This is a genomic window from Streptococcus sanguinis SK49 (genome assembly GCF_000212815.1).
Taxonomy (GTDB): Bacteria; Bacillota; Bacilli; order Lactobacillales; family Streptococcaceae; genus Streptococcus; species Streptococcus sanguinis_C.
On the sequence record NZ_GL890985.1, the window covers coordinates 506,306 to 561,018 of the forward strand.

The 54,713-nt window shown below is 42.2% G+C and carries 65 protein-coding genes and 1 pseudogene (2 of these 66 running past the window's edge); 60 read left to right on the top strand and 6 right to left on the bottom strand.

Annotation, left to right across the window (positions count from 1 at the left end; all coding sequences use genetic code 11):
* The 11 genes from HMPREF9380_RS08395 to HMPREF9380_RS08360 all read left to right on the top strand — a co-directional run.
* Positions 1–59, top strand: partial view of a Cof-type HAD-IIB family hydrolase gene (locus tag HMPREF9380_RS08395; protein WP_032907192.1) — the 3' portion only. It extends 1,339 nt beyond the left edge of the window; the window shows 59 of its 1,398 coding nt (coding positions 1,340–1,398); its start codon lies off the left edge, out of view; it ends in the stop codon at positions 57–59.
* Between the two features lie 89 nt (positions 60–148).
* Complete coding sequence (locus tag HMPREF9380_RS08390; RefSeq protein ID WP_002932347.1) at positions 149–499, top strand: TIGR04197 family type VII secretion effector; 351 nt, start codon at positions 149–151, stop codon at positions 497–499.
* A 3-nt stretch (positions 500–502) separates the two neighbouring features.
* Entirely contained in the window at positions 503–850 is a 348-nt protein-coding gene (locus HMPREF9380_RS08385; protein ID WP_002932348.1) for a DUF3958 family protein, read from the top strand.
* Between the two features lie 2 nt (positions 851–852).
* Complete coding sequence (locus HMPREF9380_RS0110955) at positions 853–2,754, top strand: hypothetical protein (RefSeq protein WP_002932349.1); 1,902 nt, start codon at positions 853–855, stop codon at positions 2,752–2,754.
* 13 nt (positions 2,755–2,767) lie between these two features.
* On the top strand, positions 2,768–3,061 hold the full coding sequence (locus HMPREF9380_RS08380) for a hypothetical protein (RefSeq protein ID WP_002932350.1): 294 nt from the start codon (positions 2,768–2,770) through the stop codon (positions 3,059–3,061).
* 12 nt (positions 3,062–3,073) lie between these two features.
* Complete coding sequence (locus HMPREF9380_RS08375; protein WP_002932351.1) at positions 3,074–3,424, top strand: hypothetical protein; 351 nt, start codon at positions 3,074–3,076, stop codon at positions 3,422–3,424.
* Between the two features lie 159 nt (positions 3,425–3,583).
* Positions 3,584–3,748 carry a hypothetical protein gene (locus HMPREF9380_RS11890; protein WP_002898136.1) on the top strand — a complete coding sequence of 55 codons (165 nt, stop codon included), beginning with the start codon at positions 3,584–3,586 and terminating at the stop codon, positions 3,746–3,748.
* A complete protein-coding gene (locus HMPREF9380_RS11695) occupies positions 3,749–3,898 on the top strand; it encodes a hypothetical protein (RefSeq protein WP_002898135.1) in 150 nt (49 codons plus the stop codon).
* 3 nt (positions 3,899–3,901) lie between these two features.
* Positions 3,902–4,414, top strand: a complete 513-nt coding sequence (locus tag HMPREF9380_RS08370; protein ID WP_002932352.1) for an immunity 70 family protein — start codon at positions 3,902–3,904, stop codon at positions 4,412–4,414.
* 204 nt (positions 4,415–4,618) lie between these two features.
* On the top strand, positions 4,619–5,023 hold the full coding sequence (locus tag HMPREF9380_RS08365) for a barstar family protein (protein WP_002932354.1): 405 nt from the start codon (positions 4,619–4,621) through the stop codon (positions 5,021–5,023).
* A gap of 239 nt (positions 5,024–5,262) precedes the next feature.
* Complete coding sequence (locus tag HMPREF9380_RS08360; protein ID WP_002898130.1) at positions 5,263–5,625, top strand: hypothetical protein; 363 nt, start codon at positions 5,263–5,265, stop codon at positions 5,623–5,625.
* A gap of 204 nt (positions 5,626–5,829) precedes the next feature.
* On the opposite strand, the gene HMPREF9380_RS08355 is transcribed toward HMPREF9380_RS08360, so the two are convergent.
* On the bottom strand, positions 5,830–6,282 hold the full coding sequence (locus tag HMPREF9380_RS08355) for a universal stress protein (protein ID WP_002915801.1): 453 nt from the start codon (positions 6,280–6,282) through the stop codon (positions 5,830–5,832).
* Positions 6,283–6,626: 344 nt separating this feature from the next.
* Between HMPREF9380_RS08355 and HMPREF9380_RS08350 the strand changes: the two genes are divergently transcribed.
* The 14 genes from HMPREF9380_RS08350 to HMPREF9380_RS08295 all read left to right on the top strand — a co-directional run bounded on the left by HMPREF9380_RS08350 (position 6,627) and on the right by HMPREF9380_RS08295 (position 22,014).
* A complete protein-coding gene (locus tag HMPREF9380_RS08350; protein WP_009659361.1) occupies positions 6,627–7,841 on the top strand; it encodes a pyridoxal phosphate-dependent aminotransferase in 1,215 nt (404 codons plus the stop codon).
* A 296-nt stretch (positions 7,842–8,137) separates the two neighbouring features.
* Complete coding sequence (locus HMPREF9380_RS08345; RefSeq protein WP_050540538.1) at positions 8,138–10,753, top strand: SEC10/PgrA surface exclusion domain-containing protein; 2,616 nt, start codon at positions 8,138–8,140, stop codon at positions 10,751–10,753.
* 180 nt (positions 10,754–10,933) lie between these two features.
* Entirely contained in the window at positions 10,934–11,722 is a 789-nt protein-coding gene (gene codY / locus HMPREF9380_RS08340; RefSeq protein ID WP_002896308.1) for a GTP-sensing pleiotropic transcriptional regulator CodY, read from the top strand.
* Positions 11,722–12,279: a cysteine hydrolase family protein gene (locus HMPREF9380_RS08335; RefSeq protein ID WP_002932357.1), complete on the top strand. Its 558-nt coding sequence runs from the start codon at positions 11,722–11,724 to the stop codon at positions 12,277–12,279. Before codY ends, HMPREF9380_RS08335 begins: the two co-directional genes overlap by 1 nt.
* A gap of 311 nt (positions 12,280–12,590) precedes the next feature.
* Positions 12,591–14,327 carry an aspartate--tRNA ligase gene (aspS, locus tag HMPREF9380_RS08330; protein WP_002932358.1) on the top strand — a complete coding sequence of 579 codons (1,737 nt, stop codon included), beginning with the start codon at positions 12,591–12,593 and terminating at the stop codon, positions 14,325–14,327.
* 203 nt (positions 14,328–14,530) lie between these two features.
* On the top strand, positions 14,531–14,833 hold the full coding sequence (gene gatC / locus HMPREF9380_RS08325; RefSeq protein WP_002932359.1) for an Asp-tRNA(Asn)/Glu-tRNA(Gln) amidotransferase subunit GatC: 303 nt from the start codon (positions 14,531–14,533) through the stop codon (positions 14,831–14,833).
* On the top strand, positions 14,833–16,299 hold the full coding sequence (gene gatA, locus HMPREF9380_RS08320) for an Asp-tRNA(Asn)/Glu-tRNA(Gln) amidotransferase subunit GatA (RefSeq protein ID WP_002932360.1): 1,467 nt from the start codon (positions 14,833–14,835) through the stop codon (positions 16,297–16,299). Before gatC ends, gatA begins: the two co-directional genes overlap by 1 nt.
* A complete protein-coding gene (gene gatB / locus HMPREF9380_RS08315; protein ID WP_002932367.1) occupies positions 16,299–17,732 on the top strand; it encodes an Asp-tRNA(Asn)/Glu-tRNA(Gln) amidotransferase subunit GatB in 1,434 nt (477 codons plus the stop codon). The genes gatA and gatB overlap by 1 nt, the downstream gene beginning before the upstream one ends.
* 559 nt (positions 17,733–18,291) lie before the next feature.
* Positions 18,292–19,566 carry an alpha/beta hydrolase family protein gene (locus HMPREF9380_RS08310; RefSeq protein ID WP_002932376.1) on the top strand — a complete coding sequence of 425 codons (1,275 nt, stop codon included), beginning with the start codon at positions 18,292–18,294 and terminating at the stop codon, positions 19,564–19,566.
* Positions 19,559–19,975, top strand: a complete 417-nt coding sequence (locus HMPREF9380_RS08305) for a hypothetical protein (RefSeq protein ID WP_002932379.1) — start codon at positions 19,559–19,561, stop codon at positions 19,973–19,975. The genes HMPREF9380_RS08310 and HMPREF9380_RS08305 overlap by 8 nt, the downstream gene beginning before the upstream one ends.
* Positions 19,975–20,145 (top strand): hypothetical protein, encoded by a 171-nt coding sequence (locus tag HMPREF9380_RS11980; RefSeq protein ID WP_002932384.1) that lies wholly within the window; start codon positions 19,975–19,977, stop codon positions 20,143–20,145. Before HMPREF9380_RS08305 ends, HMPREF9380_RS11980 begins: the two co-directional genes overlap by 1 nt.
* A gap of 39 nt (positions 20,146–20,184) precedes the next feature.
* A complete protein-coding gene (locus tag HMPREF9380_RS11985; protein WP_002932385.1) occupies positions 20,185–20,409 on the top strand; it encodes a hypothetical protein in 225 nt (74 codons plus the stop codon).
* A gap of 80 nt (positions 20,410–20,489) precedes the next feature.
* The gene (locus HMPREF9380_RS08300) at positions 20,490–20,846 is read left to right on the top strand and encodes a hypothetical protein (protein WP_002932386.1); all 357 of its coding nucleotides are present in this window, start codon (positions 20,490–20,492) and stop codon (positions 20,844–20,846) included.
* Between the two features lie 121 nt (positions 20,847–20,967).
* Positions 20,968–22,014 carry a 2,3-butanediol dehydrogenase gene (locus HMPREF9380_RS08295; protein ID WP_032907198.1) on the top strand — a complete coding sequence of 349 codons (1,047 nt, stop codon included), beginning with the start codon at positions 20,968–20,970 and terminating at the stop codon, positions 22,012–22,014.
* A gap of 104 nt (positions 22,015–22,118) precedes the next feature.
* Here HMPREF9380_RS08295 and HMPREF9380_RS11990 read toward each other — a convergent pair.
* Together HMPREF9380_RS11990 and HMPREF9380_RS08290 are read right to left on the bottom strand one after the other, a co-directional pair.
* Positions 22,119–22,223: pseudogene (locus tag HMPREF9380_RS11990) on the bottom strand (transposase); the annotation flags it as partial.
* 68 nt (positions 22,224–22,291) lie between these two features.
* The gene (locus tag HMPREF9380_RS08290; protein ID WP_002932395.1) at positions 22,292–22,918 is read right to left on the bottom strand and encodes a TVP38/TMEM64 family protein; all 627 of its coding nucleotides are present in this window, start codon (positions 22,916–22,918) and stop codon (positions 22,292–22,294) included.
* Between the two features lie 134 nt (positions 22,919–23,052).
* Between HMPREF9380_RS08290 and HMPREF9380_RS08285 the strand changes: the two genes are divergently transcribed.
* From HMPREF9380_RS08285 to HMPREF9380_RS08120, 35 genes are all read left to right on the top strand, one after another.
* Complete coding sequence (locus HMPREF9380_RS08285) at positions 23,053–23,580, top strand: YqeG family HAD IIIA-type phosphatase (RefSeq protein WP_032907201.1); 528 nt, start codon at positions 23,053–23,055, stop codon at positions 23,578–23,580.
* Between the two features lie 2 nt (positions 23,581–23,582).
* Positions 23,583–24,689 (top strand): ribosome biogenesis GTPase YqeH, encoded by a 1,107-nt coding sequence (gene yqeH, locus HMPREF9380_RS08280; protein WP_002932403.1) that lies wholly within the window; start codon positions 23,583–23,585, stop codon positions 24,687–24,689.
* Positions 24,690–24,796: 107 nt separating this feature from the next.
* Entirely contained in the window at positions 24,797–25,108 is a 312-nt protein-coding gene (yhbY, locus tag HMPREF9380_RS08275; RefSeq protein ID WP_002896287.1) for a ribosome assembly RNA-binding protein YhbY, read from the top strand.
* Between the two features lie 28 nt (positions 25,109–25,136).
* Positions 25,137–25,769 (top strand): nicotinate-nucleotide adenylyltransferase, encoded by a 633-nt coding sequence (locus HMPREF9380_RS08270; protein WP_002932405.1) that lies wholly within the window; start codon positions 25,137–25,139, stop codon positions 25,767–25,769.
* A complete protein-coding gene (gene yqeK, locus HMPREF9380_RS08265) occupies positions 25,766–26,365 on the top strand; it encodes a bis(5'-nucleosyl)-tetraphosphatase (symmetrical) YqeK (RefSeq protein WP_002932407.1) in 600 nt (199 codons plus the stop codon). Before HMPREF9380_RS08270 ends, yqeK begins: the two co-directional genes overlap by 4 nt.
* A complete protein-coding gene (locus HMPREF9380_RS08260) occupies positions 26,362–26,865 on the top strand; it encodes a cysteine hydrolase family protein (protein ID WP_002932408.1) in 504 nt (167 codons plus the stop codon). Before yqeK ends, HMPREF9380_RS08260 begins: the two co-directional genes overlap by 4 nt.
* Positions 26,866–26,874: 9 nt before the next feature.
* Positions 26,875–27,240 (top strand): ribosome silencing factor, encoded by a 366-nt coding sequence (gene rsfS / locus HMPREF9380_RS08255; RefSeq protein WP_002901020.1) that lies wholly within the window; start codon positions 26,875–26,877, stop codon positions 27,238–27,240.
* 74 nt (positions 27,241–27,314) lie between these two features.
* Positions 27,315–28,049 carry a class I SAM-dependent DNA methyltransferase gene (locus HMPREF9380_RS08250; RefSeq protein WP_002932409.1) on the top strand — a complete coding sequence of 245 codons (735 nt, stop codon included), beginning with the start codon at positions 27,315–27,317 and terminating at the stop codon, positions 28,047–28,049.
* A gap of 1 nt (position 28,050) precedes the next feature.
* Positions 28,051–29,145 (top strand): nucleotidyltransferase, encoded by a 1,095-nt coding sequence (locus HMPREF9380_RS08245; protein WP_002932410.1) that lies wholly within the window; start codon positions 28,051–28,053, stop codon positions 29,143–29,145.
* Positions 29,146–29,351: 206 nt separating this feature from the next.
* Positions 29,352–30,155, top strand: a complete 804-nt coding sequence (locus HMPREF9380_RS08240; protein ID WP_002932411.1) for a DUF6612 family protein — start codon at positions 29,352–29,354, stop codon at positions 30,153–30,155.
* Between the two features lie 230 nt (positions 30,156–30,385).
* Positions 30,386–30,748, top strand: a complete 363-nt coding sequence (locus HMPREF9380_RS0110965; protein WP_032907486.1) for a hypothetical protein — start codon at positions 30,386–30,388, stop codon at positions 30,746–30,748.
* A gap of 132 nt (positions 30,749–30,880) precedes the next feature.
* Positions 30,881–31,639, top strand: a complete 759-nt coding sequence (locus tag HMPREF9380_RS08235; RefSeq protein ID WP_032907204.1) for a DUF975 family protein — start codon at positions 30,881–30,883, stop codon at positions 31,637–31,639.
* Between the two features lie 216 nt (positions 31,640–31,855).
* Entirely contained in the window at positions 31,856–32,572 is a 717-nt protein-coding gene (locus HMPREF9380_RS08230; protein WP_002932415.1) for a YebC/PmpR family DNA-binding transcriptional regulator, read from the top strand.
* A 310-nt stretch (positions 32,573–32,882) separates the two neighbouring features.
* Positions 32,883–34,046 (top strand): DUF4352 domain-containing protein, encoded by a 1,164-nt coding sequence (locus HMPREF9380_RS08225; RefSeq protein ID WP_002932418.1) that lies wholly within the window; start codon positions 32,883–32,885, stop codon positions 34,044–34,046.
* A 187-nt stretch (positions 34,047–34,233) separates the two neighbouring features.
* A complete protein-coding gene (locus tag HMPREF9380_RS08220) occupies positions 34,234–35,376 on the top strand; it encodes a M20 peptidase aminoacylase family protein (RefSeq protein WP_002932421.1) in 1,143 nt (380 codons plus the stop codon).
* 118 nt (positions 35,377–35,494) lie between these two features.
* Positions 35,495–36,322, top strand: a complete 828-nt coding sequence (locus HMPREF9380_RS08215; protein ID WP_011836610.1) for an amino acid ABC transporter substrate-binding protein — start codon at positions 35,495–35,497, stop codon at positions 36,320–36,322.
* Positions 36,323–36,438: 116 nt separating this feature from the next.
* Positions 36,439–37,821 (top strand): M20/M25/M40 family metallo-hydrolase, encoded by a 1,383-nt coding sequence (locus tag HMPREF9380_RS08210; protein ID WP_002932428.1) that lies wholly within the window; start codon positions 36,439–36,441, stop codon positions 37,819–37,821.
* Positions 37,822–37,837: 16 nt separating this feature from the next.
* Positions 37,838–38,431: an MptD family putative ECF transporter S component gene (locus tag HMPREF9380_RS08205; RefSeq protein ID WP_002932430.1), complete on the top strand. Its 594-nt coding sequence runs from the start codon at positions 37,838–37,840 to the stop codon at positions 38,429–38,431.
* 31 nt (positions 38,432–38,462) lie between these two features.
* Positions 38,463–39,308: an SAM hydrolase/SAM-dependent halogenase family protein gene (locus HMPREF9380_RS08200; RefSeq protein WP_002932433.1), complete on the top strand. Its 846-nt coding sequence runs from the start codon at positions 38,463–38,465 to the stop codon at positions 39,306–39,308.
* A gap of 11 nt (positions 39,309–39,319) precedes the next feature.
* A complete protein-coding gene (locus HMPREF9380_RS08195; protein WP_002900998.1) occupies positions 39,320–39,862 on the top strand; it encodes an ECF-type riboflavin transporter substrate-binding protein in 543 nt (180 codons plus the stop codon).
* 705 nt (positions 39,863–40,567) lie between these two features.
* Positions 40,568–41,212, top strand: coding sequence for a fructose-6-phosphate aldolase (gene fsa, locus HMPREF9380_RS08190; RefSeq protein WP_002932437.1), 645 nt, complete (start codon positions 40,568–40,570; stop codon positions 41,210–41,212).
* Between the two features lie 276 nt (positions 41,213–41,488).
* Complete coding sequence (locus tag HMPREF9380_RS08185; protein ID WP_002896269.1) at positions 41,489–41,686, top strand: hypothetical protein; 198 nt, start codon at positions 41,489–41,491, stop codon at positions 41,684–41,686.
* Positions 41,670–41,867, top strand: a complete 198-nt coding sequence (locus HMPREF9380_RS08180) for a helix-turn-helix transcriptional regulator (protein ID WP_002896268.1) — start codon at positions 41,670–41,672, stop codon at positions 41,865–41,867. The genes HMPREF9380_RS08185 and HMPREF9380_RS08180 overlap by 17 nt, the downstream gene beginning before the upstream one ends.
* A gap of 14 nt (positions 41,868–41,881) precedes the next feature.
* Positions 41,882–42,370, top strand: a complete 489-nt coding sequence (locus HMPREF9380_RS08175; RefSeq protein ID WP_002896267.1) for a DUF6773 family protein — start codon at positions 41,882–41,884, stop codon at positions 42,368–42,370.
* A gap of 141 nt (positions 42,371–42,511) precedes the next feature.
* Positions 42,512–43,498 carry an oxygen-dependent tRNA uridine(34) hydroxylase TrhO gene (gene trhO / locus HMPREF9380_RS08170; protein ID WP_002932442.1) on the top strand — a complete coding sequence of 329 codons (987 nt, stop codon included), beginning with the start codon at positions 42,512–42,514 and terminating at the stop codon, positions 43,496–43,498.
* A 15-nt stretch (positions 43,499–43,513) separates the two neighbouring features.
* Positions 43,514–43,822 (top strand): putative quinol monooxygenase, encoded by a 309-nt coding sequence (locus HMPREF9380_RS08165; RefSeq protein ID WP_002932445.1) that lies wholly within the window; start codon positions 43,514–43,516, stop codon positions 43,820–43,822.
* 239 nt (positions 43,823–44,061) lie between these two features.
* A complete protein-coding gene (locus HMPREF9380_RS08160) occupies positions 44,062–44,865 on the top strand; it encodes a helix-turn-helix transcriptional regulator (RefSeq protein WP_032907209.1) in 804 nt (267 codons plus the stop codon).
* Positions 44,866–44,921: 56 nt separating this feature from the next.
* Positions 44,922–45,335: a VOC family protein gene (locus HMPREF9380_RS08155; RefSeq protein WP_002932455.1), complete on the top strand. Its 414-nt coding sequence runs from the start codon at positions 44,922–44,924 to the stop codon at positions 45,333–45,335.
* A gap of 9 nt (positions 45,336–45,344) precedes the next feature.
* Complete coding sequence (locus tag HMPREF9380_RS08150; protein ID WP_002932458.1) at positions 45,345–45,704, top strand: TfoX/Sxy family protein; 360 nt, start codon at positions 45,345–45,347, stop codon at positions 45,702–45,704.
* Between the two features lie 293 nt (positions 45,705–45,997).
* Positions 45,998–46,915 (top strand): DUF4299 family protein, encoded by a 918-nt coding sequence (locus tag HMPREF9380_RS08145; RefSeq protein ID WP_002932461.1) that lies wholly within the window; start codon positions 45,998–46,000, stop codon positions 46,913–46,915.
* Between the two features lie 180 nt (positions 46,916–47,095).
* A complete protein-coding gene (locus HMPREF9380_RS08140) occupies positions 47,096–47,356 on the top strand; it encodes a SemiSWEET family transporter (RefSeq protein WP_002898091.1) in 261 nt (86 codons plus the stop codon).
* 220 nt (positions 47,357–47,576) lie between these two features.
* Positions 47,577–48,338, top strand: coding sequence for a nucleoside phosphorylase (locus tag HMPREF9380_RS08135; protein ID WP_002932463.1), 762 nt, complete (start codon positions 47,577–47,579; stop codon positions 48,336–48,338).
* 9 nt (positions 48,339–48,347) lie between these two features.
* Positions 48,348–50,033: an ABC transporter ATP-binding protein gene (locus HMPREF9380_RS08130; RefSeq protein WP_002932464.1), complete on the top strand. Its 1,686-nt coding sequence runs from the start codon at positions 48,348–48,350 to the stop codon at positions 50,031–50,033.
* Positions 50,026–50,862, top strand: coding sequence for an energy-coupling factor transporter transmembrane component T family protein (locus HMPREF9380_RS08125; RefSeq protein WP_002932466.1), 837 nt, complete (start codon positions 50,026–50,028; stop codon positions 50,860–50,862). The genes HMPREF9380_RS08130 and HMPREF9380_RS08125 overlap by 8 nt, the downstream gene beginning before the upstream one ends.
* A gap of 18 nt (positions 50,863–50,880) precedes the next feature.
* The gene (locus tag HMPREF9380_RS08120) at positions 50,881–51,342 is read left to right on the top strand and encodes a putative immunity protein (protein WP_002932469.1); all 462 of its coding nucleotides are present in this window, start codon (positions 50,881–50,883) and stop codon (positions 51,340–51,342) included.
* Positions 51,343–51,373: 31 nt separating this feature from the next.
* On the opposite strand, the gene rsmG is transcribed toward HMPREF9380_RS08120, so the two are convergent.
* The 3 genes from rsmG to HMPREF9380_RS08105 form a co-directional block, all read right to left on the bottom strand.
* Entirely contained in the window at positions 51,374–52,087 is a 714-nt protein-coding gene (gene rsmG / locus HMPREF9380_RS08115) for a 16S rRNA (guanine(527)-N(7))-methyltransferase RsmG (protein ID WP_002932471.1), read from the bottom strand.
* 81 nt (positions 52,088–52,168) lie between these two features.
* The gene (locus HMPREF9380_RS08110; RefSeq protein ID WP_002932475.1) at positions 52,169–52,912 is read right to left on the bottom strand and encodes an ABC transporter ATP-binding protein; all 744 of its coding nucleotides are present in this window, start codon (positions 52,910–52,912) and stop codon (positions 52,169–52,171) included.
* A 51-nt stretch (positions 52,913–52,963) separates the two neighbouring features.
* Positions 52,964–54,713, bottom strand: partial view of an ABC transporter permease gene (locus tag HMPREF9380_RS08105; RefSeq protein WP_002932477.1) — the 3' portion only. 593 nt of this gene lie beyond the right edge of the window; 1,750 of the gene's 2,343 nt are visible here — the last part of the coding sequence; its start codon lies beyond the right edge, outside the window — the gene reads right to left on this strand; it ends in the stop codon at positions 52,964–52,966.

Below are 54,713 nucleotides of genomic sequence, written 5' to 3' on the forward strand. Positions count from 1 at the left end.
AACGACAAATTCAGGCCTACCAGCGTACCATAGAGCAGAAAGAAGAAAACAAAGAATAAATACTTTAAGAGCAGATTATTTATTGGAAATTTTTTGCTCTTTTTTTATTTTATGGTACAATAAGAAAAAAATGTAGAGGAGAGGACGGATGGATCAATACCAAGTTAAGAGCGACCTATCAACAGCAGCCCGACATGCGACGGCAATCGGAGATGCAAATTTCCTGCAGATGATGGCTATTACTCGAGATTCGCAGACAACTGTTGCTGGAAATTCTAATGCAAATGCAGGGATTTCAAATGTTGAGAGCTTACAAGGGCAGCTCGGGGCACACATTACAAGTATTATTCAGAATGTTCATAGTGTAGCAGCAGAGTTTGAGGACAAGGATGCTATGATTCGTCAAAGTCTGACTACTAACTATTTACCGCCTAAAAAGGAACCGACAGTCACTAAAAAAGATTTAGGTCTGAATACCTTGACTGCTTTGGAGGAATAATCAATGCAGGAAGATAAGCGGTGGACTGCCTTGTTGGCAAAAGAGCGGAGGCTTGCTGATTATGAATGGGAACTCTATCAAAAGTTGAGAAAGGCAAAAACTCAAGAAGAAGATGTATTATGTCAGTTGGATTCTATGGGGACGTGGTTTCATGATTTGTCTTATGATTTCGAAGGAAGTCGATATTATAGTAAGATAGCAGATTATCAGCTAGATTTTTCTCATCGAAGCAGACGGCTAAAGCTTGATATAGAGGATCAGATACAAAAACTGCGGAAAGTTCATCAAAACGCAGAAAATCAACTAGAAGAAGTCTACAAAGAGAAGCGTGCCTTAGCTGGCGAGGAGTAAGGATGAGTATTGATATGTATTTAGAAGCTGCTCGAACGCAGGCAGAAAGCCTTGGAAGAGCGGTTGAACAATGTTTGGGGCAGAATCTTAAATTAATAAGCGTTTTATCAGCTTTTCATAATGAGGATGAACTAAAAGGTAAAGCGTATGATTCTGCCAAAAATCATGTTGTCGGAACGGTCATCCCGATTGTTCAGGGAGTCATTCTCTATCAGGAAGCGATAGCCTTAGCTTGTCAAAATTTTGTTAGTAACTACACGGCAGAAGTAGACGGTAAGAGCTGGCGCCAATCAGAACTGGAAGAGAAAATTCGTTTTGCAGAACAGCAACTGGCAGAGTTGGAACGCAAATCGCAACTCTATGCAAATAATAAAGGTATGTCTATTGTGGATTTCAGTGCTTCCATCGCTGTTGCAGAAAGTGCTAGGCAAGTCTTTCAAGAAATTTTGGATAATTTGCTTGCTTTTAATGAGAGTTCGCCAACTATTTTCGCGGAAGCAGAGACTTATTTAGTAGCCGCATCTACTGGCCTGTCTCAGGCAGCACAGAGCTGGGATGCATCTACTCAGACTTATCTTCCTCCTCGCCGAGATGCTGATCTCAGCTGGAAAGGTACCATCAATACTGGATGGACTAAGCGGCAGGAGATGATTGAAGAAGTAAAGAGACAAAATTCCAAGAAGACAGAGTTTGATAGAATCGCAGAGATGGATTATGATGATTTGCTTCATAATTATTCTGAAATTATTTCAGCAAAAGAGAGTGGCGATTTAAACAGTCCATACTATAAGCCAAACAAGACTGAATATAGGATTAAACTTGAAAAAGCCGTTGTTAAGAGGTACGAAGAAGTAAAAGACTTGCCTCGGGAAACCAATGTTAGTAAGTATACTTTGCAGAAAGTGGATCCCTTTTTCAAAGCAAAGATTGACCGAATGAACCAGAAGGAGCTGGAAGAATATTATCCTGGATTAAAATTTAGTCCTATAGCTCCGATTCTAGATCATAACTATTATTCATCCGAAACAGATAAGGCGAATGATATATATCTGGCTGCTCGCTATCAAGAATTGGATAGCCAAAATCCTATCAGTAAACATGATCCCAACTTTGAGCAAAAACGTTTTGAGTATATCGCTGAAACGGGACTTGATCCAGTCACAAACAAAGAGGCTGATAAGGAACTCCTGAATTATGCCACAAACTATACCAAGTATGCACCGAGTATAAAAGCGGGTTATGACTTCCTAATGGTAGGAACAGCAGCTTGGAGTACTCGGGCTTATAATAAGGATTTGCAATCACAAAGAGCGAACGCAAAGGTCAATGAGTATTATCAGATTAAGGATGCGGTGAGAAATTCGAGTGTGGGGAGTCAGCCGGTGGTTGGTCCTCAACTTCCATCAAAGAATTGGACTCCGGAATTGCCGTTGATGAACAATATTCAATCTAAATATGTGGATTTGTATTCGTATGAATATAATTCATATACCAATCCCGGTCCATTATCTGAATTTTCTACAACGCCAAATCGAAATTTCTATGGAGGTCGATATAATAAAACCGTACTTTCAGAAGATACAATATTTTATAGAGCGGGTAATGCTGATAATCCTTTAGGACAATGGTTTACTAGAGAAGCACCTCAGTCCAGAGCACAGGTGAGGATTGATACAGCAGTGAAAGATATCTGGACAAACCCTGATGGTTCGTATAGTGGTCAGTCTGCAATTGATAAAGTCTATAAAATAAAGATTCCTAAAGGAACTACTATCTATGACGGTCCTGTAGGGAGTCAGGGAGGAATTTATCAAGGTGGGCTCAATAAAGAACAAATTTTCATTGATTCACCATGGAATTTAGATGGTGTGGAGGTCATAGATTCATGGCCAATAATTCATTGAGGAGGAAGATAGTATGTTAGAAACAGTTTTAAAAGCAATTGATGATTTGTTATCAATAATTGACAGATATAAGATTAAAAACGTTCATCCGCAAGTAGAGGATTTAAAATATTTAAAAAAATCTTTGAATACCAATGATGAGCTAAGTACAAGGGAAAAATTTACTCTTTATCAAGAACTTTTTCCACCACGCGGTGGTTTATCAGATATTCATTATTGGCATAACGACTTTGGAACAAGAAAAACAGTTAATGAAGTCATATCAGATTCAACGAAAACAATTGCTGATTATTTGCTGGAACGGTAACAAAATAATTTAATGGTGAATATTCTTAAAAAAATTAAAACCAAAACTTATAATAATAAAGATTTAATAAGTAATATAGATTTAATAAGTAATATAGATTTAAATCCAATTGTGTCTTATCACATAATAAAAGAAATTGTTAATAGTGATATCTATGATGTTGATGTTATAAATAAATTAAAAGAAATTTCAGTCAGACTTTCGATGGAAGATTCAGTTTTAGGCCCAATTTGTTTGGGGCACATGTCCTTAGCCACATTAAGAAAATTAGGGATTGACTTAAGGGAAACAGAAACTGGTTCAGCTATTTCTGATTATGACTGGGGATTAGTTGATAAATTTTATAACGAAAATGGGTGGTGAATATATAAATTAATTTTTCAAACATGGGGATCAATTTAATAATTTACAGTCTTATTCTAAAAAATATTTGAAAAATGTAAACGAAGTCATTAGAATGGAATAGAGATTGAGATTCAGATTCAGTATAGAGGGGAATCGACTAGAGCTTTTGTCAGGTTTATGGGAAATGATTCAAGAGGAAATGCGAAGTTTGAATTTGTTGGGATAAGTTCTGAAGGGAATATTGCAACATATCATACAAAATCTGGGAAAGATTTTTGGGAAAAGGTGAATAATGGTGAATTTATCAAAAATATTAATCCAGTGATGTGGGGAAAACAATAGATGACTAAAATGAAAATAATTTCACTTGATGAAACAGATAATATTATTATTCAAATTGGTAATCGAAAATTTGAAGCGATGCTATCTATGGCACTGTATTTCTCTGACCATGTAGTTGGAAAAATTATTTCTCGCAAGTATATAGATTGAAATATGATTCAAGAGAAGAGCCTCAGAGCTTGTTTACAAAAATTTCAAGATAAATACTCCAGAAATCTGAAATTCTATTCAAGAGAGCGTGAGGAACTTATGACGGTTGGTTTAAAAGTAGATTTATATTGGTATTCTATTGGAACAGGAGATTTTCTCCACTCGTTTTTTTCAACAATTTGTGTTCGTTTAGAAAATAATGTTTGGGGGAGCAGATTTCCTATTTTGATGAATGAGTTATATAGTGGAAAGCTAGAGCCACACAAGTTGGAGGAGGCTTTGCGTGAATTGGAGACCATCCAAAAGGAATTGGAAAGAATTAATCCTAATCAAGTTGTTTGGGATAATGAAGACAGAAGTAAAATGCCTCCATGGGGTGACAATATCAGTCCAGATATCAAAGATCTATCAGATTATTTTGTGACAAGTAGTGGAAAGAATCTAATTTCTGTGATAAAAAGAGCTTTGTTGGATGCTATAGATGAACGAGTTGAACTTGAAATAAAGAGTTTATGAAATGTCATGACTGATTAGAATTAAATTTTTTATGAAGAATCCAATATCGATTCATAAAACTATTACACGGCTTGGGATTACTCAGGTCGTGTAATTCTTCAAAATAGACCTCTATCTCAAAAACTAGCTAAGGTTGATCCTGCTTTCAATAAAAGAATAGACCATTATAAAACATTTAAAAAAATAGAATAGAGGTTTGAAATCGTGAAAAACAAAATTCATTACATTACAAAGTTTAAATTGCAAGACCTGTTACCTTTCAGCGGCTTTGTAGCAATTTTTGATGGGAAGCAGATCCAAAACAAAGAAGAGTTATTCCGTTTTCTTGAAAAAACTGTCGGCCTTCCTGATACGAATAATTGGTCATCTATTACGGATTGGCTGACAGACTTATCATGGTTAAAATCTGAAGAATACACTTTTGTTTTTGAAAATTATGATGGTTTCTTAAAAAATGACTTAATGTCCAAAGATTTATTTTTAGAAATTTTGGAAGAAGATGTTCTTCCTTGGTGGGAAAGTGATGTTGAAAAACATGTTGTTGGCGGTAAGGCCAAGAGTTTTCAAGTTTACATAGTGGAGAATTCAAAAATGGGAAAAATTTTTTAGGGAGTTGCCTTAAGGTAACAAATTTGATGATCCATATAGCGGTCTATTCATGTCAGAAACTGAGAGGGCTAATCGCAACTATGCAATTGATCGTTATTTCCTAATGGACAGTCAGAAATTACTTAGTTGGCGTGATCCTAATTACACGGCGAAGTTCAATCATTACATTCTTGAAGAAAGTATCAATCCGATTACGCTAAGCCATCTAGTCTAGGATTTGAACGTTAAGGAGAAATTTAATGATTTTTGTAAAAAAAATAGAATGGATAGATATTGATACCAAAGAAGCGGATGTCACTTTATCGGATAATCAATATGAATTAGTTTGCTTTTCAGATGAATTTTTTGGAAAGATTGGCGGAAAGTTTGATGACATGCTGTATGCTATTGTTGATGGAGACGTATATAAAAGTGAAGATAATCTATTTCTAGTAAAGCATCTGAATAATTTTGAATATTTTATAATTGCCAAAATATTTGATAAAACAAGAAATATCGCTCAGGTAGGAGAATTTTTGATTAATATAGGTGGAGGAATTCCAAATGATCTTGAGAATGGTGAATTTGTTGAATTTCGTGCTAGACGGATTGATATTTACTAATGCTCAGTGAAAGCTATACAAAAAATTAATTAACTCTATTGGAAGAGATTTTTGAAGACTACCAAGAAACGCAGAATTTACTGTAACGGTGACAAAAAAATTTAATGGTGAATATTCTTAAAAAATTAAAACTAAAACCTATAAAAATATCTCGCATAAACAAAAAAACTAGAGCAGATGTGTAGTGCACATCTGCTCTAGTTTTTATAAAGTCTTTTCAGAGTCTCTGACCACCAGCAAGTCAACCTTGGCATGACGCAGGATATATTCGGAGGAAGAGCCGACTAGCAGCCGTTCAAAGGCATTGAGACCGGTAGCACCGACCATGATCAGATCTACCTTGTGCTCTTCTGGGATATCTGTAGCTAAGAGAGTCTTGGGATTGCCCATTTCAATGACAATGTCAACATGCTTGACACCGGATTTTTGAGCTTTTTCTTTCAACTCAGCTGTCAGCTTTTTGGCATCTTCTTGTAAGTCCTCGTAGACATCTGCATCAAAGGTTGAGACACTTTGCAAAGCCCGGGTGTCAATGACATGGGCGATAGTGAGACGAGAGCCGTTTCGGAGAGCCACATTAACACCCTTTTCAAAGGCTAGTTCGGATTCGTGAGAACCGTCCACAGCAACCATAATGTTTTCATATTTCTGAGTCATAGAGCTACCTCCTCTAAAATGGTCGGCAAAGGACGTCGCATCATTCACAGAATGATTGGGCTGACCAAAAATCAATCAATCCATAACGTCCGAGTGACTTGCAACTATTTTCTTGTTTCTATTGTAACCCTTTTCAGAAAAAAAGTAAAGATAAAATGGAAATGCTGTCAGAAAATTACAAGCAGAAAAAGATTCCTTTACTTTGAGGGGTTAGAAAAGGAATAGTGCTCTTTATCTTATAAATCGCTTCATAATCGCGTGAAAAGTGAGCTTATTTTTTTGTTGTCAATCGCTTTTTCTGGTGGTATAATGATAACATTCTGATGAATAGAGGAAAAATAAGAATGAAAGAATTTGACAAGTCCAGCAAGCTGGAACATGTTGCCTATGATATTCGCGGTCCGGTTTTGGATGAAGCTATGCGCATGCGGGCCAACGGTGAAAAGATTCTCCGCCTCAATACAGGAAATCCGGCTGAATTTGGTTTTACCGCTCCGGATGAGGTCATTCATGATTTGATTATGAATGCGCGTGACAGTGAGGGTTACTCTGACTCCAAGGGGATTTTTTCAGCCCGTAAGGCTATCATGCAGTACTGCCAGCTTAAGAATTTTCCTAATGTAGATATTGATGATATTTATCTGGGAAATGGCGTCAGCGAGCTGATTGTCATGTCCATGCAGGGCTTGCTAGATGATGGGGATGAGGTGCTGGTACCAATGCCGGACTACCCACTCTGGACGGCAGCAGTCAGCCTGGCTGGTGGGAATGCTGTTCACTATGTCTGTGATGAGCAGGCAGAATGGTATCCAGATATTGACGATATCAAGTCAAAAATCACATCTAATACCAAGGCTATCATTATCATCAACCCTAACAATCCAACGGGAGCGCTTTATCCTAAGGAACTTCTGCTGGAAATTGTGGAAATTGCTCGTCAGAACAATCTCATTATCTTTGCGGATGAAATTTATGACCGCATGGTGATGGACGGCAATGTCCATACCTCTGTGGCTAGTCTGGCTCCTGATATCTTCTGTGTCAGCATGAATGGCCTTTCCAAGTCGCACCGAATCGCAGGCTTCCGTGTTGGCTGGATGGTGCTATCTGGGCCTAAGCATCATGTTAAGGGTTATATTGAAGGGTTAAACATGCTCTCCAATATGCGCCTGTGCTCCAATGTCTTGGCTCAGCAAGTCGTCCAAACCTCACTTGGCGGTCATCAATCTGTGGATGAACTGCTTTTGCCAGGTGGTCGTATCTATGAACAGCGTAATTTCATCTATCAGGCTATTCAGGACATCCCGGGACTGTCAGCTGTAAAACCTAAAGCTGGTCTCTATATTTTCCCGAAAATTGACCGGAACATGTATCATATCGACGATGATGAGCAGTTTGTGCTCAATTTCCTCAAGCAGGAAAAAGTCCTTCTCGTCCATGGACGAGGCTTTAACTGGAAAGACCCAGATCATTTCCGCATCGTTTATCTGCCTCGAGTAGATGAGCTAGCTCAAATCCAAGAAAAAATGACGCGCTTCTTGCGCCAATATCGCCGTTAAGCACATATTATAGATAGGTAGCTCGAGAGAGCTATCTATTTTTATTTCGTCTTTAAATTGTAAAGAAATAAAAATTTTTGTTAAAAAAGTTGGAAATAAATATTGGCAAAATTGACAAAGTGTATTCATGACGGGCTTTTTTATAAAGAAAGACATGACAATTTAATGACATTTTAACTAATTATCCTAATAAAAAAATCAAATGTCTTAGTTGACATCTTTTGCAATAAACGTAAACGTGGTAAAATTATTTCGTCATTTATTATTCTATGATAAAAAATAAAGGAGAACATTTTATGTTTAAAAAGATGCTCAGTGCATTGTCGATGGGAGCTGTTGCTCTATCAATTTTTTTTGCTAAAGGTGTTAAAGCCGATCAGTTGGTGGAAGAAAATTCTTCCTCAGAGGATGCGACTGCGCAAAGCGCAGAGAATCATACTTCTACTTCAGTAGTAACTCAAGGTGAAGTAGAAGCTGCAAAAACTGCCCTTGATCAGGCCAATCAGGCAACAGTAGAAGGTCAAGAAGCAGAAACTGCTGCTGATCAGGCCGTAGCTGTGGCTAGAAATCAATTACAGGAAGCTCAACAAAATATTGAAACAGCAGAATCAGCTGTTCAATCTGCTCCTGAAGCTTTAAAAAAAGTTCAAGAAGATATTGAGTCTAAGGAGATTATAGTTCAAAATGCCCAAGCCGAGTTAGCAAACCGTCAGAATGAGTTAGGAGCAGCACAGTCTGAGGCAGAGAAACAAGCTCAATCTGTTGCAGCTTCACAAGAGAAAGTAGCTACAGCAGAATCTAAAGTAAATCAGGCTAAAAGCGATGTTGATGCAGCAAAGACAGCTCTAACAATTTCTAATTCTGATGCAATAACTAATCTTGAAAATGCCAAAGAAAAAGTCTCTGCAAGTCAGGCTGCTGTGGATAAAGCAAAGCAGAATCTAGAAAAAGCTAATCAATCAGAAAATGACCGACAGAAAAAGTTAGCAGAAGCAGCAACGAATAAGAGTAAGGCCGATGATGAGGTGGTAGCAACTAAGCAAAAGCTTGATGGTGCTAATGCTCGAGCAGATAAAGCTCAGTCTGAGCTAGAAACAGCAGCAGCGGCTCTAAATGCTGCGAAAGCTGCTAATAATAGTGGAAGTATCGCCACTTCAAATAACAAGAACACATTTTATATGACTCCTGAGTATATTTCTGCTTTGAAGCAACTAGCGGATCCTAATACCCCTCAGTCACAAATCAGTCAAATTGAAGAAACTTTGAAAGCTGTGAATGACAAAGCGAAGTCTTATAATAATTACGTGGCAGATCCTACTGATAGCCAGACGTTGATTGATACAAATAATATACCTTATGATGTGCGATTGCAACTTTCTCAGTTCGCTTCTGAATTAATAAATCAAATTCGTGCGCAGATGGGGACTGGCGAGACTGTTGTTACTCCTTCCGCGCTTGATTTTGCTGATAAGGTAGCCCGTGAGTACAAAAATGATAATTGGTCTTGGGATTTAATGAATCGTTACCATCATGATGCTTGGGGAATTAATCGTGTAGCAAGGGAATATGGTCTAATAACAACTAGTTCTGAACAAGAACAACAAGGTGTTCAGTATTATGAAAATGCTTATATTTGGAAGGCTAATAAAGCTCAAATGAGCTTAGCAGATATGAAACATGACATTTATTCTTCTTTGGTCGAATTTATGTATAATGGATATGAGTGGCTACATGCTAAATCAATTTCTGGCTTAAATACAGGTAGTCAAAAGAACTATTTAGGTGTTGATTTTTCAATGGAAAGTGATATTACCGTTGCTCACTTTACAATGGTTTCTGAAGATCAAGTAAGTTCTGCTAGTAAAAATAATTTCAATGCAACACCGATTGTGAGTAATACAACTGAAAATACAGGAACAGCAGATCCAGAAAAATTGTCTCAAGCGCAAGCTGCCTATGATTCAGCTCTAGTAGCTAATAATGAAGCGAAAGCGAATAAGGAGGAAGCGCAATCGGCTTATGACAAAGCTCAATTAGCTGCTACTCAAGCCCAGTCAGCCTTTGAGGAAGCTAGTCAAACGCCATTGGATGTTTCACAGGCTCAAAAAGATGTAGAAGATACAGAGAAGCAACTAGCAGCTGATAAAGATGCTTTAATTCAAGCTCAAGAAGTTGTTAATAATATAGATGGCGATAGAAGTAAGAAAGAGGAAGAACTTGCTAAAGCTGAGGCAGAACTTACTGCCGCTCAAAATAATTTAGTACAGGCTCAGGATGAAATTTCTAAAAAACAAAAAGAATTAGAAAAAGCCCAGTCAGCTGTAGCTGCTGCGACTGAAAAACGTGATTCCGCTCAAGCGGAGCTTTCTAAAGCTCAATCATCTTTGGAAGAAGCGAAGAAAAATTTGGCTAATTTAGAGCAAGCGGAAGAAAACCTCTCCAAGGCAAAGGCTGCTCTTGATATTGCGAAGCAAGAAGTTTCAAAAGCAGAAGCTGTTCAAGCAGCTGCTAGAAAACGATTGGTAGAGCTAAAAGCGGCTCAGGCAGCTGCCCAAGCGACCTACGATCGTTTATCTGCTCAGCTAAATTCTCAAAAGGCACAGGAGCGTGATGACCATTATAGAAGAATTTTGGACCAAACTGAGAAAAATTTAGAATCGCAAGCCCAATCAAAACAGCAAAGTTTAGATTCAAATAATTTGAATGATCCGCAAATCTTATCAATGAAAGATAAAAAATCTGAAGGAGAGATTCAAATCTTATCTAGAAGACAGGATCATTCAAACGTTTCTAACAAGTATATTCTACCGAATACAGGTATGAAGCTATCAATTTTGAATCAGATTAGTGGGATTATTCTTATTTCTGCTAGTTTTATATTATTTAGCTGGAAAAAAAGAGAGGAAAAATAAAAACAGTCAATTGACTGTTTTTTCTCTCTATAAAAGCTAAGAAAGGTCAAATAAAAGGTTTATAAAGTAGTGATTTTATAGAATTGTATGTAATTGTTTTTCAATAAAAAATTTTCAGATAATTATTGAAATTTTACTGCTTTTATGTTACAATGAAGCTAATAAATATGAGGTAATAATATGGCCGATTTACTAGAAAAAACACGAAAAATTACGTCTATTCTGAAACGCTCGGAAGAGCAGATGCAGGAAGATTTGCCCTATAATGCTATTACGCGTCAGTTGGCTGATATTATCCACTGCAATGCCTGTATTATCAATAGCAAGGGACGTCTACTAGGCTATTTCATGCGCTATAAGACCAATAATGACCGTGTAGAAGCTTTTTTCCAAGATAAGAATTTCCCAGAGGAGTATGTCCAAGAAGCCAATCTGGTTTATGAAACGGAGGCTAATCTGCCAGTTACGCATGATTTGACGATTTTTCCGGTAGAGACCAAGGATGATTTTCCAGATGGCCTGACTACTATTGCTCCCATCCATGTTTCAGGGATTCGTTTGGGCTCATTGATTATCTGGCGCAATGACAAGGAATTTGCGGACGATGATCTGATTTTGGTTGAGATTGCCAGCACAGTGGTTGGTATCCAGCTGCTTAACTTCCAGCGGGAAGAGGATGAGAAAAATATCCGCCGCCGGACAGCAGTGACCATGGCAGTCAATACCCTGTCTTACTCAGAACTGAGAGCTGTTTCAGCAATTTTGGGCGAGCTCAATGGCAATGAAGGCCAGCTGACTGCATCTGTTATTGCTGATCGCATTGGGATTACCCGTTCAGTGATTGTTAATGCCTTGCGCAAGCTGGAAAGTGCTGGGATTATTGAAAGCCGCTCGCTGGGGATGAAAGGAACTTATTTGAAAGTTCTTATTCCGGATGTCTTTGATGAAATTAAAAAGAGGGACTATTAATGGCTAAAGCACTAATTTCCATTGATTATACAGTTGATTTTGTCGCAGATGAGGGCAAGTTGACAGCAGGAGCGCCCGCTCAGGCAATTTCTGAAGCCATTGCTCAAGTGACTGAGGCAGCTTTTGACCGAGGCGATTATATCTTCTTTGCTATTGATGCCCATGATGAGAATGATGCCTTTCATCCTGAGAGCAAGCTGTTTCCGCTTCATAACATCATAGGAACTAGCGGTCGCAATCTTTATGGCCCTTTGGCTGATTTTTATGACAAGCATCAAGCAGACTCTCGGGTCTTTTGGATGGATAAGCGCCATTATTCTGCTTTTTCTGGTACGGATTTAGATATCCGCCTGCGGGAAAGAAAGGTAGATACGGTTATTTTGACAGGGGTCTTGACGGATATTTGCGTCTTGCATACAGCGATTGATGCCTATAATCTTGGTTATCAGATTCAGGTGGTAGAGCCAGCTGTGGCTTCTCTGTCAGAGGAAAATCACAAATTTGCCTTAAACCACTTGCAAAATGTCTTGGGTTCGACTATAATAGATACAATTTAAGAGTAAAAGAGAAGCAGAGTAGGCTTGCTGACTTGCACAGAGAGTGCTGATAGCTGAGAGCAGCACCAAGAAAGCAAAAACCGAAGAACATGTTTCGTAATCTTTTGTGTGATTAAGCACAAACGTCGCTCACGTTACGAGCTCAGAGGCTGCCTTTTAGGGCGGCGAATAACAGTGGTACCACGGCTTTCGTCTGTTTCATAGACGAAAGCTTTTTATTTTGCAGTAGGTCAAGTGAAGACGATGGGGAAGTATAGCTAATATCCTGAACAACAGGGCGGAGCTACAAATTGATTTGAGAGGGAAAGAACATGAAAGAAATTTTTATCGGAAACTATGGTTTAGAGCAAGTCGGACAGACCATGACCGCGACTGGCTGGGTAGCCAATATCCGCAATCACGGCAAACTAGCCTTTATTGAGTTGCGGGACCGCGAGGGCTTGCTTCAGGTCTTCGTTGGCGGTGAGATTGAAGATTTTGCCAAGCTGGAAGACATTGGCAAAGAGGATGTTATTGCAGTGACAGGACAAGTCGTTCAGCGGGAAGAGCGTTTTGTCAACAAGTCCATCAAGTCTGGTCAGGTTGAGCTGAGGGCAGAGAAGATTGAGGTTATTGCTAGCAGTAAGACCCTGCCTTTTGAGCTGGACCAGCATGCTCATACAGGGGAAGACCTGCGTCAGAAATACCGCTACCTGGACTTGCGGCGTGAGAAGATGACACATAACCTCAAACTGCGTCACCAGGTCACCTCAACCATTCGGGAATATTTGAATGGTTTGGACTTTTTGGAAGTCGAGACGCCTTATCTGACTAAGTCAACACCTGAAGGAGCTAGGGATTTCTTGGTTCCTAGTCGGGTCTTTAAAAATCAATTCTACGCGCTGCCTCAGAGCCCACAGATGCTCAAGCAGTTGCTGATGGGAGCTGGCCTCGAGCGCTATTATCAGATTGTTCGTTGTTTCCGTGACGAAGATTTGCGGGGAGACCGTCAGCCAGAGTTTACCCAGGTGGATTTGGAGCTGAGTTTTGCTAACGAGGAAGAAATCCGAGCTCTGGTTGAAGCTATGCTCAAGGCTGTCGTCAAGAAAACTCATGGTTTAGAGTTGACAGAAGATTTTCCAACTATCAGCTATGAAGAGGCTATGAGCCGTTTTGGCTCTGATAAGCCAGATACACGCTTTGGATTAGAGCTGAAGAGTTTGACAGATTTGTGCCAGTCCAATGATTCGCTTCTCATCAAGAAAGCTTTGGACAACCAAGAGGAAGTGATGGGAATCTGTGTGCCCGATGCGGCTAGCGCTTTTAGCAAGAAACAGCTCAGTCATTTTTACCAGGAAATGAAGGAACTTGGCTGCAGTCGTTTCGCCAGTCTAAAGGTTGGAAATGGCCAGTTAGTTGGTGATTTGGCTAGTACCTTTGAAGCTGAAAGTCAGGAGTTGCTGGAACGTTTTGAGACCAAGGATGGAGATTTGATTCTGCTAGTCATGGCTAAGAAGCGTCGGGCTCAGGAAGCTTTGGGACATTTGCGCATAGAAGTCGCAAAAGCTTTGGATTTGATTGACCCGAGTCTGCTTCATTTCCTCTGGGTTGTGGGTTGGCCGCTGCTGGAGTGGAATGAAGACCAAAACCGCTATCAAGCCATGCACCATCCTTTCACACAGGGCATCTTTGAAGATGGACAAGAGCCAGACCAATTCCGTAGCCATGCCTACGACATCGTCTTGAATGGCTATGAAATCGGCGGTGGGAGTCTACGGATTCATGACCGGAAGGCTCAGGAAGCGATGTTTGAGCTATTGGGCATGAGCCGAGAAGACTATGAGCGGGACTTTGGTTTCTTCCTAGAAGCCTTAGAATACGGCTTCCCACCACACGGCGGTTTGGCTCTAGGCTTAGATCGCTTGGTTATGATTTTGGCTGGGGAAGAAAATATCCGACAAGTCATCGCTTTTCCCAAAAATGGTACTGGCTTTGATCCTATGCTGGAAAGTCCGAGTTTGGTTGACCAAAGACAGCTCAAAGAACTGCATTTGGAATTGAAGAATTAGCCTGAAATATGGTAAAATGAAATGATGCGAATTCCTGAAGAATGGCAGGAAGAAGCTGAAGAAAAGAGCTAGCGGATAGCAAATAAATGAGCGTCCCTAGCTTGTCAAAGTAAAGGTGAGCTGAAGCTTGGAAATAAAGATGTCATCTAGAAATTGTTATTTTCAGTCGCTAAAGCTCACATATCTTATGAAAGGAATCAGAGATGAAGATTACTCAAGAAGAAGTAAGTCACGTTGCTAAGCTGTCAAAACTGGCTTTCTCACCAGAAGAAACGGCTGAGTTTGCGACGACCTTAACCAAGATTGTTGACATGGTCGAATTACTCAATGAAGTGGATACGGAGGGTGTACCTTTCACTTCCAATGTAGCTGCCAATATCAACTATATGCGAGAAGATGTGGCTCAGCTGGGCTGGAACCGGGAAGAACTTTTCCAAAATGTACCTGAAAAAGAGCGGGGCTACATCAAAGTGCCTGCCATCCTAGATGACGGAGGAGATGCCTAATGACTTTTAATCACAAGACCGTTGAAGAGTTGCATGATTTGCTGGTCAAGAAAGAAATTTCTGCGGTAGAGTTAACTCAGGCAACTTTGGCAGATATCAAGGAACGTGAAGCAGCAGTGGATAGCTTCATTACTGTCAGCGAAGAGGAGGCTTTGGCTCAGGCTGAGGCTCTGGATGTTAAGGGCATTGATGCGGACAATCTTATGAGCGGAATTCCGCTGGCAGTTAAGGACAATATCTCAACCAAGGGAATGTTGACGACGGCTGCTTCTAAGATACTCTACAATTACAAGCCGATTTTCGATGCGACTAGCGTAGAGAAGCTTTACGGTAAGGATATGATTATCGTTGGGAAGACCAACATGGATGAGTTTGCCATGGGTGGTTCTAGCGAAAACTCTTACTTTAAGACGACTAAGAATGCTTGGGACAGCAGCAAGGTTCCTGGTGGATCATCTGGTGGTTCAGCGACAGCTGTTGCCTCTGGTCAGGTTCGTCTGTCACTGGGTTCAGATACGGGTGGTTCTATTCGTCAACCGGCTTCCTTTAACGGTGTAGTCGGCCTCAAGCCAACCTACGGTCGGGTTTCTCGTTTTGGTCTCATTGCTTTTGGTTCTTCTTTAGATCAGATTGGACCTTTCTCTCAGACAGTTAAGGAAAATGCCCAGCTTTTGAATGTTATTTCTGGTAATGATCCTAAGGACTCTACATCATCACAAGAAGCAGTACCAGACTTTACCAGCAAGATTGGCCAAGACATCAAGGGCATGAAGATTGCCCTGCCTAAGGAATACATGGGTGAGGGAATTGATAGTAAGGTCAAGGAAACAATTTTAGCAGCAGCGAAGCACTTGGAAAGTCTAGGAGCTATCGTTGAAGAAGTCAGTCTGCCCCACAGCAAGTACGGCGTGGCTGTTTACTATATCATTGCTTCTTCTGAAGCCAGCTCTAACCTGCAGCGTTTTGACGGTATTCGCTATGGCTACCGCGCAGAAGGCATTGAAAATCTAGAAGATGTCTATGTCAAATCTCGCAGTGAAGGCTTTGGTGAAGAGGTGAAACGCCGCATCATGCTGGGAACTTTCAGTCTGTCATCTGGTTACTACGATGCCTACTTCAAGAAAGCTGGTCAGGTTCGGACCTTGATTATGCAGGATTTTGCCAAGGTTTTTGAAAAATATGATTTGATCTTAGGTCCAACTGCACCAACTGTAGCTTATGACTTGGGCAGTCAAAACCAAGATCCAGTGGCCATGTATCTGGCTGACCTGTTGACCATTCCAGTCAATCTGGCTGGCCTGCCAGGTATTTCAATCCCAGCTGGCTTTGTAGATGGTCTTCCTGTTGGCCTGCAGCTGATTGGGAACCACTTCGATGAAGCGACCATCTATCAGACAGCGGCAGCATTTGAAGCAACGACTGACTACCACAAACAGCAGCCAGTTATCTTTGGAGGTGAAAAATAATGAACTTTGAAACAGTTATCGGACTGGAAGTCCATGTTGAATTGAAGACCAATTCAAAAATTTTCTCACCGGCTCCAGCTCACTTCGGTGAAGATCCCAATGCCAACACCAATATCATTGACTGGTCTTTCCCTGGTGTTCTGCCTGTTATGAACAAGGGTGTCATTGACTACGGTATCAAGGCTGCTCTGGCTTTGAACATGGACATTCACCAAAAAATGCACTTTGACCGCAAGAATTACTTCTATCCGGACAATCCAAAAGCTTATCAAATTTCTCAGTTTGATGAGCCGATTGGCTACAATGGTTGGATTGAGATTGAGCTAGAAGACGGCACGACCAAGAAAATCCGTATCGAGCGGGCCCACTTGGAAGAAGATGCCGGAAAGAATACCCACGGCAGTGACGGCTACTCTTATGTGGACCTCAACCGCCAAGGGGTGCCGCTGATTGAGATTGTATCAGAAGCGGATATGCGCAGTCCAGAAGAAGCTTATGCCTATCTGACTGCCCTCAAGGAAATCATCCAGTACACGGGCATTTCGGATGTCAAGATGGAAGAGGGTTCCATGCGGGTGGATGCCAATATTTCTATCCGTCCTTACGGTCAGGAAGAATTTGGTACCAAGACTGAGCTGAAAAACCTTAACTCCTTCAACTTTGTCCGCAAGGGTCTGGCATTTGAGGAAAAGCGCCAAGCTGAAATCCTACGCAGCGGTGGTCAAATTCGTCAGGAAACCCGTCGTTATGACGAAGCAACTGGCGAAACCCTGCTCATGCGGGTTAAGGAAGGTTCAGCGGACTACCGTTACTTCCCAGAGCCTGATCTACCTATCTTTGAGATTGAGGATGCTTGGATTGAGCAAGTACGCAGTAGCTTGCCAGCCTTTCCAAAAGAGCGCCGAGCTAAGTATGTGGGCGATTACGGTCTGTCTGACTACGATGCTAAGCAGCTGACAGCGACGAAGGCTGTGTCAGACTTCTTTGAAGCAGCTCTTGCAGCAGGTGGTGATGCTAAGGCTGTCTCTAACTGGCTCCAAGGGGAAGTGGCTCAATACCTCAATGCCGAAGGCAAGACCATCTCTGAGATTGAGCTGACACCTGAGAACCTGACTGAAATGATTGCATTGATTTCAGACGGAACGATTTCTTCTAAGATTGCTAAGAAGGTCTTTGTCCATCTAGCTAAAAACGGTGGCTCTGCCAAGGAATATGTGCAGAAAGCAGGCCTGATTCAAATCTCAGACCCAGCCCAGCTTCTTCCAATCATCCAAGAAGTATTTGCCAACAATGAAAAAGCTATTAATGACTATAAGGGCGGCAATAAGAATGCGGCTAAATCCCTGATCGGTCAATTGATGAAGGCTACTAAGGGGCAAGCCAACCCACAAGTAGCGCAAAAACTGCTTAATGAAGAGTTGGAGAAATTATAGAAATAAGTAGAAAACCAGCCGTGAGGCTGGTTTTTGTTGTGTAGAAATTAAAAAAATAGCAATGATGATGTTATTAGGAGAGAATGGGATGATTATGTTAGCTGGATGTAGTTAAAATAGTAGTCAAAAATTTATTGAAGGGAAGGCAGTTGAGCTCAGCAAGTTCTAACCAACAGAAAATTTGGAAGACCTGTTTGATAAGTTTCCGAGTTGGTTTAGTATTTGGAGTGAAGATCTTTATGATGACAAGGAAAGGGAGGGGTACTTGTTCCAATCTGTAAAGTTAAAAGGTAATATTGAGACTCAAAGAATTACTGGGACTATTTATGGAAGAAAGTAACTATTGATAATGATAAAGAACATACATAAATACTCTATGAAGGTGAAATTGTTTATCAAGATGGGATGATTCAATTGAAGCCTCTTTAGGTAAATGTAACGATAAGGAATCCTAAACGATTGCTACAAGAATTTACGATTAATAGAGACGTCTTATCAAAATTAAAAATTGGCGTGAAAAGTTATAGTATTGGAATACATAAATAATATGAGGTAAAAAATGGGTGAAGAAAAAACAGTTACTCTTGATGTAACCATTCCAACACTAGATGCCTCTCAATTAAGCTATGAATTTGAAAAAGCAAGAATTAAAGGGGTCGAAGGGACAAATAATTTATTAAGAGAATATTCGAAACAAGAAAATGTTGCAATGCCCGAGAATTTCGAGTATGTGTCCAGTTTTCGTGACCCTGATACAGGAACCAGTGGGGCTGCCTTTAAAGATACTACAAGTGGAAAAACCATTATTGCTTATACAGGAACCAATCCTGATACTGACTTGGCAAATGATGCAATCCTGACAGATGGAATCGGTATTGGGGTTGGAACGGGTCACCATTACAGCTCGGCTTATCAGTTTTACGAGGATGTCCTTAAAAAGAACAACTTGAATCCAGAAGATGTTATCTTGACAGGTCACTCACTAGGAGGGAATGTTGCTCAGCGTGTAGCTCTGAAATACAATGCTCCTAAAACCATTGTCTATAACTCAGCTCCTCTCTATGTTCCTACAGGTGCAGTTATTGGGAATGGACTCATAGGTAATCCTTTGTTAGCACTCGCTTCCGCAAAAAATATAGCTGAGATAGAAAGTGACAAAGCTCAGTTTACAGGAAGTGTGACTCGTATTACAACAGAGCAAGATCCTCTTAATAAATGGTCTGATCGTTTTGGTGGAGTTTATTTGGGTGATGAATATGTCATTCCACATTCAGGTGGTCACTTAATGGGTGATTTGAGGGCGGTTAGTGGTGATATCCAGAAGATTGAACAGTCTACTATTGCTATAGAGAACGTCGAAAGAAGTACTCAAGTCAAATTAAAGGGCGTTCAAAGTAAAAAAGAACGATTCAAAGTCAATGATATCGGTACGGGTTCTCCAAATGGATTGTCCAAGGCAGAACTAATTGCACTAGATTCTGAGCAAGCGTTGGTCGTCGCTAGCGGTTTATCTACTGCCTCAACAGCAGCTATCACCTTTATAGAAGCAAAAGTGACAAGTGCTGTTGAGAAGGCCAAAGCATTGTACGATACTCTTGATGATGTACCTTTTGGCTTCATCCTCTCTCCCGATGAAGTCAAGCAAACCTATAACGAAAGTGGCGTGAATTATAGCTCTACAGTAGAAGCGGTGGATAGTCATTGTCAATCAGTTAAATCAAATGCAGATACGATTGCAACTTCTTTTGTAGACTTGGAGACAAAAATTAAGGCAGGGGTTGAACAAATTGTTCAAAAAGATACAGAACTACAAGGATTAATTGCTCATGGATAAGTGGAGTAAGATTAGGGCTAAGCTAGTGGATGCCCAAGAAGAGCTCTATAAGATTAATGATAAGTTTAGAAAGTCCAAGGATGACCTGGACACCAAATGGGGGTTATTGAATGAGTTTAATAAGGGTCTGAATCAAAAATTTGATGAAAAATATTCCATTGTGTTATCAGCTTATTCAAAAATGCCTGATGCGACTGAGGACATGCTTGAAGCTGCGGTAGGAACAATTGAACGATATAGGATGGTGAATGAAGAAGAGTTTTTGACTCGGCGACACGAGCTGGAAAGAGAATATAATGACTTAGAAGATAGATATAAAAAAGAATATCGAAAACAAGAGAGGGTTATTGTGCAACTTTCTAGTGAGTTAAAATCATACCTGACAGATGAGGAACAGGAGGAAAATTGATGGGATTATTTGAAGATGTTGGCAATGGAATTTATGATTTTGCCTCAGATACACTGGATAACATAGGTAATATAGTCTCTGAACTCAACGGTATGGCCAGAGACAATATCCCAATAGTAAGGGATGTAGAAGATAGCATACATGGAGCTTACGATTGGGGGATGGATTAATTACGATCTAATGAAGCTTACAGTAAAATCGAAAAAGACTTGGAAAGAGCACTTATCCGTACTTTATATGTTCCTGCTAAAAATCGAGCAATAGCTCGTATTATTAAGGGGTTTGATAAAGAAGTAAAGGAAATCGGTGAAAAAACCAAGAAAACGATTGATTCCGTAAATAATCAAATCGATTCAGAAATTAAAGGCGAGTTTTCAACTGCCACTCAGGATTCAGTTAATAAAGAAAATCTCAAATGGGAACAGTTGGTTTAGTTTTACCATAGATTCTGTTAAATTTTATATCTTCTTTTACCTTCTATGTTAAAATAATTAAAAAAACAAAGGAGTCTTTTATGTCGGAAATCAAAGTGAAACGTGGGACAGGTTTTGTTGGAATTATTGGAAAGTTTCCAATCTTTATCAATGATCAGAAAGTTGGCGTAATTAAGAATGGTGACGAGGCTGTTTTTCCTATTGAGGGAGAAGAAGCGGTTGTTCGTGTAGGAGCAGCTCCTATGAAAACCAAGCCAGTGACAGTTAAAGCAGGACAAACCTTGCTGATTGAAACAAATTTTATTAATGTTTCTATTTGTTTAGGAACTTTAGTGGTTGCTTTTCTATTTGGCGGATTGCTCCGTGCGATACTCTTGATTCTTTATATTGTTTTAATGTTTCTTTTTCCGTTTTACTCGGCTAGAATTGCAGAATAAGTCTAGGACCAGCTGATGCTGGTTTTTTGTATGCTATTTTTTGAAAATGTAGCTAATCTTTTGACAAGATTTCTGAAAGGGTTTACAATAAAACTAACAAATTATAAAGCGAGGTATGTTTATGGCAAAAATGAATGCTGCGCGTTGGTATGGTGCCAAAGATGTGCGTATTGAAGAAGTGGATGTACCGGAAGTCCAACCGCATCAGGTCAAAATTGCGGTCAAGTATACAGGAATCTGTGGAACTGACTTGCATGAATATCTGGACGGACCGATTTTTATTCCGACAGAAACAGAGCATGTCTACTCTGGCCAGAAAGCGCCTGTAACTTTGGGACATGAGTTTGCTGGGGAAATTGTTGAGGTTGGCAGTGCTGTGACACGAGTCAAGGTTGGCGACCGGGTGACAGTTGAGCCCATTTTGGCTAAGCATAATCTTGTCGGTGACTATAATCTGGACCCTAATCTAAACTTTGTTGGTCTGGCGGCAGACGGCGGTTTTGCCAAATACTGTGTTTTGGACGGAGACATTGTTCACAAAGTTCCAGACAGCCTTAGCTATGAGCAGGCAGCCTTGACAGAACCAGCTGCTGTGGCTGTTTACGCGGTCCGTCAGTCGGCTCTTAAGACAGGCGATACAGCAGTTGTCTTCGGTTTGGGACCAATCGGGCTCTTGATTGTTGAGGCTTTGCGGGCGGCCGGTGCCTCTAAGATTTATGGTGTTGAGTTATCTCCAGAACGCCAAGCCAAGGCAGAGGAGCTTGGGGCCATCATTGTGCGACCAGAAGAGGGCGAAGATGTGGTAGCTGCTATTCAGCGTTTAACTGGTGGCGGGGCAGATGTGTCTTATGAAGTGACCGGGGTGCCGGTTGTGCTGGGGCAGGCTTTGGCTGCTGTCCACAAGGCCGGAGAATGTATGGTGGTTTCTATCTGGGAACGAGAAGCTAGCATCAACCCTAATGAATTTGCCATTCAAGAAAAATCGCTTAAGGGTATTATCGCCTATCGGCATATTTTCCCTAAGGTGCTGGAACTGATGGAGCAGGGCTATTTCTCTGCTGACAAGCTTGTGACCAAGAAGATTAAGCTAGAGGATATTGTGCAAGAAGGCTTTATCGAGCTGACTCAGGACAAGGCGCAGATCAAGATTTTGGTATCGCCAGAATAAAATCTTTGCTTAATCATGAGACGAAAATCAGTCAAAACTGGCTGATTTTTCTTTATGGTTTGTGCTGTAATAAGCAAAGATATAGAAAGAGGTTGGGATGTCAAAAGTTTTGAAAGGTTCATTTCATATTTTTCTGAAAGTCGCTTTAGGCTGATTCCTTGTTTTCTTAGTTCATAGATTTGAACTTTATCCTCATAAGTTAATTTCATTTAAAAACACCCCAAAAGTTAGATTTTTTCTGTCTAACTTTTGGGGTGCGGTTTAATTCAACTTCTTTTTATTTAGAGACCATTTTCCAGAAAAAATCAATGATATAGGTCAATCCGTAGGTATAGATGACGAGAGTGATGGGCTTGCAGAGAAGGATAATCAGCATGTACTTTTTGAAAGTCATCTTAGTCAAGGCGGCCAGCATGCAGAGAAAGTCAGCTGGACTGATGGGCCAAATCATCATGAAGATAAAGAAGTGCTCAAAGCGATTGCCCTTATCCAGCCAGCCGATATATTTATCATAGGTGCGCTTGCTGACGACGGACTGGACAAAAGCTGGACCATAGGTGCGGGCCAGATAAAATATAATGGCGCAGCCAATGACAATACCGATATAGTTATAAATGGTGCCGACGATATGGCCGTAGATGAAAACGCCAGCGACAGAGGTTAGGGCGCCAGGAATAATGGGCACGACCGTCTGCAGAATCTGTAGGAAGATAAAGAGGGGTGGCCCCCAGATACCCGCCTGCTGAATAAAGGCTGAGAGAGTTTCCTTGGATTGGAGGACGCCAGCGAAATAGGCCCAGAGACAAAAGGCCACCGTTCCTAGAGCACCAATGGCGGAAGACCAGTTGATAATCTTTTGCAAAAGAGGGGAAACAGCCTGCATCTGCCTGTTTTTTTCTGTCATACAAACCTCCAGGACATTTATACTATCACCACTATAATATCATCTTTTTTCCTTTTTGTAACTCTTGAGGCTGAAGGTGCCAAAAAGCCCATTTTATGCTATAATAATGAGAATACGAATTTTTGGAGAGAGATGTGGCGATTGAAGATTATATGCCGGACTTTGCGGTCGAGGCAGTTTACGATTTGACAGTAGAGAGTTTGAAAAGACAGGGGATCAAAGCGGTTTTGGTGGATTTGGATAATACCCTGATTGCTTGGAATAATCCTGACGGGACCCCAGAGATGAAGAAGTGGCTCCATGATTTGCGGGATGCAGGCATTCGGATTATCGTGGTGTCCAATAATAACCAAAAACGGGTCAAGCGAGCTGTTGAAAAGTTTGACATTGACTATGTCTACTGGGCCATGAAACCCTTCACTTGGGGAATTGACCGGGCGCTCAAGCTTTTTCATTTTAAAAAAAAGGAAGTGGTCATGGTGGGCGACCAGCTCATGACGGATATTCGAGCTGCTCATCGGGCCGGAATTCGTTCGATTTTGGTTAAACCACTGGTTGAGCATGATTCTATCAAGACCCAGATCAATCGGGCGCGTGAACGCCGTGTGCTCAAAAAAATCACTGAAAAATACGGTCCAATTCAATACAAAAAAGGAATTTAAGCATGGAAGAACTTCTCTGTATCGGCTGCGGAGCCACTATTCAGACAGAAGATAAGGGCAAGCTAGGCTATACGCCCCAGTCAGCTCTAGAAAAAGGCTTGGAGACAGGCGAACTCTATTGTCAGCGCTGTTTCCGCCTGCGCCATTATAATGAAATCAGCGATGTTCAGCTGACGGATGATGACTTTCTACGGCTTCTGCATGAGGTTGGAGATAGTGATGCCTTGGTCGTCAATGTTATCGATATTTTTGACTTTAACGGCTCGGTTATTCCTGGCCTGCCTCGTTTTGTTGCTGGAAACGATGTTCTCTTGGTTGGGAATAAAAAGGACATTCTGCCTAAGTCGGTCAAGGATGGCAAGGTGACCCAATGGCTGACGGAGCGGGCTCACGAAGAAGGTCTGCGTCCGGTTGATGTAGTTCTTACCTCTGCTCAGAACAAGCAGGCGATTAAGGACTTGATTGACAAGATTGAGCATTGCCGCAAGGGACGTGACGTTTATGTGGTTGGAGTGACCAATGTGGGCAAGTCCACTTTGATTAACGCCATTATTCAGGAAATCACAGGCGACAAGGATATTATTACGACTTCGCGCTTCCCGGGGACAACTCTAGATAAAATCGAGATTCCTTTGGCAGATGGCAGTCATATCTATGATACACCGGGCATTATCCATCGTCACCAGATGGCTCACTATCTATCTGCTAAGAATCTCAAATACGTCAGTCCCAAAAAGGAAATCAAACCCAAAACCTACCAGCTCAATCCAGAGCAAACCCTCTTTTTGGGTGGTTTAGGCCGTTTTGATTTTGTGGCAGGAGACAAGCAAGGCTTCACAGCTTATTTTGATAATGAGCTTAAGCTCCACCGGACCAAGTTGCAAGGTGCTAGCGAATTTTATGACAAACATGTCGGCAGTCTCTTGGTGCCGCCAGTTGGCAAGGAAAGGGAAGAGTTTCCAGCCTTGGTCAAGCATGAATTTACCATTAAGGACAAGACAGATATCGTCTTCTCTGGTCTGGGCTGGATTCGCGTCAGTGGACCTGCCCGAGTAGCCGGATGGGTGCCAGAGGGTGTGGCGGTTGTCACTCGGAAAGCTATTATATAATACTCAAGAAACCAAGGGGAATAAATCTCCTTAAAATAAGGAAGGAAAAGGCCATGAGCAGTGGGGTGACAAGCAGGTCCCAACTGTATCAAGCCTTATAGAAGAACATGACACTAACATCAAAACAACGTGCCTTTCTCAACAGTCAGGCACACAGTCTCAAACCTATCATTCAGATTGGGAAAAATGGACTCAATGACCAAATCAAAACCAGCGTCCGTCAAGCACTGGATGCTCGAGAACTGATTAAGGTTACACTTTTGCAGAATACAGATGAGAATATCCACGAGGTCGCTGAGATTCTGGAAGAAGAAATCGGAGTAGATACAGTGCAGAAGATTGGCCGGATCTTGATTCTCTACAAGCAGTCCAGCAAAAAGGAAAATCGCAAACTCTCTGTTAAAGTAAAACAAATTTAAGGAAAAATTTCTGTGGAGATGTCATCCTATGGCTATTGAATTACTGACCCCCTTTACCAAGGTGGATTTAGAACCAGAAGTTAAAGATAAAAAACGCAAGCAGATTGGTATTTTAGGCGGGAATTTCAATCCTGTCCACAATGCTCATTTGGTCGTGGCGGATCAGGTCCGGCAACAGTTGGGCTTGGATCAGGTTCTGCTCATGCCAGAGTACGAGCCGCCCCATGTGGATAAGAAAGAAACTATTGATGAGCAGCATCGGCTGAAAATGCTGGAGCTGGCTATCGAGGGCATTGCAGGATTAGGAATTGAAACCATTGAGCTGGAGCGCAAGGGAATTTCCTATACCTACGACACTATGAAGCTCCTGACAGAACAACATCCAGATACGGACTATTACTTTATCATCGGTGCGGATATGGTGGACTATCTTCCCAAGTGGTACCGGATTGATGAGCTGGTTGAGCTGGTTCAGTTTGTCGGTGTTCAGCGGCCGCGCTACAAGGCGGGGACTTCTTACCCTGTCATCTGGGTAGATGTACCGCTTATGGATATTTCCTCCAGCATGGTGCGGGATTTCCTGGCCCAGGGACGGACTCCTAATTTCCTGCTGCCTCAGCCGGTCTTAGACTATATTGAGAAAGAAGGGCTTTACCTATGACCTATGAAAGCTATATCAGTATGAGCCGTGAGGCCTTGCTGGCTAAGATGGAAACAGTCATGCCTGAGAAACGCCTGCGTCATTGTCTGGGTGTGGAAAAGGCTGCTCGTGAATTAGCGGAGCGCTTCGGTCTTGACGTCGAAAAAGCAGGTCTGGCAGGACTTCTACACGATTATGCCAAGAAGGTTTCAGATGAGGAATTTCTGGCCTTGATTGACAAATACCGGCTGGATCCGGACTTGAAAAACTGGGGCAATAATGTCTGGCATGGTATGGTGGGAATTTACAAAATTCAGGAAGATTTAGGTGTGAAAGACGCTGAGATTCTCCGAGCCATCGAGATTCATACAGTGGGTAGTGACACCATGTCTGAACTGGACAAGGTCGTCTACGTAGCTGACTACATTGAGCACAATCGGGACTTTCCGGGAGTGGACAAGGCAAGAGAGCTGGCCCAGCGGTCACTCAATCAAGCTGTGGCCTACGAAACAGCAAGGACAGTGGAGCATTTGGCTCACAAAGGAATGCCTATCTACCCGCAAACCTTGGAGACTTACAATGCCTTTGTAGGATATTTAAAGGAAATAGAAGAATGAAAACAGCTCTAATCATTATAGATGTACAAAATATCTTAGTTGAGACAGGTTTTCAGTCTGATAAAATGATGGATAAAATTTCCTTTCTGCAGCATCAGGCTAGGAGTAAAGGTGTCGAAATTATCTATATTCAGCATATGGAAAATCCAGAAGATAGTGCATTAGAAGATTGGCAGCTGTCTCCTCTCATGAATCGAAAATCAGACGAAAAGGTCTTTCAGAAGAAGTATAATAGTATATTTAAAGAGACAGGTTTGAAGGATTACTTGGATAAAGAAGATATTGGTCGTCTAGTTTTATGTGGAATGCAGACGGAATATTGTGTAGATGCATCGGTTAAAGTTGGATTTGAATTTGATTATGAACTTGTCATTCCAAAAGGTGCTTTTACAACTTTTGATGGAGAAGACGCTTCGGCAGAAAAAATAAATACTTTTTACCAAAAAATTTGGGACGGACGTTTTGCGGATGTTCTAGATTACAAAAACATTTTTAATTAAAGAGGAACTATGAAAGAACAAGAATTATTAGAACTGGTCGTGAAGGCGGCCGATGAAAAGCGTGCAGAAGATATTGTGGCTTTGGACTTGCAAGGTCTGACTACTGTGACAGATTACTTTGTCATCGTCAGCTCGATGAACAGTCGTCAGTTGGATGCGGTCGCTGAAAATATCCGTGAGAAAGCTGCGGCGGCGGGTGTTTCTGCTGGTCATGTTGAGGGAGACGCAGCTGGCGGCTGGGTGCTCTTAGACTTGGGCGGCGTGGTCGTCCATGTCTTTTCAGAGGAAATGCGGGCGCATTACAATTTGGAAAAGTTGTGGCACGAAGCAACTGGTGTGGATGTTGCAGCCTTATTGGAAGAAAAGAATAAGTGATTTTTTGCCCTTAGGCAGAAATCAGAATACGGCTCAGTCAGCCTGCTGGCTGAGCTATTTTTGAAAGGAAAAGTATGGCAACTTATGAAACCTTCGCGTCGGTTTACGATGCGATTATGGATGATTCTTTGTATGAGAAGTGGACAGATTTCAGCCTGCGTCATTTTCCCAAGGATAAGAAAAAGCTGATGGAGTTGGCCTGTGGTACGGGGATTCAGTCTATTTATTTTAAGCAGGCTGGTTTTGATGTAACGGGGTTGGACCTTAGTCAGGAAATGCTGGATTTGGCGGAGAAACGTAGCAGAGAGGCCGGTTTGGATATTCCCTTTATCCAGGGCGATATGCTGGATTTGAGTGGTGTTGGTCAGTTTGATTTGGTGACGTGCTATTCAGACTCGATTTGCTATATGGAAGACGAAGTCGATGTCGGTCAGGTTTTCACTCAAGTCTACCAGCATCTAAATGAGGGCGGTCGCTTTATCTTTGACGTACATTCGATTTACCAGATTGATGAGGTTTTTCCAGGCTATTCTTATCATGAAAATGCTGAAACCTTTGCTATGGTATGGGATTCTTATGCGGACGAACCGCCTCATTCCATCGTGCATGAGCTAACCTTCTTTGTCCAAGACGAGGATGGGCGCTTCACGCGCCATGATGAGGTGCATGAGGAGCGGACCTATGAGATTCTGACCTATGATATCTTACTGGAGCAGGCTGGCTTTAAGAATGTCAAGGTTTACGCGGACTTTGAGGACAGGGAGCCAACTGACAAGAGCGCTCGCTGGTTCTTTGTGGCGGAGAAATGAGATGACAGTTACCGGTATTATCGCAGAGTTTAATCCTTTTCATAATGGGCACAAATATCTGCTGGAGCAGGCTTCTGGTCTGAAAATTATCGCTATGAGTGGTAATTTTGTTCAGCGAGGGGAGCCGGCTATCGTGGATAAGTGGACTCGGGCACAGATGGCTTTAGAAGCGGGAGCGGATTTGGTCCTTGAGCTGCCTTTCTTGGTCAGCGTTCAGGCGGCAGACTTTTTCGCTAAGGGGGCAGTAGATATTTTAGAGAGACTGGGCATCGAACAGCTGACTTTTGGAACTGAGGAAGTGCTGGATTATGAGAGTATTTCCAAGGTCTATGGTGAAAAGGCAGAGCAGATGGAGGCTTATCTGGCTGGCTTGCCTGATTCCCTCTCCTATCCTCAAAAGACTCAGGCTATGTGGCAGGAGTTTGCAGGGCTCAATTTCTCAGGCTCTACGCCCAATCATATCTTAGGCTTGGCCTATGCCAAGGCTGCGGCGGGAAAGGCTATAAAGCTGTGTCCGATTCAACGTCAGGGAGCCGGCTATCATTCCTTGTCAGCTAATGAGGAATTCGCCTCCGCAACTGCCCTTCGTCAGAATCTGGACCAGCCAGACTTTCTCAAAAAATTCACCCCAGCCCATCACTTGATTGAAGCGGCTCCCAAGGTGACCTGGTCGGACCTCTTTCCTTATCTCCGTTACCAGATAGTGACCTGTCCGGATTTAACAGACTTTTATCAGGTCAATCAGGAGTTGGCCGTCAGGATTAGAGTGGCCTTGAAAAGCAGTGAGACCATAGAAGAGCTAGTTGAGCAGGTAGCAACCAAGCGCTATACCAAGGCTAGGGTTCGGCGTCTGCTGACCTATATCCTAGTCGGAGCTAGGCAAGAAGAGTTGCCGTCTGGCATCCATATTTTAGGCTTTTCCGAGCAGGGGCGCCAGCATTTGTCCAAACTTAAGGGAAAAGTTGAATTGGTCAGCCGTATCGGCAAGGAGCCATGGGATAGTCTGACTCAGCAGGCTGACAAGGTCTATCAGCTAGGAAATCCTGCACTTAGGGAGCAGAACTTTGGACGGGTTCCGATTATGAAAGACAAGTAAGGCTGAATATTCAGTCTTTTTGCTTTGTTTGCGACAGTAAATAAAAAATGGTATAATAAACGAATAAACTTGTTTTCACTAAAGAGCATGACTTGCTTTTTAGCGGTTTGACTGTAGGTATGAAAGCTAGCATTCGGTCCATAAAACATTGCTAGGCTTGATTGAATGCTTATCTTTCATATCTATGTCTCAAAGGAGGAAGACTCATGAAAATTCAAAAGATTACCTTTATGGCCCTTACAGCTTTACTGACGCTTAGTTTAGGGGCTTGTAGCTTGATTGGGCAGAAGCATTCTCAAAAGAATCAGGGTGAGACTGAGAATAGCTTCCGTGAGAGCCAAAAGAATACTTCTTCTGACGATATTGAAGAACTCTTGGAGAAAGCAGAAACTGCGAATGAAGATCTAACTTCAATGAAGATGAAGGTGAAATTATCTATCACTGTAGATGGATCTAATAAAACTCAAACGATGAGCGGAGACCTTCTCTATGATAAAAGCACGGATGAGCTGGCCAAGGGGCATTTAGTAATAGATGGAAAAGAGAGCGGTCAGGAGAGTTATCAAGAAGCGATTATGCCAGGCGGAGAGAATAAACTTTTGTATACTCGTTCTTCTAAAAATGGAACCTGGTCTAAGCAAGAAATGGGAAGCGGGGCAGATTATTATGTTCAGCCCGATTATTTCAAACTTATGGATGGCTTTTATCAAATGGCTGATGATGTCACTGTAAAGGAAAGCGGTGATGAATATGTCTTTAAATTAAGTAGTAAAAATGCTGATTTACTGGGGCTCTTTGGTGAAGAATTCAAACTAGAATTGACAGGTGTTACTCAGGCGGATATGGATAAAAAGTTAGAAGTACACTTGGATAAAAAGACCTTATTCTTAAAAGACTTTAAGCTAGGTTTATCTTATAAAGGTGAAGAAGGAAGTTTGGATGTTCAAACAGATACTCAATATTCTGACTGGAACACTATAGATGAAGATGAGTTTAAGGCGCCTCAGTAAAGCATAAGCAAAACGATTAGCTGAGAAAGAAGGGAAAAGCCATGCCTTTATTGTTTGCTTATCGCTATCGTAGAGGACTCTATTTGACCATAGTCATCTTGGCATCTGTCTTTTTAGCCTTAAGCCTTATTTTCGGAACTTTAGCTTACTTTATACTATTTTCTTTCGAAAAGGCCATGCCTGGAGCAGGGATACGCTCGTTCAGTTTGCCTTTTATACTTGCTTTTTTCATGACTGTTGTAGTCGAAATCTTTGCAATAGTCCATGCGGGTCGCAAGCTGAGCAAAAAGTGCTTTGTTCTTGCAGGAACAGAATGGGGCTTGACCGTGCGAGGAGCTTTCTTGAAAGAGCATAGCTTTGCCTGGAATCAACTGGAAAGTGTTTTTTTCCGGCCGGCTTGGGGAAGAACTTCTGATGGGCAGGCTTCTTTTCGACTGGGAGTCAGGTACTATCGGAGAGACTACCTATATGTCAAGCCTTATCATGGCAAGTCCGTTCGAGTAGATGTCACTTTTTTAGATGGCAGAATAGAGGATGTTTTTGCCTGCTTAAGCAGGCAAAAACCGGATTTGACTATTGTGAAAAAACATTAGTTATATTTTTTATGAAATTAGGAAAAGCTTGTTTTATCAAGCTTTTTCAGTTTGTTTTGTATACGAACAGGCTTGCCTTTTTATATTTTTCATAGTATGATATTAGTTGTAATATTTTTAGGAGGTTTTTATATGTTTAAAACACGTGCTCAATTAAAGGCGGAAGCCAAACAGTTATTGGGGCAAAATTTTGGGAAGCTATTTTTAGTTACCTTTGTACCAGCTCTGTTACTAGTAATAGCTCTTTTGGGTATCGTTCTCTTGTTTACTCTGGTTGAGATGCTCTTGATAACCTTGTCCTATTCAACTGACGGTGGGAGTGTTTTAATTTCTGTTCTTGGCTTTCTATTTTACATAGTATTTTTAGCGACTATTATTATTACTTCTTTATTCATACAAATTGGAATTTCCTATACTCTTCTTGATTTTATTCGCTCGAAGAATCCAGCCGTTCTTACTTTAGGGAATGCATTTCAAGTTTTTAAAACTAGACCAAAGATGCGCTTGCTATCTATTGCTTTTTTCTACTGGCTGTTTTTAGAGTTATGGGCATTTGTTCCATTTGTAGGGATTGTAAAATCTTATGCTTATGAACAAACTTTCTTTTTATACAAAGACAATATAAATAAAAACTTACCGGCGACAAACTATATAACTCAAAGCCGACAATTAATGAATGGTCATAAGATGGATCGTTTTGTGATAGACCTAAGCTTTATCGGTTGGTTTATTTTATCTATTTTTACATTAGGACTTTTAAATATTTGGCTTGTGCCATACTATAGTTTAACAGTCACTAATTTTTATGATAGTTTGCTTCAACAGTCTACAGGTCAACAGCAGTATGGAGCAACCACTTATCAAAACAGTTCTCAGCCTAATCAATTTTAATGAGGAAATAATAATTATAAATAGCACTGGAGTTCAGCAGTTTTCTCTGCTGGACTTTTACTTACTAGAAGTCAATCCTTTGACTTCCTGATAATCGCTTGTTCGATAAAGGTGGATAGAAATTCAATTTCTATCTTTTCTCCTAGTGATTTTTCTGATTCCCTGTGTTATAATAAGAAAGATTAAAAATGTAATTTATCAAAAGGAGAAACTCCAATGGGACGTAAATGGGCCAATATTGTGGCAAAGAAAACGGCCAAAGACGGCGCAAACTCAAAAGTATATGCTAAGTTTGGTGTGGAAATCTATGTGGCAGCTAAAAAGGGTGATCCAGATCCAGAGTCCAACACAGCTTTGAAATTTGTTATTGACCGAGCTAAGCAGGCTCAGGTGCCGAAGCATGTCATTGACAAGGCCATTGATAAAGCCAAAGGAAACACTGACGAAACCTTTACTGAAGGCCGCTATGAAGGATTTGGGCCAAACGGTTCAATGCTGATTGTTGATACTCTGACTTCAAATGTCAATCGAACTGCAGCCAATGTTCGTGCAGCCTTTGGGAAAAATGGCGGTAATATGGGAGCTAGCGGCTCTGTATCTTATCTTTTTGATAATAAAGGCGTGATTGTCTTTGCTGGGGACGACGCTGACAGTGTCTTTGAACAGCTGCTGGAAGCGGATGTGGATGTTGATGATGTTGAAGCAGAAGAAGGAAGCATCACTGTCTATACAGCGCCAACTGACCTTCACAAGGCTATCGTGGCTCTGCGTGAATCTGGCATTCAAGAATTCCAAGTAACCGAGCTGGAAATGATTCCTCAGTCTGAAGTAGAGTTGACTGGTGGGGACCTCGAAACCTTTGAAAAACTTTATAGCGTTTTAGAAGATGACGAAGATGTCCAAAAAATCTATACGAATGTAGATGGGTTCTGATTACAGTATAATTATAAGGAGCTGAGTTTATATCGGCTTTTTTAGTTTGAGAAAAAATATTGATGGGATATTACAAATATATCTTTTGTATTAGTCTTTTGTAAACAAAGTGTAAAAAAAGGGTTTACACTAATAGGCAAATATGGTAAAATAAATCTTAAATTATAATGTTTTTAATTAGAGATGCTTAACTTTCTTAATGGACTACCTTTGTAATTTTAGTAACTAATGGTTATTTTTTCAATACAAATAAGATATGATTAGCAGCTCTTTTTGATGTTATATTTTATATTATAAAAAGGAGAAAATCATGCAAAAGGTTTTTCGATATTTATTTCTTTCAGTCTTGGTTGTTTTTCTTACCGGTTGTAGCTTTACTAAAAAAGCAAGTGAGAATGGAATTTCTGGTAATAACGATGTAGATGTTAAAATAAAAGGCGGTACTTATGTCTTACCAAATGATGAGTCTTCAGATTCAAAATATCTTGCTTTAAATGTTGAAATTAAGAATAAGAGTGATAAGAAACTCCGCCTTTCTGAGGGAGATATTACACTATATAATTCTGATGATGAAAAAATTAAGCCACTTAATGTTTATGATTCAAATGATAAATTTAAAACAATGTCATTTGAACAAGTTTCTAAAAACAAGAGTATCAGCGGCTATGTTGTCTTTGAAGTAGACCCGAAAGAAAAGTACGAACTTCATTATTCTCCTCTCTATACTGATATAGATGCGAAAGAAAAAGAAGATGTTACTATTAAAGTTGATGCTGCTAAATATCCTGATAATGTTGAAAAAATTGAAGAGCTTGCTAAACAATATGTTGATCAAGTTTTCTTAAACGGAGCTGACTCAGCTAATGCGGGAAATGTTAGCAACAACAACCCCAATTCTGCGACTGTTACCCCATTAGCGGACAAAAAAGAAGATAAGAAAAAAGATAAAGATGCCGATAAGGGAGATGAATTTGTTCTAGGTGGAGATTTAGCTAAGGATAAGAGTGATTTTACAAAAGCTTTCACAACACAATTTGGAGAAGAATTCACTTATTACAAACCTTCTGAAGCAGAGTTGCGTACATTTGTAGATGCCTATGCTAAGGCGAATGCAAAACGTGCTAAGATTAGCTATCAAGTGAAGAGTTTCTTCCCTGAAAGCGCAATTGTCTATGTTCGACCTGAGACAATTGGCTTGGAAAATATCCGAACTTATGATCTAATTTCAAAATTTGCAGATGAACATAAGGCTGATTACTCTAACTATAATGATGCATACTCTGCTGCTGAAAAATACATCTTAGAACAAGCCCCAAGTCAATTTGACAGCATTCCGTTAGTGACAAGTAAGTACATGGAAAATGAAGGCTATGAACTTAAATTAGTCAAGAAAAATGGCAAGTGGGTAGTTGATACGTCTGATAGTATTGGCTACAAATCGCTTGTTCGAGCATTTAGTGGAAATTCTTATTAAAAGAAAAAATGATTCTTTAATCATATAAAGAGTCATTAATAGAAAGAAACGAACAGATTTATCGAAGCAGATTCTTGCTGATAAATTTGTTCGTTTTACGTTACAAAAACTTCCTATTATAGAAATATCTTATTCTAATTTTCAATAACTGGTACTTATTTTGAGTTTATTTTAGAAGGAGTCTGCCATGAAAAAATTTTATGATAAACTGATGCAAACGCGGCATTATCTTCATCAGCATCCAGAGCTGTCTGGGCAGGAATTTGAAACGACAGCTTTCCTAAGAAGCTATCTGGAAGATTTGGAGATTAGGATTTTAGAATCCGGTCTGAAAACTGGCCTAGTTGCCGAGGTTGGCTCTGGCAAGCCAGTTATTGCCCTGAGGGCTGATATCGATGCTCTGCCCATTTTGGAACGGACAGGTCTGCCTTACGCCAGTCAGAATGCAGGCGTCATGCACGCTTGCGGCCATGATTTTCACCAGACCAGCCTCTTAGGGGCAGCGGAGCTGCTCAAGGCTATGGAAGGAGATTTGAGAGGGACGGTTCGTCTGATTTTCCAGCCGGCTGAGGAAACTTCTCAGGGAGCCAGTCAGGTTCTTGCGACAGGTTTGCTGGACGATGTGTCTGCTATTATTGGCTTTCACAATATGCCCCAGCTTAAGGCGGGACAGCTGGCGCTTAAAGCTGGAGCCATGATGGCTGGGGTTGAGAAGTTCAAGGTTGAGGTAGAAGGAGTCAGCAGCCATGCGGCTAGGCCAGATCTGGGTGTTGATACAGTATTGACCTTGACTAGTATAATTCAAAACCTGCAGGCTCTAGTGGCCCGCACAGTATCTCCTTTTGAAGCGGCTGTTTTATCTGTAACTCATATTGAAGCAGGAGCGACCTGGAATGTACTGCCGCAGTCAGGCTTTTTTGAAGGAACCATTCGCAGCTTCAATCCATCCTTGCAGCAGCGTCTCAAGGAAGACTTTATCCGAATTGTAGAGAATACAGCGGAGAATTTTGGAGCTCAGGTCAAGGTTTTTTGGGATCATACACCGCCAGTGACCTATAATGACCCTGAATTGGCTGAGCTGCTCTATGAGCACTCACAGAATCTGGCTGAGGTCCTGCCTGCCAGTCCATCCTCGGCTGGAGAAGATTTTGCTTTTTATCAGGAGAAGCTTCCAGGCGTCTTTGCCTTTATCGGCTCAAATGGGGCAGAAAATGCTCCTGACCTCCATCACGACAGCATGGTCATTGACGACGAAGCCTTCAAAGTTTCCGTTCCTTACTATGTTGAAAGTGCCCTCTTTCTCCTGCAGCACTACAGGCAGAAAGCTTAAATAAAGACTGCCTCAAAGCTGATAAAGAAAAGCTATCACCTCCATAAAAAATATATAATGGTCAAGTTTCTCCTTATTTGATATGATAAAGAAAGACTTTTTAGGAGGAATTCGAAATATGAACCTGAAGAAAACCTTGAAATACTTCTCTCTGGCAGCCGTCAGTGTCTTGGCTATTGGTGCCTTGGTGGCTTGCTCATCATCAAGTGAGAAGAAAACAGAGAAAACAAAGGTAGAAGTCGGAACAGTGGGAACGACCAAACCATTTTCATACGAGGATAAAGACGGTAAACTGACTGGCTACGATATCGAAGTCCTTCGTGCTATCTTTAAGGACTCAGACAAGTATGAAGTCAATTTCAATAAGACCAAGTGGGCTTCTATTTTCTCAGGTCTGGACAGCGACCGCTACCAGATCGGTGCCAATAATATCAGTTATTCCGAAGAACGGGCTAACAAATATCTCTATGCTAGTCCATATGCGAAAAATCCAACAGTTTTAGTTGTCCGTAAGGGTGAGGGAATCAAATCGCTGGATGACATTGGCGGCAAGTCTACTGAGGTTGTTCAGGGGACTTCAACAGCTCAACAACTAGAGGACTACAACAAGGAACATAGCGATAATCCGACAAAAATCAATTATACGGACGGAACCATTCAGCAAATCTTGGCCAATCTGAATGACGGCCGTACGGACTATAAGGTTTTTGAGCGCATAACTGTAGAGTCTATTATCAAAGACCAAGGCTTGAAAAATCTGGAAGTGATTGAACTTCCAAGTGACCAGCAGCCTTATGTCTATCCGATTATTGCAAGCGGACAGGAAGACCTGCAAAAATTTGTCAACAAGCGAATCAAGGAACTCTATGAGGACGGTACGCTTGAAAAACTATCACAAGAATTCTTTGGCGGTTCTTACCTGCCAGATGCAAAAGACATCAAGTAAGAAATCCCATCAAGTCCAGTCTGCATTTGGCTGACTAGACTTTGATACAAGAAATACGATAAGGGCGGGGAAGCTTATTTCCCCAGCCCTTTATCTGCTGTTAATAGGAGTAACGCATGCCTTTCTCAACTGAGACTGAACAAATCAAGAAATTTGAAAACGACGAGGTAGCCCAGCACTATTTTGAAGTGCTGCGGACCTTGATCTCTAAAAAATCAATCTTTGCCCAGCAGGTTGGCTTGCAGGAAGTAGCCAACTATTTGGGAGAGATTTTTACAGCTGCAGGTGCCAAGGTCATGATTGACGACAGCTATACCGCTCCATTTGTTTTGGCGGAGTTTCTTTCTTCAAATCCTGCCGCTAAGACCATTATTTTCTACAACCACTACGATACAGTGCCAGCAGATGACGACCAGCCTTGGACCAATGATCCTTTTACGTTATCTGTTCATTACGGGGTCATGTATGGGCGAGGAGTGGATGATGACAAGGGGCACATTACCGCTCGTTTGACGGCCGTTCGTAAGTATATTCGAGAGCACGGTGATTTGCCGGTCAATATTATTTTTATGATGGAAGGGGCAGAAGAGTCTGCTTCGACAGACTTGGATAAATATTTGGCCAAGCATCGCAAACGCCTGCGAGGAGCAGATTTGCTGGTCTGGGAGCAAGGCAGCCGCAACAATCTAGGTCAGCTGGAAATCTCAGGTGGTAATAAGGGAATTGTTACCTTTGATATGACGGTCAAAAGTGCAGATGTAGACATTCATTCTAGCTTCGGCGGGGTTATCAATTCAGCTTCTTGGTATTTGCTCAATGCTCTATCCAGCTTGCGAAGTCCAGATGGCCGCATCTTAGTCGAAGGCATTCATGAGCAGATTCAAGAGCCAAATGAACGGGAGCTGGCTCTGATTGAGGAATATGCCCTGCGAACTCCTGAAGAGTTGAGTCATGTCTATGGTTTAAAATTGCCAGTTCTATTGGACGAGCGGAAGGAATTCCTCCGTCGCTTTTACTTTGAGCCTTCGCTGAATATTGAAGGTTTTGGATCAGGCTATCAAGGCCAAGGGGTTAAAACCATTTTGCCTTCAGATGCTCAAGCCAAGATGGAAGTTCGTCTGGTGCCTGGTCTGGAGCCACAAGATGTTTTGGACAAGATTCGTCAGCAGCTGGATAAAAATGGCTATCCGGCAGTTGAGCTGACCTATACCTTGGGAGAAATGAGCTATCGCAGCGACATGAGTGCGCCTTCCATTCTCAATCTTATCGAGCTGGCTAAAGATTATTACCAAGAGGGCGTCTCTGTACTGCCGACTTCAGCCGGAACTGGTCCGATGCACACTGTTTATGAAGCCTTGGAGGTTCCTATGGCGGCTTTTGGACTTGGCAATGCCAACAGCCGGGATCACGGTGGAGATGAGAATGTGAAAATTGCTGACTACTATACACATATAGAGCTTATTCAAGACTTGATTGGCAGTTACCGTCAAGCTGATTAGCGGGAAAGGAAGGCTTATGCTATACTCTACAAGAAAAGACAAACTGAAGCAGGCTGGCTTCTTTTACATCTTTTATTTCTTAGCCATGATTTTAGGCGTCTTGGTTGGGCTTTTATTTGACCGCTCGGGCAATATGTTTTACGCTCCGGCTTTTACATCTTTCTTTGGCGGAGTTCTGTTCATCTTCTATACTGAGAAAATAAAGACCTTCGGTCTGATCAGCGGCCTAGGTTGTCTGCTGGGTCTCTTCTTTCTGCTTAGTCGACATGGCTTTGGGGCCTTTCTACCTGGTTTGATTTGTGGTATTTTAGCGGATCTTATAGCTTGGTCAGGCGGCTATCAAAAGACTGTTAGAAGCTTGCTAGCTTTTATGGTTTTCAGCTTTAGCACAGCGGGTCCTATTTTCCTAATGTGGCTGGCGCCCAAGCAGTATGAAGCTAGTCTTCTTGCCAGAGGAAAGACTCAGGCTTATATCGGGCAAGTCATGCTTAAGCCGGAACCCAGCTTAGTCCTCTGGTTTGTGGCCAGCATTTTACTGGGTGCTTTACTTGGAGCCCTGTTAGGAAGGAAGATCCTTAAAGCTAGACATTCCAAGTCAGCTTCAGTCTAACTATCATTGTAAATATAACTAAGGAGAAAACATGAACAATTTACTCGTACTCCAGTCGGACTTTGGTCTGGTAGATGGAGCTGTGTCAGCCATGATTGGAGTGGCGCTAGAAGAATCGCCCACTCTGAAAATTCATCATCTGACTCACGATATCACCCCTTACAATATCTTTGAGGGAAGCTATCGCCTCTTTCAGACGGTTAATTACTGGCCAGCAGGAACGACCTTTGTGTCGGTAGTGGATCCGGGCGTTGGCTCCAAGCGTAAGAGTGTGGTAGCCAAGACTAAAAAGGGCCAGTACATCGTCACGCCTGACAATGGTACCCTGTCTTTCATCAAGAAGCATGTCGGAATTGAGGCCATTCGGGAAATTTCTGAAGTGGAAAATCGCCGTAAGGATACGGAGCATTCCTATACTTTCCACGGCCGTGATGTCTATGCCTATACAGGTGCCAAGCTAGCCAGCGGCCATATCAGTTTTGAAGAGGTTGGACCAGAGCTTAAAGTTGAAGACATTGTCGAAATTCAGGTAGTAGAGACCACGCTTGCGGATAATTATGTCAGCGGAGCTATTGATATCCTGGATGTTCGCTTCGGCTCTCTCTGGACCTCTATTACCCGCGAGGAATTCTACACTTTAAAACCAGAATTTGGCGACCGCTTTGAAGTTACTATTTACAATAATGACATGCTGGTCTATCAAAACCAAGTAACCTATGGCAAGTCCTTTGCGGATGTCCGCATCGGCCAGCCTATCCTCTATATCAACTCCCTCTATCGGGTCGGTTTAGCGATTAACCAAGGTTCCTTTGCTAAGGCCTACAATGTTGGCGTCGGTGCCCAGTGGCATATTGAAATCAAGAGAATTGAAAATTAAGGAAGAAGAACATGAAAAATAATACAATCAGAAACGTAGTCGCAACAGGAATTGGAGCAGCCCTATTCGTGGTCATCGGAATGATCAATATCCCAACGCCTGTACCCAATACCAGCATACAGCTCCAATACCCTCTGCAAGCTCTTTTTAGCGTCATTTTTGGACCAATCGTTGGTTTCTTGATGGGCTTCATTGGCCATGCCATTAAAGACGCTATGAGTGGTGGCGGACTTTGGTGGTTCTGGATTGCCGGCAGCGGGGTCTTCGGTCTATTGGTTGGCTTCTTTAGAAAATTCTTCCAAGTGGAAGAAGGAAAATTTGAAGTCAAGGATATTATCCGCTTTAACTTGATTCAGTTTGGAGCCAATGCAATCGCTTGGCTAATCGGCCCAATTGGTGACGTGATTGTGTCTGGTGAGCCGGTTAATAAAGTCATTGCTCAAAGTATTGTAGCAATTCTGGTGAATTCTGCGACAGTAGCAGTCATCGGAACTGTCCTGCTGACTGCCTACGCTCGCACCCGCACCCGCGCAGGAAGTCTGAAAAAGGATTAATCATAGTAGTTTCTATCAAAGAATAGCTGCCTATACGACTGGGCGGCTTTTTTTGCTAGTGGTGAATCATACAGTTGTCCACTAGGAACTGGAAAATTTAAGAAATTTATGACTTCCTAAAAGTACTTACAATATAAGACGATATATTTAGATGAGATAAAAGACAAGAGTAAATTTTAGAACAGCTCTTGCGAATCAGAAATTTGTAGATTTTCCTAGTCTTTTTTTGAAAACGCTTTAAATTTGTACTATAATGGGGAATAGGAGTCGGTAAGTTCGTTGCCAACGAATCAAGAACAACCAAAGATTTGAATAGTTTAAAGTCTCTTTGGTTCTTATGTGACTCAGCTAGTTCCAACGTGTTATTGATGTTTGTGCCTACATAGTTTTAGCAGCAGAATCAGGTGCTCTGACGGCTGGATGTCTGGACCTCTGGACCTCTAAGATATAGATATGGTGTGGGTAGAAAATGTTTCAGCTGAGTTGGTTGTAACTTGCAATTTCCCGCTTCTTGATTCGTAAAAGAGAGCCCTTTTAATTTTTAGGCTCAGGGATTATCGATTCCAATGTGTATTTTAGGTAAAATTGGTCAGTTTGGCTGGATGGCCTTCATGATGACCATTGTTGTTTTTGTTCTACTTGTTGTGATGACAAGTGCTATTTTTAATAAAGGCTTAAATTAAGAAGCCTAGGAGGACATGTGGTATGAAATTTTTCTTAGATACAGCTGATGTGGCAGCTATCAAAGCGATTAATGAATTAGGTGTTGTGGATGGCGTAACAACTAACCCAACAATTATTTCACGTGAAGGCCGCGATTTTAAAACGGTTATTCAAGAAATCTGTGAGATTGTAAGTGGTCCTGTTAGTGCAGAGGTTACTGGCTTGACAGCACCTGAAATGATTGCAGAAGCACGGGATATTGCTAAATGGGCTGATAACGTTGTTGTCAAAATTCCAATGACAACGGAAGGTTTAAAAGCTGTCTCTGTCCTTTCAAAAGAGGGAATTAAAACGAATGTTACCTTGATTTTTACAGTTTCTCAAGGACTCATGGCTATGAAAGCTGGAGCTACCTTCATCAGTCCTTTTGTTGGACGTTTGGAAGATATCGGAACAGATGCCTATCAACTGATTGCAGATTTGCGCACGATTATTGATATTTATGATTTTGAAGCTGAAATCATCGCAGCTAGCATTCGTAATTCAGCGCATGTTGAAGCTGTTGCAAAACTTGGTGCTCACATTGCGACCATTCCGGATAATTTATTTGAAAAAATGACGCAGCATCCACTGACTACAAACGGAATAGCTCAGTTTATGAAGGATTGGGAAGCATTTAAAAAATAAGTTTTAGGGTAGGTATGGGAAATAGAAGTCTCTGCCCTGACTAAATGTTAAGCAAGCCATAGCGACTGAGAAGACTTTGGGGCTTTGTCAACAGAGCTAGGTTGCTGATAAGCTAAGATTTTGAGAAGACCAAACTGGTCTTCTCTTTTTGATGTTTAGAAGCGTGGAGATTACTTCTGAAATAATGTTAAAAATACAAGATAAAATGTAATTTATATATTGCATTATTTAAAATATATTGTATAATAGACTTATAAAAATGAAGGGAGAAGCGATATGAAAAACATCAAAAATATATATTCACCACTTATTTGGCTTGTTTTGGGTATCATTTTTTTGGTTATAGGACTGAACAATCAAAATCAGACTTTTCTTATTTTTGCTGGCAGTGATATTACAATTGGTTGTGCACTTTTAGGCATAGCAACAAAGAAGAAAAATGATAAGGATGATGACCATGGCAAAAAATCTTAGACTAAAAATGGCACGAGCTGAGCATGATATGACCCAGGGGGACTTGGCAGATGCTATCGGAGTGACCCGCCAGACCATTGGCCTGATTGAGGCAGGTAAGTACAATCCCAGTCTCAGTTTATGCTTAGCGATTTGCAAATGTCTCAATAAGACGCTGGATCAATTGTTTTGGATTGAATAGAGAAAGGACTAGTCATGAAAATTAAACTTATTAAACGACAGATCTTGGACGAGCGGGAAGAGCAGCTGGTTAATAAGGCTGGTATGGAGGCTTTTAGTCTCTTCTTGTATGGTGGTTTAGCCTTATATGCTGGTTCTGTAGCTATGAATGCTAGAGCCATTAACTATCAGCCCTTCTTGGTTTTGATCATTATCGCCTGCTTATATTTCTTCTTTCGGGCTCAGTATCTGGGAGCCAATTATTACAATAGTTTCAGTCTGACTATTTGGGGTATAGCAGCTTGGACGGGGTCTCTAACTCTTTTGATTGCCTGCCAGAATTTCCAACTGAATCATGTTATTTATCATAACAGTGTTTTTCACCCCATGTTTCTATTTGTTATTTTTATTACGTTTGTCATTCACTTTCCCTTTATGCTGCTGGTCAATATTTTCTTGGAGTATATAAATAAATGGCAGAAAAAGCGCTTTGAGAAGTATTTGGATCAATTGGAAGAAGAGTGATAACTTGTCCTTCTCGCTTAAACTTTCCAGCTCTGCTATTTTTCAAACAAATATTTTGCCCAGTTTTTTCAATCAGGTTATAATAAATAGATGAATTAAAAAATTCAGAAAATTTTATAGAGAAAAGAGAGTTGAAATCTTATGGCAAAAGATATTCGCGTCCTACTTTACTACAAATATGTTCCGATTGAGAATGCTGAGAAATTTGCAGCTGATCATCTGGCTTTCTGTAAATCTATCGGTCTTAAAGGCCGTATCTTGGTAGCAGATGAGGGAATCAACGGAACGGTTTCTGGTGATTATGAAACCACTCAAAAATACATGGATTATGTGCACAGTCTTCCGGGTATGGAGGACCTTTGGTTCAAGATTGACGAAGAAAATGAGCAGGCCTTCAAAAAAATGTTTGTTCGCTACAAGAAAGAAATCGTGCACTTGGGCTTGGAAGACAATGATTTTGACAATGACATCAACCCACTGGAGACGACAGGAGCATACCTATCACCCAAGGAATTTAAGGAAGCCCTCTTGGACGAAGACACTGTTGTCCTTGACACACGTAACGACTATGAGTACGATCTGGGGCACTTCCGCGGTGCCATCCGTCCAGACATCCGCAACTTCCGCGAGTTGCCGCAATGGGTCCGTGATAACAAAGAGAAGTTCATGGACAAGCGCGTGGTTGTTTACTGTACCGGTGGTGTTCGCTGTGAGAAATTTTCAGGCTGGATGGTGCGTGAAGGATACAAGGATGTCGGTCAGCTTCATGGCGGTATCGCGACTTACGGCAAGGATCCAGAAGTTCAAGGTGAACTTTGGGATGGTAAGATGTATGTCTTTGATGAGCGTATCTCCGTTGATATCAACCATGTTGATCCAGTCGTGATTGGGAAAGACTGGTTTGACGGGACTCCTTGCGAGCGCTATGTTAACTGTGGCAATCCAGAGTGTAACCGCCGCATCCTGACTTCAGAAGAAAATGAAGACAAGTACCTCCGTGGCTGCTCTCATGAATGCCGTGTTCACCCTCGCAATCGCTATGTGGCTGAAAACGACTTGAGCCAAGCAGAAGTGATAGAGCGTTTGGCTGCGATTGGAGAAAGCTTGGAAACACTGGTGGCTCAGTAATAAGGAGAGATCCTAATGGAAAAATTTTGTGTTTATGGGAAATTAATGGCCCAAGAAGGAGAGGTGCAGGAACTTACTGCTTACATGCAAGAAGTTGTCAAAGAAATGCAAAATCTTGACACTTGTTTCTGCTATATCTTAGGTGAGAAGGCAGATGAACCCAACAGCATCTATATTTACGAAGTTTGGGAGAGCGAGCAAGCTCACAATGACAGTCTGACCTTGGAAGTTTTTCAAAATCTCATTGCAAAAGCTAGACCCATTATTGCAGGCATGGAAAATTTGCATAAGCTGACTATTTTTGATGGTAAGGCAAGTTTCTAAATTCCTAAGAAAAACTAAAAACTTTAGACGTTTCAAATGTCTAAAGTTTTTTTGTTATTTATTTGCATGTAAAAGTCTTGTTGGACAGAGATTTGGGAAAGTAGACTATTTCCAACGATTCTTGGGACATCTCGCGGATTATCGCTTGATTTCGGATTTTCTTTCCACAGTTCTGATTTTTTGTCCTTTCTTTTTGATGTGATATAATGGGCTTAAATAAATGGGAAAGGAGCAAGTCTATGTCTAAAGCTATCATGGAAGAAGTGGCGGCCTATCTACGTCAGCATACAGATCAAGAGCTGAGTCTGACCGATTTGGCTCAGTATTTCCATTATAGTCCTTCCCATCTATCCAGAACTTTCAAGAAAAAGATGGGCTTTTCTATCAAGCAATATGTGGAAGCTCTTAAGATGGAAAAAGGGATTCAGGAAATTGTGGAAGGTCGGCAAAATGTGACTGAGACCTCTATGGAAGCTGGTTATGATAGTCTAGGCAGTTTTTCTAATACTTTTAAGCGGCATACTGGACTTTCGCCTAAAAAATATTATCAGGAATCAACCAAGGCTTATGATTTTATGGTCAAACAGCTGGATGAGAAGGGAGCTTTCTTGCATCAGGATCCCGACTGTAAAAGTGGCAATCGGTTGACTGTGGCGCTATCTTATCCTGAGGGGTATGAACCACGCATTAGCTGTGTCGGGCTTTTTAAAACCCGCATACCTAAAGAAGAGCCGATTATCGGAGTAGCACTGAGTCAGGAGAGACAGTTTACTTTTGAAAATGTACCCGATGGCCACTACTATCTTTTGGCCTGTGAATTGCTGGCGGATTTACGCCTAACTAAAAACTATGTCTTGAAGCATAACTTTCGCTGGGGCAGCGATGGGCCTCTCACTTTTTCATGCAATAGCATCTATCAGGAGGAAATCATCATGCGCAGGCCCTTGCCCAGCGATCCACCTATTACAGTTAATCTTCCAGTTTTAATCATGCGTTCCCTAGCCAAACAAGCGCAATTGAGAATAAGAAAATTTTTATCCTAATTGATAAACTGATACTAGAGATTTATTCTCAGATATAAAAAATTTGAGGAACAATAATGAAATTAGACGTGTTTTTAAGTTTTAATGGTCAGGCAGAAGAAGCTTTTCGTTTTTATGCTGACCTTTTTCAGACAGAGATTAAGGGACTTGTCCGAGCCAGTGAGATGATGGATCCAGCAAACCTTCCTGCAGAAAAACGGGATAAGCTTGCCTGGATTGCCTTAGATACGGAAAACTTAACCCTGCATGGTGAAGATGTAGGCATTTTTAACGACCTATCTATTCCTAGCAATCATCAGCCCAATCAATGGTTAGTTCTGAGCCCAGACAGTAGAGAAGAAGCCGATGAGCTATTTGCTAAGCTTGCTGAAGGTGGACAAATTCTCTATCCTTTAGAGGAACAAGCTTTCGCAGAGTTTTATGGCCGCTTGATTGACCGTTTTGGTATCGGCTGGGATGTGATGAAATGAGGCAGGAGGATGGCTTATAGTGAATCCTTAGCCCAGCAAGTCCGTGCCATTTTAGCTACTGATCTTCCCCCTCATGTTTTTGAAGAAGAGGTAGAAGAGAAGAAGATGTTTGGTGGCTTGGCTTTTATGGTTCGAGGTAAGATGACCGTTACTGTGAGTTCGAGAAGTCAAGAGCTTGTCATGGTACGCATTGGTAAGGAACTGGAAAAGCAGGTTCTGCCTAAAAATGGTGCTAGCGTGACTTTAATGAAGGGTAGGCTTTATCATGGCTATATTGATTTAGATGGCGAAGGACAAAAAGAACTGTCTTACTGGATTGATCTAGCTTTGTCCTACAATCAGGAGCTGACGCAGCAGGATAAAAAATAAGAAGTGCTCAGAATGAGTTTTGTTCTCTTAGAAGTTTATTCATTGCCTTTTTATGAAGTTCAAATATATTCTTAGAATCTGTATTGATGAAACTTTCAGTTGGAAAGTCTCTTCATGAATACAGGTTTTTCGTCTTTTTCCTCCAAAAATGTTATACTAATACCAGAGTCCGTTTTAAGAATGGAGTTTATCCTTAAAAGTCTTGGAGAAAAGCTAGTTTATACCAGTATTGAGTTTTGTTTTTGCATTTTCTCGCTTTCTGAAAGGCTTTTGTAGTTAGAAAGGAGCATGGTATGAGTATTTCTTTTTACATTCAGAATCGAAAGGGTTTGTTTAGCTATAAGGCCGTGGAAACACCCTTGTCTCTAGTGTCCTTGGTGGAAGGGCTGGAGGTCGTAGGTCTCGAGGGAGATAAGGCTTATCAATCCTTGGATCAGGTCGGAACTTTTCTGGCTGTCTATTGGGAAGGAGCAGGCCGTGGGTTTGAAGTTTATTATCTGCCAGACCGGGAAACCTATCAGGTCCGCGTCTTGACACCATCGACGGTAGGTGACTGGAAAGGGGCGATTCTCTTCATGAGTCGTTTGGCTCAGAAGATGAAGCAAGATATTGTCGATGAATACGGCACCACTTATACCGCTGACGGGATTTTTAATATTGATTTTGAAGCGGATATTCTCTACGGCCTGAACGATGCCAGAGTTGCAGCTGCGCCTATGCATGTTTTTGAAGGCTATGCTCATGATTTGTACATGTCGCAGGAAAAACTTCTGGAACTATTCAAAGCTGAAGATCCTGTGGAGGAGTTTGGCAGGCAGATGGCCGAGATGCAGCAGGTTCAGAGTCAATTTTCTACTCCTAAGTATTATAAGGATCAGGGTGGGAAATATCTGGGCTCTTATGTTCTGGCAGAAGGAGTGGACACAGTCCTTCCGACTCAGCCCATGCCCAAGGGCTACTTGGTTAAAGAGATGATTGAGAGCGGTGCTAGTCAAGACATGGAATGGCATCTTCATATCCTGATAGAGGATGGCAGCAGTCCGCAGGGCTATAAATATCTGACAACAAAGGATTTAAAAGCTTTTTTGGAGAAGATTCCAGAGACTCACCGTAGCTATCTGGATTCCAGCCAGATCCGGATTCAGCCACTCAATCGGCTGGAACTGGAAGCCATCTTGGATCAACTTCCCGAAGGAGAACCGAAGTTTTAGCGTTAGGAAAATCTACTTTGTGAATCTTAACAGAGCTGTCAAAAGGCGGCTTTTTTAGGTCTGTCAGCAGTTCTCACAATTTTGTGACTCTTTTCGTTTTGATAACATTATTGAAAATATCTTGAAAATTTCAAAAAGAAGCTATAGAATAGAGGTCAGTTTTATAAAAAGGAGAGCGAAATGAAAGAAAAACACATGCTAATCTTGGGCTGGGTGGCCACTTTTATGTCTGTTATGATGTATGTTTCCTATATCCCACAGATTATGAATAATCTAGCTGGCAATAAGGGTGACTTTATCCAGCCTTCAGTAGCTGCTCTAAACTGTACTCTCTGGGTCATTTATGGTTTATTTAAAGAGAAGCGGGACATTCCTTTGGCAGCGGCTAATATGCCGGGCATCGTATTTGGCTTGATTACTGCTGCAACGGCCCTTATGTAAGATGAGATTGGGAGTTATGCCCAGTCTTTTTTTATTGGAAAATCATAGGACAAAGTAACTACTTCACTTGTAGCTATTGAGTCTGCCTATGGCTTTGGCTATGTAGAAAATATGCAGGCAGCGTTCAGCAGACCGCCTTTTTATGATACAATGGTAAGATGAAGTTAGCAGAGTTCTGCTGGCTGTTTCATCAGGAAGAAAGGGGTAAGAGAGCAAGCCTATGATACTTGAAGAATTTGACCAAAGTCGCAAGGCCATCATTAACCCAGAAGATTTGAATGAATCCATAGAAGGTTTTCCGGAGACGGCTGTTTCCTGCTTTGCCAGAGAGACTTTTGCGCGGATGTTGGCGGATTTTGAACATGAGCTGATTACGACGACTAGCATGGCTAATATTGAAATTCCTATCTATCGTGTTTTCGTGGATGGATGGGAACTGGCTCTCTTCAATGCACCTGTTGGAGCTTCGGCCTGTGTGGCTATTCTGGAAGACTTGATTGCTTTTGGCATGAAGAAGCTGGTGCTTTTCGGTACTTGCGGTATCTTGGATGAGGAGATTAAGGAAACGTCTGTCATTATCCCGACGGAGGCCCTGCGTGATGAGGGAACTAGCTATCACTACCAGCCGGCTAGCCGTGAGCAGGAAGTCAATCTTGGCTTGAAAGATTTTCTGACGGCTTTTCTGGACGAGCGCGGTATTTCCCACAGCAAGGGCAAGGTCTGGACGACAGACGGCATTTACCGTGAGACACCAGCTAAACTCCGCCAGAGAAAGGCCGAGGGAGTGATCTGTGTGGATATGGAATGCTCAGCTGTAGCGGCCTTGGCAGCTTTTCGAGAGATAACCGTCTGCCAGTTCTTTTATGCAGCCGATCACTTGTCTGAGGAAGCTTGGGATATGCGCAACCTAGCCAATCATGCAGACTTAGACGAAAAAGATAAGATTGCCAATCTAGCGATTCAAATCGCTCTGGCATTATAGAGAAATAAGATGAAAAAACCAATTATCCAATTTGAAGATTTTAGCTTTCAATATCAGGCACAGTCTGAGCCGACCCTGAAGCAGATCAATCTGACTATTTTCGAGGGGGAGAAGGTTCTGATTGTCGGTCCGTCTGGCTCTGGTAAATCAACGCTAGGCCAGTGCCTCAATGGAATTATCCCCAACATTTATAAAGGAGAGGCCAGCGGTCAGCTCTTGATTAAGGGGCAGCCAGCCTTTGAATCCAGCATTTATGATAAGTCCAATCTAGTCAGCACGGTCTTGCAGGACACGGATGGCCAGTTTATCGGGCTTAGCGTAGCAGAAGATCTGGCCTTTGCGCTGGAAAATGATGTGATGGAGCTGTCGCTTATGCGCGAAAAAGTCCAAACCTGGTCAGAGAAGCTGGATTTATCGGAGCTTTTGCAGCATCGGCCCCAGGATCTATCAGGCGGTCAAAAGCAGCGCGTCAGTCTGGCTGGGGTTTTGATTGACGAGAGTCCTATTCTGCTTTTTGACGAGCCCTTGGCCAATCTGGATCCCAAGTCAGGGCAGGATACCATTGATTTGATTGACCAGCTTCATCGGGAGACGGCAACGACGACTCTGATTATCGAGCACCGCTTGGAAGATGTTCTTTATCGGCCTGTAGACCGGCTAGTGCTTGTCAATGACGGACGCATTCTCTTTAATGGACAGCCGGATGACCTGCTCAGAACCCAGCTGCTAGCTGAAAACGGCATCCGCGAGCCGCTTTATATTACCACTCTACGCCAGCTGGGCGTTGAATTGGAAAAGACTGAAGACTTGTCCCGCTTGGATCAGCTGCAGCTGGCAGATGTGACCTTTGAGGGCAGAGACTGGTCTGATTCTGATAAAGAGCTTCAGGAGCCATTGCTGGAACTGGAGCATGTGTCCTTTGCTTACCAGAGCGGCGGCAAGCCTATTTTGCAGGATATCAATCTGAAGATTTTCAAGGGTGAGCGAATAGCCATCGTTGGTAAAAATGGAGCTGGTAAGTCAACCCTGGCCAAGGCCCTCTGTCAGTTTATCGAGACTGATGGGAGCTATAGGTGGAAAGTTCAGGACATCAAAGGAGACTCCATCAAGGAGCGAGCTGAGCGGATTGGCTATGTCCTGCAGAATCCCAATCAGATGATTTCGGCAGCCATGATTTTTGATGAAGTGGCTCTAGGTTTGCGTTTGCGCGGACTGGCAGAAGCGGAAATCGAAGAGCGGGTCCATGCGGCTCTCAAAACCTGTGGACTCTATGAATTTCGTAGTTGGCCGATTTCGGCCCTGTCTTTCGGCCAGAAGAAGCGGGTGACCATTGCGTCTATCTTGGTGCTGAATCCGGAGATTATCCTCTTGGATGAGCCGACAGCTGGTCAGGACCAGCGCCATTATACAGAGATGATGGACTTTCTAGACGAGCTCAACCAGCAGGGACATACAATTATCATGATTACGCACGATATGCAGCTGATGCTGGATTACTCAGATCGGGCAGTGGTTGTGGTGGATGGTCAGATTTTAGCCGATAAGGCGCCTGCTCAGGTGCTGACAGATCAAGAGTTGATTTCGGCAGCTCATCTAAAAGAAACGTCAATCTTTGCTCTGGCTGAGAAGATTGGTGCCGACCCTCTGGCTTTGACTGAGTTTTATATGCGAGAAAAGGAGGACAAGCATGCTTAATCAGCGAAAATTAATCGGCTACCATGCAGGCGAGACGTTTCTTCATGGTTTGTCCGGTGCCAGCAAGATGCTGTTCTTCGTTCTGGTATCAGTGGCAGCCATGATCAGCTATGATACTCGCTTTTTGCTGGGGCTAGCCCTGCTGTCCCTCTGTCTCTTTCGGCTGTCCTATATCCGCATTCGAGACATTTCATTTGTTTTAGTCTTTGCGGCATCCTTTGCTGCTCTTAACTTAGTGATGGTCTATCTTTTTGCACCTGAGTATGGTGTCGATATCTATGGAGCCAAAGATGTCTTCTGGACCGGATGGGGAGCTTATAATCTAACAGCTCAGGAGCTGTTCTATCTCTTTAATCTCCTGCTCAAGTATGTTTCTACTATACCTCTGGCAGTGATTTTCCTCATGACAACCCATCCCAATCAGTTTGCTTCCAGCCTACATCAGCTTGGCATTTCCTATAAAATTGCTTACGCAGTCAGTCTGACGCTCCGCTATATTCCAGATTTGCAGGAAGAATTCTTCCTAATCAGAATGTCTCAGGAAGCGCGTGGGCAGGAATTATCCAAGAAAGCCAAACTGGCTCAGCGCGTGAAGGGAAATCTGCAGATTATCATTCCGCTGATTTTCAGCTCACTAGAGCGCATCAATACCATTGCCACAGCCATGGAGCTGCGCCGTTTCGGGAAAAATAAAAAACGGACCTGGTATACCTATCAGGCTCTAAGCAAACGAGATATGCTGGTACTGACACTGGCAGTCGCCTTTCTATTACTCTGCTTTGCCCTCTTCGCAGTCAATCACGGTCGCTTTTACAATCCGTGGAGGTAGGATGGAGGAAAGTGAAATATGGATATCTATGCTTATCAAAAACCTTTGGGGAAAATAGAGGACGCGCCAGACTTGAAGAAAGCCTTTATTAAAGTTTATGAAGAAAAAACACACCAAGAAGTAGTTCGATTTTGCCAAGTATATGCTGCTCATCTTTCGGAGCTAACTGCTTTTGCATTTACAAAAGAGATGAAACAGGCTCTTATCGCTATGGATGACTGGTTAGCTGGGGAGAGTTCTTATCATGCTGCTAGAAATCTGAGCTTTGAGATTTCACGTTTAGCAAAAAAGGAAGAAGATGTAGTTAAAGTGAGGTTCTATCGAACTATGGCTCAGCTTGTGGCTAGTCCCCATGTTAAATATCATGGCCTTTGGGCAACAGATTTTGCTATTACCTTGATAAACAAGATGTATCAAGGTGATTTTGAAGCTGTTAAAAAAGAACGGCTGAAGCAAATTGAATTATTGAAGATGACATAAAAAATCAGACAATCCTTGCCTGATTTTTTTCTTATAACGGTCTTTTATTTGGCATACCGGCTTTGCGGGGGTATTTATTGGGTGTTTCTTTCTTCTTTTCCACCACTGTGATAAAGCGGGGGTCACCGTTTGGTAGGGCATAGCTGAGGTTGTCTTGAACCTTGCTAAAGAGTAAGTTGAGGGCATTTTTTGCTTCTTCAAGTTCTTCAGGAGCATTAGAAGCCTTAAGCGCCAAAAGCTTCCCGCCAACTTTTAGGTAGGGAATGGTCAGCTCAGATAGGACCTGCATCCGAGCGACTGCACGGGCAGTGACCAGGTCAAATTGAGCCCGAAAAGCCTTGTCCTGAGCAAAGTCTTCTGCGCGGCCGTGGTAGAAGTGAACCTTGTCCAGCTCCAGCTCTTCAGCTAGCAGTTTGAGGAAGTTGATTCGTTTGTTGAGCGAGTCAATGATAGTCACATCCAGCTGGGGGCAGATGATTTTCATAGGGAGACTGGGAAAGCCGGCACCGGCACCGATGTCCAGCAGCTTGAGTTCTTGATTAACAATCAGGCCTTGCAAAACAGGGGCAATTGAATCATAGAAATGCTTGAGATAGACTTCATTTTTCTCGGTGATAGCTGTCAGATTAATTTTTTCATTCCATTCAACCAGAAGTTCAAAATAACGCTCAAACTGGTCTTTCTGGCGGTCGGTCAGCTCGATTCCCTGCTGGCTCAATAGCTGGTAAAATTCTTGCAGTGTCATAGTTTCATCCTTGTTTGTCAGTATTCATCCTATTATATCATAAAAAGGAGACCCCAGCATTCTGCCGAAGGGCCTCTTTTCTTATATGCCAATCTGATTGAGCTCCGCCAAGAGCAGCTGGCGCCGCTCATCCTGATTAGCGGTTGGGTCAAAGAGAACTTCTTTCTCTATCTCGCCATCTAAAATGAGCAGGACCTTATCTGCATAGGTAGCCACGCTGGCATCATGTGTCACTAGGAGAATGCTAGCACCCTGCTGGTGGAAGTGCTGCATGAGTTCCATAGCTTGACGGCCAGCCTGAGAATTGAGCGCTCCTGTCGGCTCGTCAGCAAAAATGATTCGAGGCTGGTTCATGAGAGCCCGGCAGATGCCGGCTCGCTGGAGCTGGCCGCCCGATACCTGATGGATAGAGCGGTGAGCAATGTCCTTAATGCCAGTCAGAGCCATTAACTCCTTGGCTCGCTCATAGGCTGCCTTTCGCTCGCTGCTTTTCTTACCAATAATACTCGGTAGGCAGATATTGTCTAGGATATTGAGATTTTTCAGGAAGGTTGCCTGCTGGAAGACAAAGCCGAAAGCCTCTCTGCGAAGGCGGTCTAAGTCCTTGTCTTTCATAGCTAGCAGGTCCTGTCCCTGGTAAAGAATCTGTCCTTGGTCAGGTCTGTCAATGGTGGACAGAAGATTGAGAAGAGTGGATTTCCCGCAGCCAGACGGCCCCATGATGGCGATGAATTGGCCGCTTTCAATCTCTAGCGACAAATCACGGAGAATGGGGTCCTGATTTTCCTGATAGCTTTTGCTGAGGTTATGTGCTTCTAATAACATAGGCTTCTCCTCGGATGTAAAATAAATACTAAGTGCTCGTAAACTATCTGCTTAAGATGAATGTTCCTTGAGATAGCGTCCAATTTCCAGCTTGTTCAGAGCTCGGAGACTGATGTGTGCTGCTGTGAGTCCGCTAAGAAGCAGAGCCAGCGGTGTCCATAGAAAAGTAAGGGACTTATTGATGATGAGCTGGAGTTTGCTGATACCGAAGCTGCTGAGCAGCAGACTGCAGACTTCTTGCCCTAGACTAAGGAGCAGCAGGTCGGCTATTGCCAAAGCCAGCATCAAGATGAAGCAGACAGCGAGCAGGTAGTGGCTCCTGAGTCGTTCACTGCCAAATCCCAGCATCCGATAAAGTGCCAAGTCAGCTTGGTCCTTGGTGAAAATCATATAGACAAAGAGAGTCATAAGGATGAAGACAATGCCGAGCCCTGTCCAGAAAACGCTGGTCTGAATCAGGCGGAGCATGGCCAGAGTGTCATCAAAAGTCTGATGGAAAAAGTCTTCTACGTCGGTTAATTTATAGTTGGAATAGCGTTTTTTCCATTCGTTGATTTTTTGAGCTTTGTTGCTAGTATCTTTAAGACGGATGGTCGTCAGACTATTGAGTGTTTGAGCTTGCTTTGTCACAAAGACAGCCTTGGCGGTCTTGCCGCCGTAGGTCAGGTCTGAGTAGATACCAACCACTTTTAGTTTTCTGGCTTGACCGTCTACCGTCAAGGTCAAGCTGTCTCCTACTTTTAGCTTGAGCTCTTCTGCCTTAAGCTTGGAGAGGGCAATTTCATGCTCGTTTTTAGGATAGCGGCCTTGGCTGTATTTGACTGGAAATCCCGCATGGTTTCCCAGAGTTACTCGCAACTGCTGGGTCTGACCTTGCTGGTCTTGATAGGAGAAATTCTGGCTCTGGTACTGATTAATCTCTGCGATATCCTTGTCTGCCCGCAGTTCTTTCAGAAGCTGGGCAGCCTTGGTATCAATATCTTCAGTCTGAGAAATATCAACCAACACATCTGCCTGACCGGCTCCCAGATACTGAATGAAATTCTTGTCCATCACAGTGCTGTAGAGACTGGCTGGCAGCAGGATAAGCAGGCTAATCAGACTGACAATGAACAAGATAGTCAAATAGAGTTTTTTATGACTGAGAATCGTTTTTAGGGCGAAATAGGGTCTGTCTAAGAAGGGGATAGTCGGTAAGCCCATTTTCGGAGTAGAACGAGTCTCAGTCAGACTGTTGGAAGAAGCTAATCTTAAAGCTTGGCCGGGTGTCATTTTCTTAAAAGAGCTGAGAGGCCGGGCAGTCAGCCAGAAGACCAAGAGACAGAGCAGTAGAGCCACTAGCATTTCCAAAAGATAGCTATAGAAGGGCGTCGGACTTTGCCCCATAGACAGTGCCATCTGCTTTTTAAAAGGAGAACTCAGGAGAAAGGACAGTTCCCATCCAGCGATGGTTGCTAGAGCCAGACAGAAATAATACTTGGTCAGGTAGACCCTGTTGATAAAGCTTTGGGGGAGTCCCATTACCTTCATAACGGCAATCTGCTGCAGGTCTTCTTGAATCTTGGTCAAGAGGGCAAAGCGCATGTAGAGAAAGGTGATGCCAATGATGGCCATAACCAGTAGCCCCATGACTAGGATGACTAGAGCATCATTGAAGCCGTTAATCATCTTGATAGTCGGATAGGTAATCATAGGCGGCCCGTTGGACTCAAGCTCCGCATTTTTATAGGCTTGCTCGATAGTAGAAATCTGGCTAAGCTTATGCACTCGAAAGGCGATCAAATTCTCATTAGATGCAAAT

Bases quoted from the DNA above. Each gene is read 5' to 3' on its own strand.
- HMPREF9380_RS11980 (WP_002932384.1), top strand. From the start codon at position 19,975: ATGGGATTATTTGAAGATGTTGGCAATGGAATTTATGATTTTGCCTCA.
- HMPREF9380_RS08305 (WP_002932379.1), top strand. From the start codon at position 19,559: ATGGATAAGTGGAGTAAGATTAGGGCTAAGCTAGTGGATGCCCAAGAA.
- HMPREF9380_RS08335 (WP_002932357.1), top strand. From the start codon at position 11,722: ATGGCTAAAGCACTAATTTCCATTGATTATACAGTTGATTTTGTCGCA.
- HMPREF9380_RS08345 (WP_050540538.1), top strand. From the start codon at position 8,138: ATGTTTAAAAAGATGCTCAGTGCATTGTCGATGGGAGCTGTTGCTCTA.
- trhO (WP_002932442.1), top strand. From the start codon at position 42,512: ATGGCAAAAGATATTCGCGTCCTACTTTACTACAAATATGTTCCGATT.
- HMPREF9380_RS08135 (WP_002932463.1), top strand. From the start codon at position 47,577: ATGATACTTGAAGAATTTGACCAAAGTCGCAAGGCCATCATTAACCCA.
- HMPREF9380_RS08230 (WP_002932415.1), top strand. From the start codon at position 31,856: ATGGGACGTAAATGGGCCAATATTGTGGCAAAGAAAACGGCCAAAGAC.
- HMPREF9380_RS08110 (WP_002932475.1), bottom strand. From the start codon at position 52,912: ATGTTATTAGAAGCACATAACCTCAGCAAAAGCTATCAGGAAAATCAG.
- rsfS (WP_002901020.1), top strand. From the start codon at position 26,875: ATGAAAGAACAAGAATTATTAGAACTGGTCGTGAAGGCGGCCGATGAA.
- fsa (WP_002932437.1), top strand. From the start codon at position 40,568: ATGAAATTTTTCTTAGATACAGCTGATGTGGCAGCTATCAAAGCGATT.
- HMPREF9380_RS08195 (WP_002900998.1), top strand. From the start codon at position 39,320: ATGAAAAATAATACAATCAGAAACGTAGTCGCAACAGGAATTGGAGCA.
- HMPREF9380_RS11890 (WP_002898136.1), top strand. From the start codon at position 3,584: ATGGGAAATGATTCAAGAGGAAATGCGAAGTTTGAATTTGTTGGGATA.
- HMPREF9380_RS08175 (WP_002896267.1), top strand. From the start codon at position 41,882: ATGAAAATTAAACTTATTAAACGACAGATCTTGGACGAGCGGGAAGAG.
- codY (WP_002896308.1), top strand. From the start codon at position 10,934: ATGGCCGATTTACTAGAAAAAACACGAAAAATTACGTCTATTCTGAAA.
- HMPREF9380_RS08165 (WP_002932445.1), top strand. From the start codon at position 43,514: ATGGAAAAATTTTGTGTTTATGGGAAATTAATGGCCCAAGAAGGAGAG.
- HMPREF9380_RS08290 (WP_002932395.1), bottom strand. From the start codon at position 22,918: ATGACAGAAAAAAACAGGCAGATGCAGGCTGTTTCCCCTCTTTTGCAA.
- gatC (WP_002932359.1), top strand. From the start codon at position 14,531: ATGAAGATTACTCAAGAAGAAGTAAGTCACGTTGCTAAGCTGTCAAAA.
- rsmG (WP_002932471.1), bottom strand. From the start codon at position 52,087: ATGACACTGCAAGAATTTTACCAGCTATTGAGCCAGCAGGGAATCGAG.
- HMPREF9380_RS08120 (WP_002932469.1), top strand. From the start codon at position 50,881: ATGGATATCTATGCTTATCAAAAACCTTTGGGGAAAATAGAGGACGCG.
- HMPREF9380_RS08300 (WP_002932386.1), top strand. From the start codon at position 20,490: ATGTCGGAAATCAAAGTGAAACGTGGGACAGGTTTTGTTGGAATTATT.
- HMPREF9380_RS08270 (WP_002932405.1), top strand. From the start codon at position 25,137: ATGGCTATTGAATTACTGACCCCCTTTACCAAGGTGGATTTAGAACCA.
- HMPREF9380_RS08155 (WP_002932455.1), top strand. From the start codon at position 44,922: ATGAAATTAGACGTGTTTTTAAGTTTTAATGGTCAGGCAGAAGAAGCT.
- yqeH (WP_002932403.1), top strand. From the start codon at position 23,583: ATGGAAGAACTTCTCTGTATCGGCTGCGGAGCCACTATTCAGACAGAA.
- HMPREF9380_RS08390 (WP_002932347.1), top strand. From the start codon at position 149: ATGGATCAATACCAAGTTAAGAGCGACCTATCAACAGCAGCCCGACAT.
- HMPREF9380_RS08235 (WP_032907204.1), top strand. From the start codon at position 30,881: ATGTTTAAAACACGTGCTCAATTAAAGGCGGAAGCCAAACAGTTATTG.
- HMPREF9380_RS08130 (WP_002932464.1), top strand. From the start codon at position 48,348: ATGAAAAAACCAATTATCCAATTTGAAGATTTTAGCTTTCAATATCAG.
- HMPREF9380_RS08150 (WP_002932458.1), top strand. From the start codon at position 45,345: ATGGCTTATAGTGAATCCTTAGCCCAGCAAGTCCGTGCCATTTTAGCT.
- HMPREF9380_RS08260 (WP_002932408.1), top strand. From the start codon at position 26,362: ATGAAAACAGCTCTAATCATTATAGATGTACAAAATATCTTAGTTGAG.
- HMPREF9380_RS08210 (WP_002932428.1), top strand. From the start codon at position 36,439: ATGCCTTTCTCAACTGAGACTGAACAAATCAAGAAATTTGAAAACGAC.
- HMPREF9380_RS08250 (WP_002932409.1), top strand. From the start codon at position 27,315: ATGGCAACTTATGAAACCTTCGCGTCGGTTTACGATGCGATTATGGAT.
- HMPREF9380_RS08380 (WP_002932350.1), top strand. From the start codon at position 2,768: ATGTTAGAAACAGTTTTAAAAGCAATTGATGATTTGTTATCAATAATT.
- HMPREF9380_RS08185 (WP_002896269.1), top strand. From the start codon at position 41,489: ATGAAAAACATCAAAAATATATATTCACCACTTATTTGGCTTGTTTTG.
- HMPREF9380_RS08200 (WP_002932433.1), top strand. From the start codon at position 38,463: ATGAACAATTTACTCGTACTCCAGTCGGACTTTGGTCTGGTAGATGGA.
- HMPREF9380_RS08125 (WP_002932466.1), top strand. From the start codon at position 50,026: ATGCTTAATCAGCGAAAATTAATCGGCTACCATGCAGGCGAGACGTTT.
- HMPREF9380_RS08370 (WP_002932352.1), top strand. From the start codon at position 3,902: ATGATTCAAGAGAAGAGCCTCAGAGCTTGTTTACAAAAATTTCAAGAT.
- HMPREF9380_RS08385 (WP_002932348.1), top strand. From the start codon at position 503: ATGCAGGAAGATAAGCGGTGGACTGCCTTGTTGGCAAAAGAGCGGAGG.
- HMPREF9380_RS08310 (WP_002932376.1), top strand. From the start codon at position 18,292: ATGGGTGAAGAAAAAACAGTTACTCTTGATGTAACCATTCCAACACTA.
- HMPREF9380_RS08140 (WP_002898091.1), top strand. From the start codon at position 47,096: ATGAAAGAAAAACACATGCTAATCTTGGGCTGGGTGGCCACTTTTATG.
- HMPREF9380_RS08215 (WP_011836610.1), top strand. From the start codon at position 35,495: ATGAACCTGAAGAAAACCTTGAAATACTTCTCTCTGGCAGCCGTCAGT.
- HMPREF9380_RS08220 (WP_002932421.1), top strand. From the start codon at position 34,234: ATGAAAAAATTTTATGATAAACTGATGCAAACGCGGCATTATCTTCAT.
- HMPREF9380_RS11695 (WP_002898135.1), top strand. From the start codon at position 3,749: ATGACTAAAATGAAAATAATTTCACTTGATGAAACAGATAATATTATT.
- HMPREF9380_RS08350 (WP_009659361.1), top strand. From the start codon at position 6,627: ATGAAAGAATTTGACAAGTCCAGCAAGCTGGAACATGTTGCCTATGAT.
- HMPREF9380_RS08295 (WP_032907198.1), top strand. From the start codon at position 20,968: ATGGCAAAAATGAATGCTGCGCGTTGGTATGGTGCCAAAGATGTGCGT.
- HMPREF9380_RS08145 (WP_002932461.1), top strand. From the start codon at position 45,998: ATGAGTATTTCTTTTTACATTCAGAATCGAAAGGGTTTGTTTAGCTAT.
- yqeK (WP_002932407.1), top strand. From the start codon at position 25,766: ATGACCTATGAAAGCTATATCAGTATGAGCCGTGAGGCCTTGCTGGCT.
- HMPREF9380_RS08180 (WP_002896268.1), top strand. From the start codon at position 41,670: ATGGCAAAAAATCTTAGACTAAAAATGGCACGAGCTGAGCATGATATG.
- gatB (WP_002932367.1), top strand. From the start codon at position 16,299: ATGAACTTTGAAACAGTTATCGGACTGGAAGTCCATGTTGAATTGAAG.
- HMPREF9380_RS08240 (WP_002932411.1), top strand. From the start codon at position 29,352: ATGAAAATTCAAAAGATTACCTTTATGGCCCTTACAGCTTTACTGACG.
- gatA (WP_002932360.1), top strand. From the start codon at position 14,833: ATGACTTTTAATCACAAGACCGTTGAAGAGTTGCATGATTTGCTGGTC.
- HMPREF9380_RS08360 (WP_002898130.1), top strand. From the start codon at position 5,263: ATGATTTTTGTAAAAAAAATAGAATGGATAGATATTGATACCAAAGAA.
- HMPREF9380_RS0110965 (WP_032907486.1), top strand. From the start codon at position 30,386: ATGACTGTTGTAGTCGAAATCTTTGCAATAGTCCATGCGGGTCGCAAG.
- HMPREF9380_RS08375 (WP_002932351.1), top strand. From the start codon at position 3,074: ATGGTGAATATTCTTAAAAAAATTAAAACCAAAACTTATAATAATAAA.
- HMPREF9380_RS08355 (WP_002915801.1), bottom strand. From the start codon at position 6,282: ATGACTCAGAAATATGAAAACATTATGGTTGCTGTGGACGGTTCTCAC.
- aspS (WP_002932358.1), top strand. From the start codon at position 12,591: ATGAAAGAAATTTTTATCGGAAACTATGGTTTAGAGCAAGTCGGACAG.
- HMPREF9380_RS08225 (WP_002932418.1), top strand. From the start codon at position 32,883: ATGCAAAAGGTTTTTCGATATTTATTTCTTTCAGTCTTGGTTGTTTTT.
- HMPREF9380_RS0110955 (WP_002932349.1), top strand. From the start codon at position 853: ATGAGTATTGATATGTATTTAGAAGCTGCTCGAACGCAGGCAGAAAGC.
- HMPREF9380_RS08245 (WP_002932410.1), top strand. From the start codon at position 28,051: ATGACAGTTACCGGTATTATCGCAGAGTTTAATCCTTTTCATAATGGG.
- HMPREF9380_RS08160 (WP_032907209.1), top strand. From the start codon at position 44,062: ATGTCTAAAGCTATCATGGAAGAAGTGGCGGCCTATCTACGTCAGCAT.
- HMPREF9380_RS08205 (WP_002932430.1), top strand. From the start codon at position 37,838: ATGCTATACTCTACAAGAAAAGACAAACTGAAGCAGGCTGGCTTCTTT.
- yhbY (WP_002896287.1), top strand. From the start codon at position 24,797: ATGACACTAACATCAAAACAACGTGCCTTTCTCAACAGTCAGGCACAC.